Origin of the sequence: Clostridium sp. 19966 (genome assembly GCF_032335695.1) — a bacterium.
Lineage (GTDB): Bacteria > Bacillota > Clostridia > Clostridiales > Clostridiaceae > JACTOJ01.
This window is the reverse complement of the sequence record NZ_JACTOJ010000012.1, coordinates 1-57,671: the sequence shown is the minus strand read 5'-3', so window position 1 is coordinate 57,671 and position 57,671 is coordinate 1. Positions and strand designations below refer to the sequence as shown.

The window sequence follows — 57,671 nt, the reverse complement described above, 5'->3', positions numbered from 1 at the left end:
ATCTTTTAAGTGGTGCCGCCATACATATAATCAGTGAAGCTATTAGACTTGATATTGCAAAACTTAATGATTACTTTGAAGAAAATAATATAACCATAAGTTTTTTGCCTACTCAAATTTGTGAAGAATTTATGAGATTAAATAATACTTCTTTAAAAAGGGTATTCACTGGCGGAGATAAGCTGCATACTTTTATAGAGAATAATTATGAAATAGTAAACAATTATGGACCAACAGAAAATACGGTTGTAACAACAGCTTTTAAGGTTGATAAAAGCTATAACAATATTCCAATTGGAAAGCCCATAGCTAACTCAAAAATATATATTATTAATGAAAGCAATAAACTTCAGCCTATAGGAGTAGCTGGCGAGCTATGTATAGCTGGGGATGGTCTGTCACGAGGGTATCTTAATAGGCCTGATCTAACAAAAGAAAAGTTTGTTTCAAATCCTTTTGAACCAGGTGAAAAGATGTATAAGTCCGGTGATCTAGCTAGATGGCTGCCTGACGGAAATATTGAGTTTATTGGAAGAATAGATCATCAAGTAAAAATAAGAGGCTACAGAATAGAGCTTGGAGAAATAGAAAATCAAATTCTAAAAAACAATAGAATCAAGGGCACGGTGGTTTTAGCCAAGGAAGATGCGCAAGGCAACAAATATCTTTGCGCCTATATAGCAGCTAAAGAAAAAATAGAGATTCAAGAGCTAAGAAAGGATCTTTCAAAAGTGCTGCCAGGCTATATGGTACCAGCATATTTTATTCAAATTGAAGCAATCCCTTTAACACCAAATGGAAAGATTGATAAAAAGGCACTTCCAGAGCCCCTTGGAGAAATAAGCACAGGAGTAGCTTACCAGGCACCAAGAAATGAAATAGAAGAAAAGCTTGCAAAAATATGGAATGAAGTGTTAGCAATAGAAAAAATAGGTATAGATGATGACTTCTTTACCTTAGGTGGACATTCCTTAAATGCAATGAGGATGACAGTCCTTATGCAAAAGGAATTAGGGGTACAAATATCTGTATCTGAAATATTTTCTCAGCCTACCATAAGAAAAATAGCTGAAACCATACCTAAAATAAACGGAGGTTTATATCCTTCTATAGAAGTGGCAAAGGAAAAAGAATATTACAAGGTTTCCTCAGCTCAAAAAAGAATGTTTGCGTTAAATCAATTGGGCAGGCAGAAAACAAATTATAATAACCTAACCGTAAAACTGCTTGAAGGTAAGCTGGAAAAGTCAAAAGTAGAAGAAGCCTTTAAAACACTCATAGAGAGGCAAGGAGTCTTTAGGACTTCTTTTGAGATAATTAATGGAGAGATAGTTCAACAAATTCATAAAACAATTGAGTTTAAGCTAGATTATGAAGAAAGTGATATAAAAACCAGAGAATTTATAAAGCAGGAAATGAAGAATTTTGTGAAGCCCTTTGACCTGTCAAAAGCTCCTCTTTTAAGGGCAAAATTAATAAAGCTAGATGAAGAAAAACATCTATTGATGTTTGATATACATCATATAATAACTGACGGAAGTTCTATGGATATTATCATGGAGGATTTTTCGAGAATTTATAATGGTGATGCATTAGAAGCTTTAAGAATACAGTACAAAGACTATTCTGAATTTGAAAACAGACTCATGGATTCTGAAGCTATGAAAAAGCACGGAGAATACTGGAAAAGCCTCTTTGACAATGAAATACCTGTATTAAATCTTCCCTTGGATTATACAAGACCAGTTTTTCAAAGTTTTGAAGGAAAGAGTATAAGCTTCAAGCTAAATAGGGCGTTAACAGAGAAGCTTAGAGAGGTTAGCAAGGCCAATGGGGCAACTATATATATGTTCCTTCTGTCATCTCTAAATATACTTTTAGCTAAGTATAGCGGACAAGAAGATATAATCATAGGTTCGGCAGCGGCAGGTAGATCTCATGCTGATTTGCAAGGAATAGTAGGTATGTTCATAAACACCTTGGCTATGAGAAATTATCCTAGAAGTAATAAAAATTTCAATGATTTTCTGCAGGAGGTAAAAGAGAATTCCTTAAAGGCTTATGAACATCAAGCTTATTCCTTTGATAAATTGGTGGAAGAGCTTAGCTTAGGGAAAGCTATAAACAGAAATCCATTATTTGATATCATGTTTGTCTTGCAGAATACGGAGCATAAAAAACTGCATATGGATGGAATAAGTATAAATGATTACAAATTTAAAGATGATGTATCTAAATTTGATATGACTTTTGAGGCAGAAGAAACTGATGGTGAAATAAAGTTTAATTTAGAGTACTGCACTAAGCTATTTAAAAGATCAACTATAGAAGGCCTTATACGGCATTTCAAAAATATATTAAATGAAATAATAGAAAATCCGCGCATTAAGCTTTCAGAAATAAATATGCTTTCAGAAGCTGAGAAAAAAGAGATACTAGTAGATTTTAATTCTACCAAGTCAGAATATCCTAGAGATAAAAGCATATGTGAGCTCTTTGAAGAGCAAGCTTACAAAGCACCGGATAGTATTGCAGCAGTTTGCGAAAGCGATAAGCTTACCTATAGAGAGCTGAATGAAAAGGCAAATCAGCTTGCAAACACTCTTAGGGTAGAAGGAGTAACTTCTGAATCTATAGTTGGAATAATTGCAGAGCGTTCTTTGAATATGCTTGTAGGTATAGTTGCAATATTAAAAGCAGGAGGAGCTTACCTTCCTATAGATCCAGACTATCCAAGCAATAGAATAAATTACATGCTGGAGGATAGCAAAGCAGACATTTTGCTTACGGAACAGGAGCTCTCCAGTGAAATTGATTTTAAAGGATGTTTAATCGATCTAAAGGATGCCGAAATTTACAGTCCAAATAAAGAAAACCTTGAGAATATAAGCAAAGCTGAAAATATAGCCTACGTAATTTATACTTCTGGAACCACAGGTAGACCAAAGGGTGTAGCTGTAATACAAAGGAATGTGGTGAGATTAGTTAAGAATACTAATTATATAGAGTTTAAAAGGGAGGATAAACTTCTTCAAACAGGTTCCATAACTTTTGATGCTTCAACCTTAGAAATATGGGGCTCTCTGCTAAACGGTATTGAACTGCACATAACCAGCAAAGATGTGATATTAAATGGTGAAAAATTAAAAGAATATCTATCATCGAATAAAATCACAATAATGTGGCTGACCTCTCCTCTATTTAATAAGCTTTGTGAAGAAGATCCTGAAATATTTAGAGAGCTAAGATGTTTATTAGCTGGGGGAGATGTCGTTTCAGCTAAAAACGTGAACCTAGTCAGGAAATACGCACCCCAGCTCACAGTAATAAATGGATACGGTCCTACTGAAAACACAACCTTCTCTACCTGTTATGTAATTAGTGAGAATCTAGATGAAAATAAGACTATACCTATAGGAAAACCAATAGCAAACTCTACGGCTTACATATTGGATAAGGATAATAATTTAGTGCCAACAGGAGTATACGGCGAATTATGCGTTGGTGGGGATGGATTAGCAAGAGAATATCTAAACAATAAGGAATTAACCGCTAAAAAATTTGTTGAGAATCCCTTTGAACAAGGGCAAAGAATGTATCGTACAGGAGATTTAGCAAGGTGGCTTCCTGACGGCAATATAGAGTTCTTAGGAAGAATAGATTATCAAGTGAAGATACGTGGTTTCAGAATCGAACTAGGAGAGATAGAAAAAGCCTTATTGAAATTGAAAGGAATAAAGGAAGCATTGGTAATTGACCGAGAAGAAGACGGTAATAAATACTTGTGTGCCTATATTGTATCAGCTGAAGATTATAGCATTAAAAAGCTTAGAGAAGAACTTAAGAATGCTTTGCCGGATTATATGATTCCGTCTTACTTTATTATTTTAGATGAAATGCCTTTAAATCAGAGTGGAAAAATAGACAGAAAGGCACTTCCCATACCTGATGGTAATATAGAAACAGGAGCGGAGTATATAGCTGCAAGAAATAAAATAGAAGAAATTTTAATAAATATCTGGAGCGAAATATTAGAAATAAACAAAATAGGGATAGATGATGATTTCTTTGCTCTTGGGGGGCACTCCTTAAAGGCTATTAAAATGGTAGCTATGATACAGAGAGAGCTTTCTGTGGAAATATCCGTTGGCGACATATTTAAAAACACTACAGTAAGAAGTTTAGGAGAGCATCTAGAGAAAATCAGAGAAAGTGTATATCACTCTATAGAAGCTGTAGAAGAAAAAGAATTCTACGAAGTATCCTCAGCTCAAAAAAGAATGTATGCCTTAAATCAGTTTTCAAAGGAGGAAATAAACTATAATATCCCGTCTGTGTTTATATTGGAAGGTAAGGTTGAAAAAGACAGGATACAGGAGAGCTTCAATAGGCTTATTGAAAGGCATGAAGCCTTCAGAACCTCCTTTGAATTAGTGAAGGATAAAATAATGCAGCGCATTCACAGGCATGTGGATTTTAAGATGGATTATGAGGAAGCTTATAATAGCTCTAATGAAGCAATAAATATTGAAATAGATAAGTTTGTAAGGCCATTTGATTTATCAAAGGCACCGCTTTTAAGGGTAAAACTTATAAGACTTGCAGAAGAAAAATATCTTTTAATGTTTGATATGCACCACATAATATCAGACGGAAGCTCAATGAGTATAGTCATGGATGAATTCACAAGATTGTTTAAGGGTGAAAATTTAAAAGAATTAAGAGTACAGTACAAGGATTATTCCGCTTGGGAAAATAAAATGCAAGAATCTCCTTTCATGAAAAAATATGAAGAATACTGGTTAAGTATTTTCAAGGATGAAATACCTGTATTAAATTTACCTACAGATTATCCAAGACCTAGCATTCAAAGCTTTGAAGGAGCAAGTATAGAATTTACCTTGGAAAAAGCCTTAACTGAAAAATTAAAGAAAATAAGCGCAGAAAATGGAGCTACTCTGTATATGACCTTGTTATCAGCTTATAATATATTGCTTTCAAAATATAGCGGACAAGATGATATAGTTGTAGGTTCTCCCATAGCAGGCAGATCGCATATTGATCTATATAACATAGTAGGAATGTTTATAAACACTCTTTCTATGAGAAATTATCCTAAGCCAGATAAAATATTTAATAAATTTCTTCAGGAGGTAAAGGAAAGTGCATTAAAGGCTTATGAAAATCAGAACTATCAGTTTGATAGACTGGTAGAAAAATTGGATATAAAAAGAGATCTAAGCAGAAATGCATTATTTGATACCATGTTTATACTTCAAAATACTGAAAACAAAGAGCTTCAGCTTGATAATATAACAATTAAAAAGTTTCCCTTTGAAAAAAGGATATCTAAATTTGATTTGACCTTAGCTGCTGAAGAAAAGGGTGATAAGCTGGAATTTGACTTAGAATACTGCACTAAATTATTTAAAAAACAAACCATGGAAAAATTCATTGAGCATTTTAAAAATATACTATATCAGATAATAAATAATCCTGAAATAACAATTTCTGATATAGATATGCTGTCAGAGGAAGAAAGACAGGAAATATTATTAGATTTCAATAATACGAGATTAGAATATGATGACAGCAGAACCATATGCCAAGTCTTTGAGGCCCAAGTTGAAAAGACTCCAGACAATATAGCTGTAGTATATGAAAATAAAAAATTAACCTACAGAGAATTGAATGAGAAAGCAAACCAATTAGCGAGAGTGCTAAGGAACAAAGGGGTAAAAGCTGATTCAATAGTTGGAATGCTTATGGAAAGATCTGTTTATATGCTGGTGGGAATAATGGGAATACTAAAAGCTGGCGGTGCTTATCTTCCAATAGCGCCAGAATACCCTGAGGAAAGAATAAAATATATGCTGGAAGACAGCAAAGCTCAGATATTACTCACACAGAAGCAACTACTGAATACCACAGCTTTTAATGGAACTCTGATAGATATAGAAGCTGAGGATTTATACATTCAAGATAAAGCTAATTTGCCAAAAGTAAACACTCCTGATAACTTAGCTTATGTAATCTATACTTCAGGATCCACAGGAAAACCAAAAGGAGTTTTAATACAGCATAGAAATGTAATTAATCTGGTAACAGCATTAGGAAAACTTATATATGATAAGTATTCTTCACCATTAAAAATAGCTTTAATCGCACAATATGTTTTTGATGCTTCCGTAAAACAAATATTTGCCAGCGTATTAAATGGTAACAGTCTATATATCATTCCAGAAGAATACAGAACTATAGGGGAAAAGCTCATAGAGTACTATATTAATAATTCCATAGATATTTCTGATGGAACTCCATCTCATATTAAACTTATGCTTAGTGATAATAAAGAGAATATAAAAGATATTCCTGTGCGTCATTTTGTAATCGGAGGAGAGGAATTAACTGTCAGCTTGGTAAAGGAATTTTATTCCTTTTTCAGTAAGGCAAAACCTAGCATAACGAATATATATGGTCCAACAGAGTGCTGCGTAGATTCCACAGGCTTTCTAGTAAATGAAAATAATATAGATAAGCTTACCGTCATTCCAATTGGCAAACCATTGGTAAACTATAAAGCTTATGTTTTAGGTAAAGCTAATAAGCTTCAGCCTATAGGAGTAGCTGGAGAACTGTGCATAGGAGGCAAGGGCTTAGCAAGAGGGTATCTCAACAGACCAGAGCTTACAGAGGAAAAATTCACAGCAAATCCTTTTGAATCAGGAGAGAGGATGTATAAGACAGGAGATTTAGTAAGATGGCTTCCCGATGGAAATATAGAATTTTTAGGACGTATAGATTATCAGGTAAAAATAAGAGGTTATCGTATTGAAATTGGTGAAATTGATGCTTTAATTAAGACTCATCCTTCTGTTAAAGATTCTATAGTAATAGTTAAGGAAGATATTGCAGGCGAAAAAAGATTAATAGCCTATGTGGTTCCTAAAATAGATGCTGAGGAAAAATACAGTGAAGGCAGCTTAAGAGAATACTTGAAGAAAAAGCTACCTAAATACATGCTTCCTGCTGTGTTTGTGCAAATTGAAAAAATGCCTTTAAATACTAATGGAAAGATTGATCGTTTCGCCCTTCCAGAACCAAGTACGCTGGAAAGAGATTTAGAGGAAGGCTTTGTGGCTCCGAGAAATAAAGAAGAAATTGAAATGGCAGAAATATGGAGTAAAATACTTGGCGTTGAGAAAATAGGTATCGACGATGACTTCTTTGATCTGGGGGGAGATTCCTTTAAAGCTATTAAGCTGGTAAGAAGTATCAGCAGCAGCCTTGGGGTAATGGAACTTTTCAAGAATTCAACCATACGAGAGCTGGCAGTTTATATGTCAAAGGACGGTTCAAGAGAAAGGACTATGCTCAATGAGCTTACAAAACCTGTTACTGAAAAAGATAAGATTGTATCGTTAATCTGTTTTCCTTATGGAGGTGGAAGTGCTATTTCTTTTCAACCGCTTGCGAATGCTCTTCCCCCAAATTATTCTCTCTATTCCGTGGAATTACCGGGACATGATTACAGTTGTCCTGATGAAGCTTTAGCTTCTATTGAGGAATGTGCAGAACGCTGCTTTCAGGAAATTAAGCAAAAGGTTACAGGCCCTATAGTCCTTTATGGACATTGTTTAGGATCAACCATGGCAGCCTTCCTTGCATATAAATTGGAGGCAGCCGGAATTAAGATTGATGGAGTCATTACCGCAGCTATGTTTCCTGCACCTCGTATTTCTAATAAGTTCTTTGATATTTGGGAGAAAATCTTTCCAAGTCAGCTTACGGACAAGGGAAATAGGGATATGTTAAAAACAATAGGTGGATTAACCAGTGATGTAAGCTCTGAGGAAACAGAATTTATCCTTAGGAACTTAAAGCATGATTCAAAAGAATGTACAAGATGGTACACAGAGGTTTATAAAAATAAAAATCAGAAAAAATTTAAGACACCTATAACTTGTATTATTGGTGAAAGTGATAGAGCTACAGAATTCTACCAGGAAAGATATAAAGAATGGGAGCATTTCAGTGATAATGTAGATTTAAAAACTATTAAGAACGCAGGACATTTTTTCTTTAAAAATCAAGCAAAAGAGTTAGGGGAAATAATTAAAGAAAAGGTTGAAGCTTGGCAATCTAAAACCTCAGAAGTAAGAGAGACAGAAAAAATTTATGAAAATAGTGAAGATACAAAGAGAATAAAAGTAGCACCAAGCATGAATTTGTTTTTGATTGTTGCAATTGTTCAGATAATCTCTGAAATAGGAACTATATTATCAACCTTTGGAACAAGCGTATGGGTATATAAACAGACCAATGTGTTATCTCAATTCGCTATGATGTTTCTTCTAAGTGTAATTCCTAACATTTTGGTGCTTCCTTTTTCAGGGGCTATTATAGATAAGATTGACAGAAGATTAGTTTTAATTGCCAGTGACATACTTTCAGCTGCCTGCTCTTTAGTTTTGCTTATATTGCTGTATACAAATCAGCTTCAGATTTGGCAGGTTTATATATTCACAATTGTATCTTCAGTGGCAATATGCTTCAGACAGCCAGCCTATATGGCAGCAATTACACAAATTGCTCCAAAGTTATATCTTACACAGGCAAACAGTGTTGCTCAATTTTCATCTGCTATAGGAGGTATACTTGCTCCAATTTGCGGAGGAATATTTATGGATTATATAGGCTTTAAGGGACTTGTAACTATAGATTTTGCAACCTTTTTAATATCAATAATAACTTTACTTTTATTAAGGTTTCCAGATGCTATGTTTACAAGATTAGAGGAACCTATTCTTAAACAGTTAATAGGAGGCTGGAAATTCATAGTCAAAAGAAAAAGTTTAGTTGGGATGGTACTGTTTTTTGTAATAGTTAACTTCTTAGTAGGAATTTTTGATGTTACAATTACACCGCTAATATTGTCTTTCTCTAATGCATCAGTGCTTGGAATAGTAAATTCTTTTTCAGGAATTGGCGTTTTAACCGGAGCTATAATTATGCTCATAACCGGCGGTACAAAAAAAAGAGCAAAAGGCATGGTGGGATTTGTGATTCCTATGGCATTTGCAATTATGATAGCAGCATTAAGACCTATGCCTGTTTTCGCAGCAGTTGCTCTTTGGGGATATTCATTCTCTCTTACCTTTGTAAATGTTCATTGGCAGTCCTTGATACAGGTTAAGGTTGGGTTAGAATTGCAAGGAAGAGTATTTGCTATTAATCAGATGATGGTTTCGTTGCTAAGACCACTTAGCTTCATTACTGCAGGTGCGCTAGCAGATAATGTGTTTTCGCAGTCCCTGAAGAATGATTCCTTTAGTTCACCAATATTTAATCTAGTTTTGGGAGTTGGATCGGGACGTTCCATGAGGCTCGTTGTATTAATAGCAGGAGCAATTCTTCTTGTATGGAGTGTAATAGGCGTCTTGTATAAGCCGCTCAGTGAAATGGATGACTTCCTTGAAGATGCTATTCCTGATGAAATCATCATCAAAGATAAGGATAAACTGCAGGAAATAGCAGATAAAAAAATAGAGACTAATTCATATGTTAAAGCCGAAGTAGCCTCAACTAAGGAAAAATAAGTTTTTCAAACTAAACTGATTTAAAACAGAACTTTATAAAAAATCGGTAATGCATTTAAGGCTTATTTGGCATTAATTTGTTGAATAAGCCTTAGCTTTATTTCATTATTTAAGTGAATAACTGAATCAAAATAGGCACTTGGAGGAGTTTATGGAATTATATATAGCACCAATCAGCGATATTGGAAATAAGCAGATACAGGAGATAAGTAAAAGCTTTGGCATAGAGAAAAAAAATATAATTGAAAAATATAAGAAAAAAGAGGACAAAATTAGGGCATTAATAGGTGAAATTATGCTGAGGTGCATCATATGTGATAAGCTGCAGCTTATGAATGAAGAAGTTGTTTTAAAAAAAGACGAATTTGGTAAGCCATATTTACAAGGATATCCACATTTTAAATTTAATATTTCTCATTCTGGAAAATATGTTGTATGTGCAATAAGCAAACAAAATGTGGGAATAGATATAGAAGAAATAACAGAACTAGATTATAAAAATATAGCAGACAGCTTCTTTACTGAAAAAGAAAGAAAATATATATATGAAAAAGAGTCGCTATTAAGGTTCTACGAAATATGGACATTAAAAGAGAGTTATATAAAGGCTGTTGGCAGAGGGCTTTCCATACCCTTAAACTCTTTCTCAATAGACATCTATGCTAATAAATATATAAAAACTATTAAACAATATGTTTTCAAGGTAATCGATATTAATGAAAAATACAAAATGGCTTTATGCTCATACGGAAATGATAGCATATATAAGAAAGTAATTTTAGATCAGTGGAGACTAATTTATAACTATTATAAATTAACTTCTTCACTAGAAGGATTTGATGGTCATTTATAGAATATATGATTAAATAAGTAATGGTAGAATTTTTATGGAAGAATGGATACGAAGTTTTTGGAGAGCTAGAAGATGTGCCTCCCAGGCATAAGCGATATTATATGAGAAAGCTCTTAAAATAGAGGTGGATTAATGAACATAAAGGATTATGAATATGTAAACATAGTAGAGGTAACGGGCAATATAGAAAAGGGTGTAGAGGAATTTCTTTTGAAAAACAATAAACCTAAAACCTTTCAGCATGTTAAGTCTGTTGCAAGTACAAATAGTAGAATAGCTGAAGCATATGGGCTGGATAAAAGAAGCTGTGTCCTGAGCGGATATTTGCATGATATTGCTGCGGTTATTCGACCCAATGATATGCTAAAGTACATGGAGGAAAATCATTTATTTGTGGATGAGGCAGAAAAGAAATATCCATTTATACTGCATCAAAGAATTTCAAGACTGTTGGCAAAGGAGTTTTTTAATATACAAGATGAAACAATATTGTCTGCTATAGAATGTCATTCTACCTTAAAGAGTAATCCCTCAGATTATGATATGGCACTTTTTATTGCAGATAAACTTTCTTGGGATCAAGAAGGAAAGCCTCCCTTTTATGATATAGTGAGGGAAGCATTATCTGTATCCTTAGAGAAAGCTTGTTTATCTTATATAAACTACGTTATGAATAATGGCATGATTTTGCAGCCACATTCATGGCTAGTAGAAGCAAGAAAGTATTTACAAAATTTTTGAAAATCATAAATTAAGAAAATAGAATTTCTCTATTGGTGAAATACATAAGTGTAGAGAATAAAAGAGTTGAATATAATATAATAAACAAAAACATACAGAGCTAGATATGTGAAAGTATGAAAAGGCTATTGAAATATTGGGGGAATTGAATTGGTTTTCGCTTCTATTTTTATAACTGTGATACTTCTTTTGCCTATGATAGGTTTACTTCTATATGGCATATTTTATCCAAGAGACGCTGCTATGATGGGAAAGAGATGGCAGTTTAAAAATCAGAATTTGGAGCCTAGTGAGGAGTATATTAAACATTGCAGGGTGATGTCCATTGTTGTATTAGTACTATTAATTGTTATTTCAATTTTTGCTTTTTTAAAATAGCGGAGTAAGCAGTAAGAGATAATTTAAAACACCGCTTAAATCTAAAATTATTATGGAAGGTATGGAAGGTATTGAATGCGATGAAGCTAAGAATAAGGAAAAGCTTCTTACTACTTTAACTGATAAATGGAATACACCTAATATGGTATGGAGATTTTATAATTTAAAAAGTATAAAGATGATAAGCATGAAAGAGGACACAAGTGAAACAGCTAAAATTGGGTATTTAAAATACGGAAGAGGAAGTATAAATGGGGCCACTGTATATAAAAATTTTATTTTTACCAAAAGAAAGGATGAAGCTGCATGTCAGAAACTATATTAACAATGCAATTATTGAAAGAGTTCTATGGAGTTTGCAGGCTGGATAAAGCTGAATCAATACCAGAGTGGGCTCAAAGGGGAAACTTCTTTTCTGTAACAAGAACCTCAGAGGAATTATCGATTGTCTGTGAAGAAGTAAATATCCCTAACGAGATAAAATGTGAAAAGGCTTGGAGAATATTAAAGGTTTTAGGGCCATTAGATTTTTCCTTAATAGGCATACTGTCTAAAATAAGCACGGTGCTTGCATATAAAGCTATAAGCATATTCGCAATATCTACCTACGATACTGATTACATACTGGTTAAAAATAAGGATATAAACAAGGCTGTTGAAGCACTAAAAGAAAAAGGATATGAAATAAGATTATAGTTAGTGGAGTAGCGGTTATGAAAAGAAATTCTTCTCTTACTTATGGATTTTTAATATTTTTGGCTGCAATACCAATGATACTTTATTTATGGTATATGTTTTATAATTCTGCTGATGCCAAAAAAGCAATTAGGGCAGACTGGACTAACGAATATCTAAATTCTATAGAAACTGATTTTTCATATCTTAAAAATACTGATATATATTACAAGCAGGGAACAATACATTTCGATTTTAAAATTGATAGCAATACATCTTTAGAGGATTGCAAAAAAATGTAAAATTCACTAGGGAGTTTATAATCAAAAAATCGGTATCAAAATCCTTTTTACCTAAAGAGCAGGAAGAGCAGATAAATGTTAGGGTTGAGTTTGCTTCCAATAAGAATACATATACCTTTGATTGTCCTTATTGGATTAATAACACCCCAAGTGAGTCTGATGAATTCATATCAAACAACTATAGATTTTGGTATTTATCAATTAATAATGGAGCGCAGACAGAAATAAAGTTTTCAGATTAGTATTACTAAAGAAAGCGGTGATAAGAAATGGACAATATAGCTTTGATTTGTGTAACTCATGATCCTTACGGAATGAATATTGAACTAGTGAAAAAATTAAATCTTGTTTTAAAAGAAATTTATAAAGACATATTTATAACCGTAAGCCAGGAAACCGATAAAAAGCTGATATATGAGCTTGAAAAGAAAGCTTTTAATATAAAGCTCATTCCTAAGGAAGGTGCAGCTCAGGCAAGGCGTGAAGTTATAAAGTTTGCACTTACCGGCTCCAATCAGTATTTTCATTATTGTGATTTTGATAGACTGCTGACTTGGGTTAACAGATATCAAGAGGAGCTTAAGAATACAGCCCATGAAATATTAAAACATGATTTTTTGATAATAGGGAGAACTGAGAGAGCCTTTAACACCCACCCTATGGAATGGATTGAAACAGAAAAGCTTACAAATAAAATTTTCTCCTTGGAATTTGGACAAGAAGCTGATGTAACTGCTGGTTCCTGGGGGTTTTCAAGAAGCAGCGGTGAATTAATTCTAGAGCATTCAAAGGCTAAAATGACAGATGCGGAGTGGCCCATGATAGTGCATAGAATAGGAAATAAGAAAGTTGACTATATAGCTGTTGAAGGCCTGGAATATAGGGAAGAAGTAAATGGGCATCCTAACCAAACAGATAGCGCTGAAAAGTGGTTTTCCAGAGTGAAGCTTTGCTACATAATCAGTGAATCTGCCATAAACACAGGTAAAACACCATTTTTAATTATCCCCGGCGGTAATTATAAGAAGAGCTTTGAAACATATGTACTTGCTTATAAAAATTCAGCAGAAGAGCATTATTTTAATATGTATAAAAGCGCATTAGAAAATTTTGATGAATATATAAAGTTTTTAGATGATTACTCAAATGGAATAAACTTAACTAATGGACAAGTGGCCACCTCCACCTTTTGGTTAATTCATAATAATGAAGTAGTTGGGGTAACTAGAGTTAGGCATGAAGAGGTAGAATGTGCTGGTCATATAGGCTATGATATAGCACCCTGCTATCGGAAAAAAGGGTATGGCAGCATTATCCTTAAATTAGCCTTGAAAGAAGCCTATAAATTAGGAATAAATAAGGCTATAGTGACTTGTGGGGTGGACAATATATCTTCAAAGAGAATCATTGAAAAGAATAATGGGCAATTATTAGGAACTGTTTTTGATGAAGAAGATAATGAAAACTTGTATAAATATAGTATAGACACCTCCAGCATAGAGCTATAAAAAGATACGAGGAGGCAGATATTAGCCTTAAAGATATCTTAATGTGATACTCCGCTTAAATTTAAGCCAACTACCCCTACAACAATAAAAATAATGGACAATATCTTAAGAAGGCTCACGCTTTCTTTAAAAAATATTATACCTATGGTAGAGATTATAACTATCCCTGCGGCTGACCATATAGCGTAGGCTACACTTACAGGAATCTTCTTTAAGGCTAGTGATAGCACACTAAAGCACAAAAGATAAGCTATAGCCATACCAATAGAGGGAAGAAGCTTTGTGAGTCCATTTGATAATTTCATCAGGGTAGTTCCTGTTATTTCAAAAAGAATGGCCATAATTAAATAAATCCACTGCATAAAAATTCTCCTTTATCATTTAAAAATTTGGTATTTATGAATGTTGTCTTATAATAATATTATTATTTTGTACAGGATTTGGCAAGTGTAGAATAAGTTAAAAGGGTCTGATAGAATAGAATTAATTGAATGATTGACTAAGCATGTATTATCAAAGAGGATAGTATAGAAATGCATGAAGAAAAATGATAGTATAAATTTACATTGATAACTAAAGAAATTTCTGAATAGGGGTAAATAAAAATGATAGGTACAGGAACCATGGTAAATGTTGCAGCAGTTATTATAGGCAGCTGCATAGGAATGCTGTTTAACAAGGGGATGAAACAGCGCTTTCAAGACACACTCATGCAGGCCCTGGGATTGTCTACAACATTTATTGGAGTAGCTGGAGTTTTGAAGGTGATGTTTGTTATAAATAAATCTTCTATTGAAACTACAGGCTCGATGATGATGATTGCGTCTATGGTTATAGGCTCCATTATTGGAGAAGCTATAAATATAGAGGAAAGAATTGAGGGACTTGGAGAGAAGCTTAAAAAAAGATTTAGCAGCGGGGAAGATTCAAAATTTGTAGAGGGCTTTGTTTCTGCTACACTGGTGATTTGTGTAGGAGCCATGGCAATAGTTGGTTCTCTGCAGGACGGGTTAACTGGAGATGCTTCAATGCTCTATACTAAATCTATATTGGATTTTACTATAGTTATAATTTTTGCTTCTGCCCTAGGCAAGGGCGTAATTTTTTCAGCTATTCCCTTGGGAATTCTGCAGGGAGGAATAACGCTATCTGCTCATATTATTGAGCCAATACTTACGCAGACAATGATTCAAAATATATCCTTTGTAGGTTCAGTACTTATTTTTGCAATAGGCATAAATCTATCTTTGGGCAAGAAGTTCAAGGTAGCAAACATGCTGCCGGCTTTGCTTATAGCAGTTATATACAGCTTATTCTTTAAATAAGCTGTAAGGTCTTAAATATGCGAAAGAAAAGGTGATTTTATGGATAAAAAACTTATTATAGGTCCTATATTGGTAGTTATATCCTTTATATTAGCGGCAGTCTTCAAGGGTCAGAATATATGGATATTAAAAACACTTATAACTGGGTTAGAACTCATAGGAATAGTTCTATGCGGGTACACCATTGGAAAAACAGTGGGAGAAGCAAGAAATAACAGAAACAGAAAGTAGCTATTTGAAATAAAGATCTGGGGTTATAACCATAATTAGATTGTCCTTATACTCACCTTCATGCAGCTCCCTTTTTTCAATTACAGTTAAAGGCTTAAATCCGCTTTTTTCATAGCATTTTATAGCCCTCACATTCCAGGTTTGAGGGTCTATAAATACGGCGTGGCCATGTTCATTTTGGAAGATATATTGCAGCAGAAGCTTGATTATTTCACTGCCAAGACCTTTATTCCAATAGCTGGTTTCGCCTATAAATAAATCCATGGCATAGGGGTTGGAGTATTTATCAATATCCACCTTTCCGCCTGTCTCATATTCCTCAGTATCAGTTTTATAATATTGAAGGTAGCCTATAGGCTTTCCTTCATATTCTATTATGCAAGGGGTCTGACCAATAGGCTCTACTATTTTGCGACGGAATTTTTTAATTGTCTTTTCTAAATCGAAAGAATTATTTCTTCCTTCATAATAAGTTAAAACTTCTGGATCAGAAAGCCATTTTGACATTAAAGTATAGTCCTCTAGGCAATCCTCCATTTTACGTATAGATATGCTTTGGCTTTTGCACATATAAAAAATATCATCTCCTTAAAAATTTCCATACATTAATCTGAAATAAGCTTATGATATTTTAGCCTATTACAGCCTGTGTAGGTTATCTCTATCCCCCACTAGTGGCGAATTTATAATTCTATATTTGCGGTTTGAGTTCCATATAGAAACCAACTTATTAAAATTCTTATCAGGTTCCAGCATTAATTCTGCTAATTTATCTACTTCTTTCAAATCATTTTCTGTTAATTCGTCAAATTTGCCATCTATATAGCAAGGCTGAAAGTTATATGAAATTTCATCGTTCATGATAGCGTGAAAATCATAAAAAATTTCTTTGATAGCTGCTCTTAGGGAGTTGGTACCTATTGCATCTGCATATACAAAACCTTCTCCTTCAACTTTTCCATTTCGAATATTTAACCAAGTATCAGCCGCCCAATCAAATCCATCCTTAGGAATATCGTATTGATTAAAATTTAATCCGCTTTCATTGAAAAATCCATCTGCATCAAAGGTAATCCATCTTTCTTCTTCTGCGTTCCAGTATTGATTAATCCAGTGATCACCACTTTTATTCTCAAAAAGATATGGTGCAAATCCTGCTCTTGAACGACATGGAATGCCTTTAGACTTTAAAATTGCAGACATCAACACAGAAACATATCTGCAGGTAACCACTAGCTTATCTTCCACAGCTCTTTGCAGCGTAAAGCCCTTATCATCCAATCTAAAAAGCTCTGCTGTCATTGCTGAGGCTGTTAATAAAACATCATCTTCACAACGCAATCTGTACCACGGATATCTTTCCATATCCCCATATATCATATTTTTATTGGCGCCTGTATTTCCCTGTCTTAAGGTAACACGATGAATAACCTGAGAACAAATTAATCTTCCCAATTCTGAAATGTCATCTGGCAATTTCTTGAAATGCTCCTTATATACTCCTGAATAGGTATAGGTACTTACTTGTCTATAATGGTCAAGAATCTCTTTCATCATTTCATTACTCCTTATATAATTCTATTTGACACTTTAATGCCAATTTCAGAATATCATGATGTTTAGAGTATTTCCTGTTCCTATATGCTTTGATTTGTCGGCGTATCAGTTTTTCATAGCTTTTACCGCATAATATGCAATTGCAATAAACATAATTAATATGAATAAAAACACAAAGATTATGCCGCTGTCTTTACCATACTTTGCAAGCTGAACTGATTGCCAGCATATATATGCAAACATAACAGTGCATAGGGCATTCAGATTTATCATAAGTGAGCGTGCATTTCTATATTGATACTCCGCATTTTCTTCTGTGATTTCCACGGGATAATTATATATATGAGGAAATTTAGATAATGCAATAAGTGACAAAAACATTATGATATTAATTATTGGAAGAATTATTAAGACGTATTTGCTGCCCCAGCCATTTACATTTCCCGTTGCATCTGCATGGGTAGGAACTTTGCTTGGCAAATTTCCTAAATTCATAAATACTAATAAGAAACTTGCTGCTAAAGCTATAAATGCTACAGAGGTAATAATTTTATCAAGCCATGAGTAATTTAATTTTAATACTGGTCTTTTATTATTCATTTATGAACATCCTTTCTTATTTAATAATTAAGACTCTTCCTGTTTTGATATTTCAATATTGCTATCTTTATTTATATAAAGCTGCAATTGACCCTTAGCATTTTTCCCTACTATCTTTAGTCGATAATCTCCTTTGGATAATTTTATTGCTTTTTTATCTTCCTTGCTTCCAGAAAATAAGACTTCAACATTCATGTTGGAATCTATAAGCACAACTTTAAATTCACCGGAGTTTAATTTATTAGTATACTGCAGCCAGTAATAAAGAGTGATAAGGATAAAGAGATTATTAAAGCAATAAAACTATTTTTTAATTTCATAAATTAATTCCTTCCAAATAGCTATGTTAAAATTATATTTTATTAAATTATATCAACAATAATCTATATATTAAAGATAATAACTCTTATTTTTTGTACCTTACTTTTTACTTATAATTTGAAAATTACAAATTTAAAGCTGCTATTTATGTCATATGCCAATAAAAACATATGGAAAACTCTGAAAATGGAAGAAAACTTATTGAGATTGGTTATAAATTGTGAAATTTTCGGCTATTATAATATTGACTAAAAAGGGGCTTAGAGAGAAAATATAGTAAACAATAATTCTTATTAATTGATAATATATAGATTACAAAAATAATTATGGATAAATAAAACTTGGAGGTTAGAGGATTATGGATATTGGATTAATTGGACTTGGAAAAATGGGCTTTAATTTAGCTCTTAATATGAGAGATCATGGACATAGAGTAGTGGCTTTTAACAGAAGCCCTGAAAAGGTAAAGGAAGCAGAAGCAGAGAATATTACAGGTGCATATAGCTTGGAGGAGCTTGTACAAAAGCTTCCCGAGAAAAAGATTATATGGCTTATGGTACCAGCAGGAGCTCCTGTAGATGAGATGATAGAAAAGCTTATTCCTCTCATATCAAAGGGCGACTTGATAATAGATGGGGGAAATTCCTTCTATAAGGATACTCTAAGAAGATATGATTATTTAAAGGGACTTGGAATAAAGTTTGCAGATGTAGGAACCAGCGGCGGTACTAGCGGCGCTAGATACGGAGCTTGCACTATGTTTGGAGCAGATGATGATGTGGCTGAAATAATAGAACCACTTTTAAAGGATATAAGCGTCGAGAATGGATATCTTCATGCTGGTAGGGTTGGTTCAGGACACTTTGTAAAGATGGTTCATAATGGTGTAGAATACGGAATGATGCAGGCTATAGGAGAAGGCTTTGACATACTTGAAAACAGCAGATTCGATTTGGATTTGGAGAAGGTAGCTAAGGTTTGGAACAATGGTTCTGTAATAAGAGGCTGGCTAATGGAGCTTGCTGAGGATGCCTTCAAGAAGGATAAAAAGCTGGATGCTATAAAGGGAATAATGTATTCCTCAGGAGAAGGCTTATGGACAGTTCAGGAAGCCTTGGAGCTTAAAGTTCCTGCCCCTGTAATCACAGAATCTTTAATAATGAGATATAGATCAGAGCAGCAGGATACCTTCACTGGTAAGGTAGTAGCAGCTCTTAGAAATGGATTTGGAGGTCATGCTGTAGCCAAAAACGATAAGTAGTAGATGGTACAGTTAAGAAAGGAGGCAAAATTATGGAGCAGTTAATTCCAGCTTCAGCAATAATGGTCATATTCGGTGGCACAGGAGATTTGACTCATAGAAAACTAATGCCGTCCATATATAATCTGTACTATCAGGGTACTATTCCCAAGGACTTTGCCTTGGTTTCTGTAGGAAGAAGAGACTACACTGAGGAGGAATACAGAAACCAAGTTAAAGAATCCATCACTAAATATTCAAGATTCAAGCTGGATGAAGAAGTTTGGAGTAAGATGAGAGAAAAATTACACTATGTAAAGTTCAATTTTTCTGATGATGATGGATACACAGCTTTAAAGAAGCTTTTGGAAGGCTTTGATGCAAAGTACAATACTGGAGGAAACAGAATTTATTATTTGGCTGTATCACCTGAATATTTCGCAGTTATTGCAGATAAGTTAGATCAGCACCAAATGGCATTAGAGGATGGCAAAATAAGAAGAATAGTTATAGAAAAGCCTTTTGGAAGAGATATAAGAACGGCTTCAGAGCTTAATGAAACTATAACCAGGGTTTTCAAAGAGGAAAATACCTATAGAATAGATCATTATCTTGGAAAAGAAATGATACAGAATATAATGGTGCTTAGATTTGCTAATGTGGTCTTTGAAAATTTGTGGAATAACAAATATATAGATAACATTCAGATATCTGCAAATGAGATAGTAGGAGTGGAAAATCGAGGCGGTTACTATGAAACTGCTGGAGCCCTTAAAGATATGATACAAAACCACTTGTTTCAGCTGCTGGCACTTACAGCTATGGAGCCTCCTGCAAATTTAGATACAGAGAGCATAAGAGATGAGAAGGTTAAGCTTTTAAAATCTCTAGGGCCTGTAACAGAAGAATTTGTAGAGAAAAACGTGGTCAGAGGACAATATGAAGCAGGAAAAATGGGAATTCATGAAGTTAAAGCTTACAGACAGGAAGATAGAGTAGCAAAGGATTCTTCTATAGAAACCTTTGTGGCTATGAAGCTTCATATAAATAACTACAGGTGGGCTGGAGTACCTTTTTACTTAAGAACAGGAAAGCGAATGGACAATAAATATACTGAGATAGTAGTTCAATTTAAAGATCTGCCTAATATTTTATACACTAAGGAAAATCATTTGGAACCTAATCTTCTCATAATAAGAGTTCAGCCAAAGGAAGGAGTTATGTTCCAATTCAATGCTAAAAAGCCGGGAACTACCACTGAAATAGTTCCAGTAGCAATGGATTTTTGCCAGAATTGTCAGATGGAGAACAACTCACCAGAGGCTTATGAAAGACTTATATTTGACGTGCTTAAAGGAGATTCAACTTTATTTACAAGATGGGATGAAGTGGAGTATTCCTGGAAATTTGTTGATGATATCATAACTCTGTGGCACAAAGAAAACAGCAAGCTTCATTTATATCCTTCTGGCTCAGCAGGCCCAGAGGCAGCACATGAACTGATGAAAAAAGATAATAGAGTATGGTGGAGGATATAGCTATGAAGATATACGATATTACAATGCTTATACACAAAGGTATGCCTGTGTATAAGAATAAACCAGAGAAGAGACCAGAACTTATAAATACAGCAAATTTTGAAACTGGAAGTCATTATGAATCCAAAATTAGCATGGATATACACACGGGAACACATTTTGATGCAGCACTTCACATGGTTAAAGATGGGGATACTATTGAGAACTTTGATTTAACTAAAGGAATAACTAGGTGCAAAGTCTTTGATGTTACCCATTTAGAAGATAGAATAACTGAGGAAGATATTAAGAACTTTGATATAAAAGCTGGTGATTTCGTCATTTTCAAAACAAAGAACTCATTTGCTGAAGAGTTTGATGTAAGTTTTATCTTTATAGATAAATCTGCAGCAGCATTTCTTTCAGCTAAAGGTATAAAGGGTGTAGGAATTGATGCTCTAGGGGTAGAGCGAAGTCAGCCGGAACATGAAACTCACAAGATACTTTTCGGAAGTAACATATCCATAATAGAGGGCCTCAGCCTGAAGGATGTGCCCCAGGGAGAGTATACTCTTATAGCGCTGCCTTTGAAGATAAAGGGAGCTGAGGGTGCTCCTGCAAGAGCAGTATTAATAGAAGGAGCTTTATTTTAGCGGAAGAATAGAGCTTTTGTAGTAGTTATACTGATTTAAAAATGAGATAATCTCTTTTAAGTATTTTATACTTTAGAGATTATCTCTTATTTTTTTTCTTAAAGGTCTGCTGATATTTTTTTATTATTTCAGGATGACTGCTTATAAAATTTACAAAGTTTTCTATATGACAGAGGGTTGATTGCGAGATAGTATGCTCAATTTTCTCTGTTTCCTCCAACAAATCTTCTTGTGGAGCTCCAAGTATTGAAAGAAGAGCCTCTATGAGTTCGTGTCTTTTAAGAAGAGCTTCGCCCATATCTTCCCCGTGCTTTTGTAAAATAATAACCCCATACTTTTGATAATTAATAAGTCCTAAGTCTGAAAGCTTCTGCACCATTTTTGTGGCAGAGGGAGGCTGCACATTAAGGGCAGTAGAAAGCTCATGAACCCTTGTAAAACCATTATCTCTAGATAGTCTATAAATCATTTCAATATAATCCTCCATAGAGGCTGTTATAAGATTATTATCTTTTTTCATATATTCGTTAAAGGTATAAAAATGCTTATTATCCAATGCTTCCACCTCACTAATGGAAAATTTAAAGCTTAATTTATTATATTAAGCTTAATAAAAATAAATTACCCTAGAGTAACTTTTTTTCATCAGCCTTCATATTTTATATTAGGATAACAAATTTAGACGTGATTAAAAGAAAGGAACAGGATATGGAAGAAAATTTGATGGGTGTGATGGATGTGAATAGAGTAAGTATATTCCAGAAATCAAGAAATTTACTAAAATTCATGGGACCAGCCTTCATGGTTAGTGTGGCATATGTAGATCCAGGGAACTTTGCCACCAACATAGCAGGAGGTTCTCAGTTTAATTATAGTTTGATATGGGTAATATTGCTCAGTAATTTGATGGCTATATTTCTTCAATTTATGTCTGCAAAGCTTGGTATAGCTACAGATAAAAATCTTTGTGAAGCCTGTGCAGAAGTGTTTAGCAGAAAGGTAAACTGGTTTTTCTGGATAGTAGCTGAATTGGCAGCCATGGCCACTACCATAGCTGAATTTTTAGGAGGGGCCCTGGGATTTTATCTGCTGCTAAGAATTCCATTAACCATAGCAGGAATACTCACCGCTTTGATTACCCTCATTCTGACCTATATGCAAAAATATGGTCAAAAGCTAGTAGAAAGAAGTATTATTGCCCTTCTTTCAGTGATAAGTATAGCTTATACTGTAGAAATGTTTTTAGCTAAACCTGATTGGAATCAGGTAGCGATTCATACGGTAATGCCTCAATTTGTAAGCAGTGATGCTATACTTGTAGCAGTAGGCATGCTTGGGGCTACAGTAATGCCACATGTTATATATCTTCATTCTCAGTTAGTTCAGGAGAGAAATATCGACAAAAGCGTAGCAGCTAAAAAGAGGCATTTCAGAATGGAAAAGATAGATATAGTAGTTGCTATGAATATAGCTTTTATAATAAATGCAGCTATGGTAATTGTTTCAGCAGCAGTGTTCTACAAAAATGGCATAGCTGTAGACAGCATAGAGCAGGCTCATAAATCTCTTCAGCCACTGCTTGGCAATCTATCAAGTACAGCCTTTGGAATAGCACTTTTAGCTTCAGGCTTTTCTTCCTCTGCGGTTGGAACTATGGCAGGAGAGACAGTTATGGATGGCTTCGTAAATATAAAGTTTCCAGCTTATTTTAAAAGAATGGTAACTATGATACCAGCAATGGTAATAATTCTTTTAGGTATTAATGCCATGAAGGCTCTAGTAATAAGCCAGGTATGTTTAAGTTTTGCACTTCCTGTGGCTATAATTCCAATGCTTATAATAACCAGCAAAAAGGCTTTAATGAAAGATTTTGTTAATAGTAAGAAGGTAAAGATCATAGGAATCATAATTACTTCTACAATAGTGCTGTTAAATGTACTCCTAATATTTTCAACCTTGTTTCGGGGCTGATATGAAGGTATAATTATGCTAAGTTATGTCTTAAATAAGGGTAACCCTCATTTGGGTAAATATATTGAGAATAGAGGAGATGCAGTTGAAGTTCAGACCGTGCATAGATATTCATTCAGGTAAAGTTAAACAGATAGTTGGAGGCAGTCTAAGAGATGACGGCAAAGGCATTATAGAGAACTTTGTATCAGATAAGGACTCCTCCTACTATGCGGAAATGTTTAAAAGAGATAAGTTAATTGGCGGACATGTGATAATGCTTGGAAAAGGCAATGATGAAGAAGCACTTAAGGCTTTAAGGGCTTATAGAGGAGGGCTTCAGATAGGCGGAGGCATAAAGGATGAAAACTGCGAAATATATCTTGAAAATGGAGCCAGCCATGTTATAGTGACATCTTATGTATTTAAGGACGGAGAGATAAATTTCCATAATCTTAATAAGCTTGTAGCTAAAATCGGCAAAGAAAGGTTGGTTTTAGATTTAAGCTGCAGAGAAAAGCAAGGTGAATATTTTGTGGTTACGGACAGATGGCAAAAATTCACCAAGGTAAAGATTGAAAAGAACACTATAAAGGAGCTGGAGAGCTACTGTGATGAATTTTTGATACACGCTGTGGATGTGGAAGGCAAGAGCAGCGGTATACAGAAAAACTTAGTTAAAATTTTGGGAGAGCTCATCAGCATTCCAGCCACTTATGCAGGCGGCATAAGCAGCTTTGAAGACATGGAAGAGATAAGAACTCTTGGAAAAGGAAACATAGATTTCACCGTAGGAAGTTCTCTAGATATATTTGGTGGAAGGCTGAGCTATGATAGGGTTAAACATATTTGACTGGATATGTTTTAAAAGAAGGAAAGTCTAAAAAGCTTTCCTTTTGATATTTCCTGGGGAATATGAGGGCTTCCATATAAACCATTATTTAGCTTTGCTTATATGCTTATGCCTTGGATCTCTAACTTTAAAGTACAGTATTGCAAAAGCTGCAATTGAGGAAAGCATGGTTATAAGAAACAAATAATTATATCCGAATATATCTGCTATGGAGCCCATAGGGAGAACTATTAAGGATATTGGAATCATGATTATGCTGCTTATGGCTATATAGGCAGCTCTTTCACTGCTGCTGCAAAACTCTACTGTGATATTGCTTACGGAAACATCCCTAGCACCTTGAGCTATGGAAGCAAGCACAAATATAATATAAAAAATAGCTACATTCCCAGCCAGCATTGCAATAATAGCTCCTAAGGCGCAGGATATCATTCCAATTACAAGGTTAAGCTTATGACCTTTTTTATCACCTAGATAGCCAAGTACCAAGTTTCCAGCTACATAAGCAATGGAGGTGACAGTGGTAAATATTCCTGCATAGGAGTCTGGAAGAGAAAAATGCTTTATGGAATATACGGAATAAAATGCAGTTACAGCTATGCCTAGCTCAAAAAAAGCTCTGGATATAACGAAGCTTCTGAAATCTTTATTGCCTTTTAGTATGGATGGAATTCCCTTTACAAATAGCCAAAAATCCTCAGTGTTTTCATTAACTTCATCCTCAGGTTCCTTCAAAAATACAAAGGCTGCCCAAGAAATCATAAGAATAGCGAAGCATATAAAAAATAGAGCAGCATAATTATAAGGATAAGCTATATTGCCAATGATATAAGCAGTAAAAAAAGAACCAATTATTCCGAATAGTTGTCCTATTATAGCTCTGGCAGACATCAGTCTTCCTCTTAAGGATATAGGAGTGATTTTTGATATGAGGTCAAACCAAACCGGACCTGAAAGACCTCCAGCCACCATATAAAAAACCAGCATAAAAAGAGCAGAAAATAAAACTATATTAGGAGCCTTGCTGCCCCAAATTACAGTAACAGTTCCTAAAATAAGCCATGGAATTCTCTGAAGCAGACCAATAAAAGCTGTAAAAGGCTTTTTAACAGACAAATTCTTAACATAATGAGCAGCAAATAATTGAGGAAAGCTGCTGCCGGCAATAGTAATAAAAGGTATCAAAGAAATTAAAAAATTGTTGGCTCCCAGCTTCTTTAAAAATACAGGAAAGATAGTGTTAAAGGATATAAACACCAGCCCCAAGGAAAAAGCAGCTCCGTCCACAGAATTTAATATAAAATTGTATTTTACGTTCTTTTGTATAAATTTATCTCTTTCATCTTTGCTCATCATTTTTGCCAACCCCATCCTACCCTTCATAAAATTAAAACCTTTTCTTAAGGTATATTTTATGAAGTATGAGACATAAAAACAATTGGATTTTTTTCTATAAATAATCATGGATAAATGGAGATTTTTATAAAGCATGTGGGTCAAGCATTCATAGAAGTGCATAAAATTAATTGACTTTGAATCGTAATTATAAAATGAAGGTCTATGAAAACACACAATATTGACTATAGTATACAAATAGGAGTATATTATAAAGGTAAAGCCTAATTATAGGCTAAAAGAGAATATGCTTCCATGGCGCAGCTGGTAGCGCAACTGATTCGTAATCAGTAGGTCAGCGGTTCGATTCCGCTTGGGAGCTTAGTGATATCAAGGGTTGAAGAGATTCAACCCTTTTTGTTTTTTGTAATTGACGACGGATTGACGACGGGAAAATAAATACTTTATATTTGAAAATTTAATGTTAAAGTTGAAATGTAATTCCTTTAATTAAAACATAATATATTGGAAATTGTCACGTCCATAATTTCTATTAAGTAACTAGTAAATATCGAAAAAAGTTAAAAATAGAAGGAAATTTCGATTAATTGTAGAAATAGTAAATATGAATAATCGGGAGTGATATTATGGAAAATGATACAATAAATAGAGAGGCAAGTGATTCTGACAAAGGGAGAATATTGCAAAAATTAAGAGCCGTCGATCGACTACTTGATTTTCATTTAGAAAGTAATGATGTTATGCATTTTTTTTGTACAATTGAATATAAAGAGGATAAATACGAAAAATTCATAACAAAAGAAGGCGTATATAAAAATTATGAACAGAATAAAGATTATAAAGAGGGAACAGTCTTCACTTTTAATAGTGAAGAAGTCTACAAAACTATAACAAGTTTTTTAGACGTTTGGATTGAAGAAAAACTAAGTAAAAGTATACAGTTTGGATTTTATACTAATGCCGTTTATGGAAATGAATATAAAACTGGCATATTGAAAGATATTATGCAAGATAAAGTTGAAATTCCGCTTTTGGAATCACTGAAATTACATAATTATAAAGAAAAAGGTGTATTTAATTTATTGGTAAGAGCATGTTGTAAAGCTTATGAGAAAATATACAGTAATCATAAGGAGAAAGGAAACAGTGATATTATAAGAGAATTTTCTGATGATGATTGGGATATTTTCTTTAAGTCAATAACATGGGAATTTGATAGCATTGTTGATAATGAGCTTAAAGACAGAATAAAAACTAAAATTAGAAAGTCTCGCTATTTTGATTCAAATTTATATAATCAAGAAGAGTTTATAATGGCAAGATTGGAAAATTTGATAGAAGAAAGTCAATTTGCTTCAGATATGGCAGGAAGATTTGTACACGTTTCACAGGTAAACCAAGTATTTCTTGAAATTAGTAGAGGAGTTAATTTAAAAGTAGATAAAGCTTACGAGGATTGGGACAACCTTCCTGAGCCTACTGATAAAAGAAATATTATAGAAAAAATAAAAGCTGTTTGTCCCACTTATGGAGATAGAAATATTGGTAAAATATCAAGGCGCGTTTCAGCAGGAAGAAGTGAACATAAGAACGTAGATGAACGAGAATCTAAATCTTATCAATATAGAGTATATGAGGCTTGCGATGACGTGATTGACAAGTACCTTGTAGAAAAAAATAAAGAAATAGATGAGGATACTATTAATAATGTGTTTAAACAGCTAAAATGCTATTCAGAAGAATATTTAAAGGACAAATCTCGTGACTATAGGTATTGCTTTAAGAATAGTGATGTTTTAGAAAAAACAATATTAATATTATATGATAGTTGTTTTTTATCTTTTGAAAAGGGTGAAAATAATGGATGAAAATAGAAGTAAATCTAAAAAGCGTATAATGTTCATAGAAAGTGAAGATTATTATTTTATAACATATAATTTGCTTTTAATATTATATAAATTTAACTGCTTAAGTATTGATACTGCATTTAAATATCCTGAAAAATTAGCTTCATTAATATATTTTATATCAAATTATAAAAATATAAATTTATTTAAAATGGCTATAGATAAAAATATAATATTAAATAGTACTGATAAGGAAAGAATATTAGACATATATGCTAAATCAAAAATTATTAAAAAGGATTTACTTAGGATATTATTCGCATTAGAACGAAAAAAGATAATAAATTTAATAAAAAACGATGAAGTAATAGAAGTAAGTGTTAATATGAATTCATTAGGGAAAGATTTTTTTAAAAATAGATTGTTTAATATTGAAATGGACAATATAGATGAAATAAAAAAAATCTGGTCTAGATTAAGAACTGTGAAATATAGTACCTATTATGATAAAATTTTTAAAGAAAATGGGGTGGCGAAATGGGATTCCTAGCGATAAGAAAGGTAATGTATATTGGAGAAAAATATACATATGAATCACCATGGCTTAATAATGGATTAAATATAATTAATGGGGGAAATGGTACTGGTAAGACCACTCTAATGAATTTAATATATTTTGCATTGGGAGGATCAGTAGGAGCTTTTGATAAAAGCAGTAAAAAAAGTAAGCATACTCAAATTTGTAGTGATAAAAATAATTATGTGAAATTATTTGTAGAAATAGATAATAAAGGTTATTGCTTAACAAGATTTATATATGAAAATGATATAACTGTTCTAGCTAGTGGTGAAGCAATCGGAGTTTTTCCGGTGAATAGATATAATGATAGTTTTACATTTTCCGATTGGTTATTAGATCAATTGCATATAGAAGTGCTTGAAATATTTCAAGGAAACATAAACTGGAAATTAAATTTTTATGATTTAATGAGGCTAATTTATCATGATCAACAAGCAGATCCTAGCCCGATTTATAAGACATTAGATAATAATTTCTATTTAGCAGATTCTGAGATGTATAGAAAAGCTATTTTTGAAGTTTTAATGGGAAAATCATATGGAGAATACTATAAAAAGGTTTCTGAACTAAAGAGAAAAGAAAAGCAAAAAGAATTGAAATCAGAAGTATTAAGCTCATATAAAGTTGTTAGAAAAGAGCTATTAGATGATGAAGATGAAGTGAACAGTATATTTTTAACTGAAAAAAATAATGAGTTAAAAATACAATTAAATATGTTATATAACTATAGAAATTCTATGAGATTGGTACCTAACACTACAAAATCGACATTATCTCAATTTGAAAATCTAAATAAGGAACTTTTAATTTATCAAGAAGAATTAAATGAAATGATATATGAATATGATAGAATCATAAGAGAGAAAGATAGTATAGTAGTTTTGAAAAACGATGCATTTATAGAACTTCAACAAATAAAAAAAATTATATTTACTCAGGAAAAAATAGATGTATTTAATCCAGATGTATGTCCATATTGCTTATCAAAGGTAGAACGAAAGGAAAATCACTGTATTTGCGGAAATGAAATTAAAGAAGATGATTATCAAAAGTTTTTTTACTCAAGTAATGAATATAAAGAGATATTAAAATCAAAGCAAAAGTCTATTGTAACAATGGATATTGCAATTGAAGATTGCGACATAGAAGCAGATGAAATATATAAAAAAATAGAAGAAAAAAAAGAAAAAATCAGTAATCTAAAAGCCAAAATTATTGATAAATCTAAGGATATAAATGAATCATATTCATTTAGTAGTATTTCTGAAATAGATGATAAAATTCTAGAAATAAAAGAAAAAATACAAAAAATAGATCAAAGTATAATATTAGAAAACAAAAGGGAAAGTTTGGAGAAGGAATTAAAAAAGGTTTTATCAGAACTTGATAAACTAAAGATAGATGTAAACATTCTAGAAAGTATAGCTCAAAAGGAAATGATTGACATAAAAGAAAACTTTGGCAAAGTGTACGAAAAATATCTACGAGAAGCTGATAAAGGATGTAGAGTTGCAGCTATAAAAGATAACTATATGCCTTCAATAAATAATAATGAGTATAGAGAGAAAAGTTCACTAGTGCCAATGAGGCTGATGTATTTTTTAACTCTCTTGAAACTTTCAACACAATTACAGACAAATTATCCAAGATTATTACTTATTGATACTCCAGAAACCGCTGGAATTGATGCTGAAAACTTAATCGGATGCATAGCTAAAATAGACGAACTATTATTAAGCGAAAAAGATACTAACTTTCAAATAATTTTAACTACAGCAGAAAACAAGTATCCTAAACACTTTAAAAAGTATGTAATGGAAAATTTAACAGCAGAAAATAAGCTATTAAAATTTAATAATTAGTGTTGGATAATATACTTTAACAAAATACTTTTAATTATTACATTTTAATAAAGAATTTAGTCTGGTAACAGCATCCTTCTGCATATCAGGTAACAAATGACTATAAGTATTTAAAGTCATAGCTACAGAAGTATGCCCAAGCCTTTCGCTTACTGCTTTTACGTTGGCTCCAGCCTTTAGTAGTAATGTAGCATGGGTATGGCGTAAATCATGAAATCTTATTTTAGGTATGTCAAGCTCTTTAGAAAGGCTGCTTATGTGTCTAGCAAAATTTCTTGTTATATAGTCAGGATCATAAGGAGTTCCGTCTACGTGGGATAATACAAAGTTTTCATCATTGTAATTATCTCCGTAGGCATTTTTATTTTTTTCTTGAATGGCATTAAGCTTATTAAGTTCGGCTATAGTGCTATCCAGTAAAATAACTTTTCTTTTAGATCCAGCAGTCTTTAATGGAACTATTTCTTTTGCTCCGTCTATCATTTGTAACTGATGCCTAACATATATTATTCCATTTTCTAAGTCAACATTATCCCATTTTAAGCCGCATAGTTCCCCTCGACGCATACCAGTTGTAGCAGCTAAGAAAACTGGCATGTATAAGCTTAATCCTTTTATATTATCTAATAATAAATTTAATTGGTCTGTATCTAAAACCTGCAGCTCAGGTTTGCTCTTTCTTGGTTTATCCACCCTATCAGTAGGATTACTCTTTATAAGCTGCCATTTAACAGCTTGATTTAGTGAAGAATGTAATATTCTATGACAGTATAAAGCTGTAGTTCCTGATAATTTAAGTTCGTTTATACAGCTAGTATAGAATTTCTGTATATGAAGTGGCTTTAGCTTTTCTAATGATATTCTTCCAAGCTTAGGAAATATATAATCCTCTATTATCTGTTTATAACTTTCATATGTTTTAGGCGCCACATTAATTTTTGCATATGTATCAAGCCATTTATTTAAATATTCTTTTAAAGTGGAATTTTCTACTTCAAAATATTCTCCATTTTCAATCTCATATATCAAAGCATTTAAAGCTTTCTGACATTCAACTTTTGTTTTAAATCCTGATTTTGATTTTCTCTTACGTGTTCCTGTTAGCTCGTCAGCTTCAATATCCACAGTGAATTCCCAGTAAGAGCCTCTTTTTCTTATTGAACCGCGCATAAAATCACCTCAGTTATATATAATATACGAATATATGTTCGATGTAAAGCTAAAAAAATATATTTATGTCAGTATTTTTTGAGTCAAACAAGTTTTCATTTTTAAATATTTCTATAGATCTCTTTAGAAAATCTTCTGTGATGCCCAAGACATCTGCACACTCAGCAGTATTGTTATTATTGTGAAAAGCATGTACTATTTCTGCTGGTGTTAATAACGCATGAGCTGCCCATTTTAGTGCTAATAATTCGGCTTTATCTATTAAAACTCTATCGTTATAACAATAATATTCAGCGGTTAAGTCACCAATTGTAGTAAAATGATGACCTAATTCTTCAGCTAAAACACAGGTTAGCAGCTTCTTATCATTCATAATCTTTTTATTAATGCCTATAGCAGGTATTAAGTCAGGTTCTTTATAATAAATTCCATAAATATTTTTTTGCAGTTTTACGTATTCAATTGCTATTTCATTGTCTTCAGCAATCTTAAATAGATTATTAAGCTTGTCCATAAAATCCCCTTAAGTTAGTAATCTTTTGTATTATGAATTACAAATCATATCAAAATGAAATTTAAGCAAATTCACATCTGGCGAATCTGTTATCGGTCTAGTAAAACTTAAATTTGCAAATAAGTTTTTTATTGTAGTATCAGCTTTTGAGCCGAATATGATATCATAATTTTCATTTAATGAAAAGTAACCTTTATCAAAAAGTTTATCGTGCAAGGCACATAAGCAAATAGCGTTTTTAGGGTTTAATCTATTGCGTTCATCTATGCTCCATGGCTTGATATGACTACATACTAATAAATCATCTTTATCTATATCGCATAGTGCACACTTGTGTCCATATATATTTAATATATGTTTCCTAAGTACGTTTTGATTTAGTCGTATTCTAGTTTCAGTAGTTAATTCAGTAGAACGATTAGCTATATTAAAATTGCGAGATTTAATTGATGCTGAGATAGCTTGTTCCTCAGTTTTGTAAGCTTTAACTTTTAATAATATTTGTTTAAGCTCTCCACTACTGCTTTGTATTTCATTATCTATATCAGTATTATCTAGTATCCCTTTTTTATCTCCATTTATATTAAAATAGTGGAGAATATCCATAGATATATATCCGCCTCCATTTTGAGGAGTTGGCAGATGAAGTATATTTTTTTGAATGTCTCTATGACTTAATCCATCATATAGATAAGCTATAACTACACTTATAATTTCTTCTTCTGTAAATTTATTAATATAACGAGCCATGAAATCACCTCAGAAATAAGATTAATATAGATTATATGAAACAACTGCGTACTTCTAAAAACCAATAATTTATTTTTTCCCATATTTATGTCTAATGAATTCTTTAAATTCCTCTATTTCTTTTCTAGCTTCTTCTGGAAGATCATCTTCATAACCATCTTCGCGATGAAGTGCTACTGTTGATTCAGAATAATTTTTTATATTAGTTCTGCCAAGCAAAAAGTCAGATGATACATTAAAAAATGCAGCTAATTTAATTAGTGTTTCCATATCAGGTTCTCTTTTTCCCTGTTCATAAAATCCATATGCACTTGTAGAAATCTTTAGATATTCAGCTAAATCTTTCTGTGTTAATCCTTTTTCAGAACGTAAGAATTTTAATTGTTCACCTATCATCATGTACCACCTTACAATTTTTTAGTTTAAAATACAACTCTTTAATTGTATTATACAACGTAGAGTTGTAATAACTGATATAAACAACAAAAAGTTGAGAAAAAACTTGACAACCAACAAAACGTTGTATAATATAAAAGTATAAACAACATTATGTTGGTTAACGGAGGTGAAATATGCCTAATAAAACAAATAAAGTGTTAATATCTTTAAGGAATGAATCGAAACTTAAACAAAAAGAAGTTGCAGAAGTTATAGGAATAACAACAAGTTATTACGGGATGATAGAACAAGGAACAAGGAATCCAACTTTAGATATAGCGCATAGAATTGCAGCTTTTTATAAGAAATCGATAGAAGAAATTTTTTTTGCAAATGAATACAACAAAATGTTGGCAAACAAATTAACAAAATGTTGTTAATGGAGAATTATATTTTTAATTTAGAAAGGAGTTATTTATGAAAGTATACAAAATTTCTGATGTAGCAGAAATTCTCCAAGTGTGTGATACCACTGTAAAGAATGAAATTAGAAGAAATAAACTTAAAGCTCATAAAGTAGGCACAGATTGGAGAATACCTGAACAATTTTTACATGATTATCTCGGAGTTATTGCTAATGATGGCTTGACCGAGAAAGAAGCTCAACTTACTAAAGAAAATGCAAAGCTTAAGAATAAAATTTTAAGGCTGGAAGGAGTAATAAATTCAATCAAAAGTGATTTGATTGCTGCTGTTGATTTAAGCAGTTCAGAGATGACAACTAACTGATAGAAAGGATTGAGTTTCTTATTGACTTTATTATATCAGTAGGTCATGTAGAGTTCTATTATTCTTATTCTACAGTTAAAACTATTAAAACATTTAATTTCTACATATGGAGGATAGAAAATGTCTAGTATAGGACTGGCAATAAAGGAATCAAGAGAGATTAAACATATTACACAAGAAACCGTTGGAGCTATGGCATATTGTAGTGGAAAACTCATTTCAGCTATAGAAAGGGGAGATAGAAATATAAATCTTAGCTTACTAAAAAGTATTGCAAGCAGCATGGATGAACCAAGAATTTATATGGAAGCTGCTAATGAAATAACAGACGGAGTTTTTGGAGTACCTTGGCTTGATGGAGAATTGGTGGATTTACATAGGTCTTCAGTGAAAGAAAAATCTATTGAAGAATTTGAGGAAGCCATAAATGCTATAAAGCTTACTAGAATAAGTGATAATCCAAAGGCTTGCAAACAAGAGCAAAGAGATAGGGTCAGAAAAAGTATTCTTGAAGTAATAGATGTGTATGTAGCAGCAGCTCATTACATTGCTATCATGTGCAGAGAATATGACTTTGACATAAAGGTTTTGTTTAATGAGCAAAGGGAAAAGCTTATAGAACATGGATATTTAAAAAATGAAAAATAAAATGAACCCTCGCAAATAGGGTTCACAACAAAATATATATTAAGTTAGGTACTCGGCAAAGTACACTAACACAATTATAGCAAAGATTAAGTAGCGGTTCAAGAATACAGGAATTTTAAATTAGGAGGAGCTATTTATGGCTAAATATAGACACATATACACAAGCTTTTGGGATGACCAAAAGGTTATGGAGAACTTTACACCAGAGGATAAATACTTTTATTTATATATACTAACTAATTCACGAACTACTCAGATAGGAGTTTATAGACTTCCTAAGAAGATAATCTCCTTTGAAATGGGATGATATTCCTATGAGTCTGTAAGAAGCCTTTTAGATAGGTTTACTCACTATCACAAGCTTATTCAATACAATGATGATACCAGCGAAATAGCCATTAAAAACTGGGGGAAATTTAATCTTTCTAACTCAGGTAAGCCAATACTAGATTTAATTAAAAGCGAGCTAGTTCAAGTAGAAGATGTTTCTCTTCTGCAATTTGTAGCACAAAGCGTTAGTAACGAGGCTATTAAATCTCTTTTTATAAACTATATTGTAAGCAGAATACCTAGAGAAAATATGAATTTACCTGAGTCTATAAGTGAAAATTCAAATATACCACAGGTTAACGAAGCGTGGCACGATACGTCTTACGAACCGTCAACGCTAGGGGGACAAAATAAAAATGAAAATAAAAATAAAAAAGAAAATATAAAGAATACATATACGTCAGAAGAAACACCTGTGGATAATGTTGATAATGTGGACAACTTTTCATCACCTATGGATAAATCCATGAGTGATGTGCGTGCTAAAGTGCCTTATGAAGAAATAATTGCATTATTTAATAAGACTTGTAAGTCTTTGCCTAAAGTAATACAGAGAAGTGAAGCTAGAGATAAGGCTATTAGATCCTTATGGAAAAGGCTTAAATTCAGCGTAGAGGCAGTAGAAAAATTCTTTAAGCGTGTGGAAAACAGTGATTTTCTAACAGGTAGAGTAGGAGGATGGAACGGTAACTTTGATTGGATATTAAAGCAAAGTAACTTTATAAAAATCCAAGAAGGAAATTATGACAATAAAGCAGCATCCAAGCCTGTTTCCATAAAAGGCAATTTTAATAATTATCAGCAGCGTGATTATGACTATGATGATTTAGAAAAAAAGCTTTTAGGCTGGGAATGAGGTGAAATAGATGGATGCAGTTGATAAAGCAGTGGAATTATATTTTCAAGGTCTGTCGCTAATAGATGCTATTAATCAAGCTGGTATCAATACAGATTCATTCACAAGGCTGTTAATTAAAAGCGAAGCTATCTCATTAACAGAAGAGCCCATAAAAGAGAGTTATGGCTGGAAATATAGGCAGCTCAAAATAGTGATGTAGGGAGAGCATATCATGAAGAGTAGTAAGAAAAGTAGAGTGATAGAAGGACAAATTAGTTTTTGGGAGATAAGCGTAGAGAAGAAAGAAATTAAAGCGGAGATTGAGGAAAAGGCTAATAGCTTTAGGCAATTAAGTCAGCAGCATAAAAAGCTAGTTGATATTTATAAGCTAAAGAAAAATGTAAGAAGAATAATAAAATATTGGGGTGGTGGTCTTGGAGTTGAATTGGATTTAGGGTATGAAGTTAAAACACTTTATTTTAATGCACAAGGCAATCAGGAATTTATAATGAACAAAGATTCAGAAGTTCTTCCCATGGACAAAATAGTTTATACCAGCATAGAAGAAATGAAGCTCAGTGAAAAGCAGAAAAGAATGATAAAAGATATAGATTGTCTAAAGGAGCTTCAGGCTGAAAAAGTCTTTGTTAGAAAAGGAGATTCCAACATAACAGTTATATGCAAAGATAAGATTCAGAGTATTAATCAAAAGGGATGGATACTTGATTTTAAAAATATTGATGCCAGCTTTGACAATGAAGAGATATTTAAAGAGTTTCCGCTACAAGTTTCAAGTGAAAGTTTGCAGGATATACAAGGCAAAATAACTGTGGGAGATTATGTGGAAGCCCTTATAGGAGACAAGCTTGTATCAGGGGAGATAGTAAGGGAATATGGCATTGAAAATGCTATTTTAAATATTTCATATGACAATCATACAAAGCAGACAGCGATAGGAAGGTTCTGCGTGCAGAGATTAATAAGAAAGGCAACGGCTTAAATGAGAGAAAGGAGTGGTTTTATTGACAGATAAGGAAGTATTAAAAAGTAAAATAAATAGCAAAGTAAATGAATTAATAGAAGGAGTTTCAATGGTAGGCAATGTGAATTTCTTTGAAATTGGCATTAAATGTGTGAATGGAGATATAACTTTTAGATTGGAAAATACTTATAAGGAAAAAGTAAAATAAATGAATTAATCGGAAAAAAGTAGCAATTCCACTTGACTAATTTTATAAATATGGTATATTTACTATAAAGAATTTAGTTGAGAAGGTGTTAAAAATGTTTGAAGGAAATATACCTGATGAAGTTATGACTCCTGAGGATATTAAATTATTAATTAAGTCAATAAATGATTCTAGGCATCAATATGAGTATTGGAAAAGCCAACAAAAATTAGGGTATGAAAATGGAAAACATCTTTATAGATGGAATTATATATTTGACAATATATCTAAAAACTTTAAGAAAGAGCCATTCAAAGTTTACCATGTATCACGTGGTGCTCTATGGGAATTTGCAGTTATATACAATACAGAGTCGAAAATTCTATTTATAATTTTAAAAGAAAACAGATTTGATGGAATAAAGAATAGTAGAGACAATCTATACCATTACGTTAGAGTTCTAAATTCTAAAAACTATCATTTTCAGCGAGAAATAGAGCAACAGATTACAATGTTTGACGGCCTGCAGGTTATATCTGATGAAACTATTGATGAAGATTTGGAAAGAATGATAAGTGAAATAAAAGATGAAGTAGCTGGGTGCGTAAATATACTTTTTAAAGAAAATGTTGATGGTGTATATAGAATATCTGGAAATATATCTAATTATGAATTGAAATTATTAAAAACATACGATTGGAATGACTACATTTCTGCTAATATTGAGGAGATTGAAGATACTAAGGTTGTAGATGAAAAGATACCACCAAAGATTGAATTGAATATAAGGCAAGATAAAGTAAAACAAAAAAAACGGTTACCTATGGATGGCAAGAAGAAGAGCAGGGAAAATGATGACAGATGATAGGTGACTAATTAGGAGGTTAACATGAAAAATGTTAAGTAATTATAAAAATTTCAACGGAGCTAGACTTCAAGTAGCTAGAAAATATAGAGGAAAGACAATAACAGAATTAGCAGAAGATATTGGAGTTACAAAGCAATCTATCTCTCAATTTGAAAATGGTCAAATTTCTCCGCAATTTGATACATTAATGAAAATAACAAGTACTTTAAAGTTTCCTAGAGAGTATTTTTATGAAGAAGATACAATGGATATACAACAAGGAAATACTTATTTTAGAGCATTAAGCAAAATGTCTAAGAAAGAAGAAAATGTTCAGAAAGAAAGAACAAAAATGATTGGAAAGCTTTTTAGTTTTTTGAATGAATATATCGAGTTTCCTACTTTAAATTTACCTAAATTTGATGAAAATTCCTCAATAGAAGAAAAAGCACTATTATTGAGAAAACATTGGGGAATAGAAGAAGAGCCGATATCAGATATATTATACCTTATGGAAAAGAACGGTATAATAGTTACATCAATTTTTACTGATAGTGATAATGTAGATGCGTTTAGCCAACCACAAAGAATAAATGGAAAGAAATATTACTTTGTAGTTTTGGGAAATGATAAATGGTCAGCTACAAGAAGGCAATTTAGTGCGGCTCATGAACTTGGGCATATAATATTACACGACGATTTTATAGATTTAGAAAATATGACAAGAGAAGAACTTAGACATATTGAGAATGAGGCTCATGAGTTTGCAGCTGCCTTTCTTTTACCTAAAAATGCATTTGCTAATGATGTGAATTTATATCCAACAACTTTAAATTATTATAAGCAACTAAAAAAGAAATGGAAAACATCAATATCAGCAATGCTGGTAAGAGCAAATCGGTTAGATATATTATCATACAGTTCATACCAGACACTAATGAAAAAAATGAGTAGGTTGGGATGGAGAACTGAGGAACCGCTAGATGATACTCTTGTAATGAGTAAGCCAACTGTATTAAAAAGAGCGGTTGATATTCTTATAGACAATGATATTTTGGATGAAAAAGAATTTTTAAAGGAGCTATCATCAAGAGGGCTTACGCTACCAAGAGAAGAAATTGAGCTTTTGTTAGGGTTAGAAGAAGGAAGGCTACTTCCTAAAAAGATTGATAATAAAATAATAGAAATGCCAGTAAGAAAAATATAGAGGCTGACCGAGTAACGGAGGCACTATCCATAAAGGGTAGTGTCTTTTATTTTTGAAATTTAGGAGGAGAAACACATGAAAGAAGTAATAGAGGTATTAAAAGGATATAGAACATTAAAAGCAGAGATAATAGCTTTAGAATTGGATATAGAGGAATTACATGACGAAGAAAACTTGGGACCAGAAGCAATAAGCTACCAAGAAAGGACAGGAAAAACTTATAAATTTAGCAGTAGCACCGAGAATCAAGCTATAAATTTAATTGATAAGGTTCAGAAGCTTGAGAATGAGAAAAGAAAGAAGCAAAGAGAGATTGAAAGAATAGAAAATGCATTAAGCATATTAGATGAAAATGAAAAAGATGTTTTAGAGATGAAGCATTTAAGAGGATATAAATGGGATGTTATAACTTGCAGGTTAGATAGGAGCTATCAACAATGCAAGAGGATAGAATCAAAAGCTATAAGAAGAATAAGTAAAATGATAGTAGTAGCAAATTAATTAAAAAATATAACAATTTACTTTTTTAGACATATAAATATAGATTGATGCTTACATATATTGTATAATTAATGTAAACTTATCGAAATATATTGGTGGTGTTAATATGGATTATTCTTTGGAAGAACATCTTAAAGAAATTTGTAATAATAAAAATAAATATATGAATTTATATGCGACATGGGAATTAGATAAAAAAATATATAAAAATGCGCTTATTGCTATTATATATAATTACCCTCATTATAGTATGCATGATCATAGCCATTCGGAAACTATAATTAATAAAATAGAGATGGTACTTGGAGAATATGGCATATCTCAACTTGGGCCTACAGAAACATGGCTGATGCTTCAAGTTGCATATCTTCATGATTTCGGAATGTTGTTACAAAACACTTATATTGAAACTGAGTGGTGTAGTGCTGAATTTCAAAAATATCTATATAATTTAAAATCAGATGGCAGCAATATAAATTTGGCAGAAGCAGCAAATTATATATTAACATTAAATGAAAATATAGAAGAACTAAAGGAAAGTGATAAGTGCTGGCCTGTAAAAATAAGAAATTATGTTGTTCAAATAATATCAGAATATTTTAGAAAAAAACATGCTCAGTTAAGTAATGAATGGATTAATAATATGCAGAATTGGGACTTAGACATATCTCATAATGGATTAATTCCAGAAAGATTGTTTAATTTAGCTGGTGAAATATCTTTACTTCATGCAAAGGAGTTTAAAGATGTTTTAGAACTAAATTATTCTACAAATGGCATAGGAAATGACATTATTCATCCTAGATTAATAGCGAGCATGTTAAGACTAGGGGATTTACTAGATATTGATGATGGCAGATTTAATCCATTTGTTTCAAAAGTATTTGGAAAACTTCCTGAATTATCCGAAACTCATAGAATAAAACATAAATCAATAAAACATATACTAGTTACCCCAGAAGTCATTGAGGCTGTAGCAGATTGCAGTGATGAAGAAGTCTACAGGCAAACAAGGGATTGGTTTACTTGGATAAAAAATGAGGTTGAAAATATTTCTATAAATTGGACTCAAATAGTTCCAGCAAATTTTAATAAGGTTCCACCTAGGATTGGTAAGTTGGACGTATTATGGAATCATAAAAAAGATATAAATGAAAATATAAATCTAAAATTTGAAATTGCTCAAAAGGATGCATTTGAAATTTTAGAAGGGACTAATATATATCATAATAAGTTAGCTTTTATAAGAGAATACATACAAAATGCAATAGATGCATCAAAAATACAATTGTGGAATGACTTAAAAAATGGTCAATACAGCAATTGGATAAAAGATGATAAAATAAATCAGGAGTTAGCTCCATATGAAGTTGATGAGGCAATTTTAAAAAATTATAAAATAATTATTGATGTAAATATAAAGGAAGTAAAAATTGATGATGAAAGTGATAAGTATGATTTAATTGAATTTATTATACGGGATAGAGGGACTGGGATAAGTAAAAAAAGATTAAAATCAATTACTAATGTGGCTGTTAGTTGGGATAAAAGAAATGATTTGGAGGAAACATTTTATGATATTCCATTGTGGCTAAAACCAACGGGCACATTTGGTATAGGCATGCAATCAGCATTTTCAGTTTGTAATGAAATTCAAATTTTGACCAAATCAGATGGAGAAGAATGTAAGGAAATTAGGATTATATCAGGTAGGCAAAATGGATATATATCAGCTGTTGAGAAGAAATTGAACATGCCTAGAGGAACTCAGATAAGAATTCAGTTTGATCAGCAAAAGAAAACTACTAATGTTGAAAAATCATACAAGTATATAACAGAAGATAGTGATCCATTTAAAAGAAGGATAGATTTTAGAATTGATAATATAGTTAAGTATATAGAAAATATATATAATAAAGATAATGGAATAATACCGATTTCTGTAATGAGCCAAGATAAGGAAATATATCATAGCGATTGTTGCACAAGTATGTATTATGAATTTAAAGATAGTGCACAGGAAGGAAATTATAGATATAAATTTATATATGATAATAAATTAAATAAATTTCCTCACTGTCTAATTTATGATAGAGAAACGGTATCATTAATAAAAATAGTTTTTCCATCCATAAAAGATAGAGAATTAAGGTTTTCAGAGCCAGTTTTATTATATTATAAAGGTATTATTGTGGGGAATAATTCTCGAAGACTAAATAAAAATTTTTTGAAGATGGAATGGCATATATGGGGTTTAGCAGCAAAAGATATGTTAACAATAAGCAGGGAAAACATTAGAGAAAATTATATTGATTCATTGAATGATTATTTAAATAATTTAATTAAGTTTTCATTAATTAAATTATATAATGAAATGATTGAGAATCATGATTTACTAGATTATAAAGATATAGATTACTTAACTATAATAAGTTTGTTTAAACAATATAATATTAATTATAAAAATTTAAATATAGAAGATAAGTGTGATAATATTTTATACAGAGTATATTGTAAAGATGGCGATAAATATAAAATAAATGATATTGCAGAAAAAGATATAATAAAAGAGATAGAAAATTATTTGATATATATGCCTAGTTTCAGCAGAGAGATTTTTATTTATGTTAACGATGATACCGTCAAAAAAGCTATATGTGAAAATCTTGATAAAAATGGAGAGTTTCCTAAAAATGGTGTAATTTTTGATGGGTTTTTACCAAGAATTTTATATCATAATTATAATATTAAGATAATGAGTTATTTGCCAGCTAATGGGGAAAATTATATTTTTTATTCATTTTCGCCAAATTATGTAGAAAAGGTTACCTACAGAGATTACACAAAATATAATATTTTATTATATTTGATAACTTCTAGAAATATTAGAAGTGCTATTCCTGCAATAGAAGAATATAACTGTTTAAAAATAAAACATACAAATCAAATTGGAAACATAAAAACTCTTGGTAAAAATTATACTGAAAAATTAGATAAAATAATTTCACCAGTAAACCAAGAAGATATAGAATTTTTAATTAATAATAAACCAAGTGAGTATGATTTTATAAATTATATTACAAATAAAGAAGAGTTTGCAGAAATAGTCAACTATATATTATCACAGAGAGAAAGTAATGATTTGAAGGATGTAGAGATAAATAAAAAGAATATAAAGGAAAAATACATTGAGTTAACTAAATATATTTATCGCAGAGCTAATAAATCTCTACATAATGAATAGAAAATGTAATATAAATGTTATAAAATTGTACTGTTTTTAAGAAATAAAATTAATATAATACTATCATGAAGTAAAAGGGCTTTTGAGTAAGTCCTTTTTATTTTTTCAGTTTTAACGGTGTGTGCAACTCTTAACCCAATAAATAAGCAAGGAGATGTATATATGTTAAAACCGCCAATACCAAGAATGGGAGGCAAAAGCAAGTTAAGAAAAACCATAATTGAAATGATACCAGAGCATACCTGTTATGTGGAAATGTTCTTTGGAGCTGGATGGGTGTATTTTGGAAAAGAGCCAAGCAAGGTAGAAGTTATTAATGATATTGATAAGGAACTTATTAACTTATTTAGAATGATAAAATATCATGCTCCTGAAATAGAGAGGATGCTTGAATATGAATTCTCAGGAAGAGATATCTTTGAAGAATATAAAAACGCTAGTTTAGAGCAGCTTACTGAGATAAACAGAGCAGTTAGATTTCTATATTTAATAACTCAAAGTTTTGCAGGAAAAGGTGGCAATTATGGGTATGGAACTACTGGAATGCCTTCGCCACAAATATTTTATAAGGGTGTGCTTAATGAGCTAAAGGAAAGACTCAGAAACACCTATGTTGAAAATTTAAGTTTTGAAAAGCTATTTGAAAAGTATGATAGAAGTCATACTTTTTTCTTTTGCGATCCACCATATTTTGAAACTGCAGGTTATGGGAATGATTTTGGAGAAGAGCAGCATCTAATATTATTAGATAAGCTTAAAAATATTGAGGGAAAGTTCCTCTTAACTATTAATAATCATCCACAGGTAAAAGAGTGGTATAAGGACTTTAATATAAAAGAAGTAGAAGTAAACTACTCCATATCTAGGGAAGCTAAAGCAAGAAAGAATTATGGTGAACTTATCATTACAAACTATTAGAGGTGAAAAGCATGAGATGTACTTTTAGGACAAGGTGGGAAAATCATGAGATAGCATGCATTTGTACTTTGAAAAATAAGTGCATCCATGCTGGTAACTGTGAAGAGCTGGACTTTAGACTTAATGCTTTTGAAGGCATTAAAGGATGTATGCAGCACAGCTCGTACAAAAGGCAAAAGGGAGCTTTAAGGCAGGTGAAGCATAAATGAATTATGTGGAACCCATTAGAGATAAAAAAGAGATAGCCAGTATTTTAGCCTATGCAAGAAAAGATAATGAGAGAGATTTCATAATGCTTATGCTGGGCTTTCATACTGGCTTAAGAATTTCTGACATATTAGACCTAAAGGTTAGAGATGTTAGAAATAAAAAGAGGATAGATATTCAAGAACAAAAGACAGGAAAGTCTAAGCACTTTCTGATAAATAAGGAGCTAGGTTTATATCTAAGACAATATTGTAAAGATAAAGAATCCTATGAATATTTGATATGCAGCAGAGAAGGAATAAATAAACCTATAACAAGGCAAAGAGCTTATCAAATTATAAAAGAAATAGGTGGAATGTTTGGTCTTGAAGAGTTAGGCTGCCACTCCTTAAGAAAAAGTTTTGGATATCATCACTATATGCAGTATAAAGATGTGGTACTACTGCAGAAGATTTTTAACCACAGTAAACCAGAAATAACGCTAAGGTATATAGGAATTGAACAAAAAGCCATTGATGATAGTATAGAAGGTTTGAGCTTTCTATAGCTTTTTTTTAGCCTATAAATTTAACATATTGAGGGTATGTAAAACTAATAATTTCAAACAGGGTTTTAATATGCCTGTGATTTAGTTTTAAAGCCTTATGGCGAGGTTTTTAATGAGTTTAACAGTTTATGTATTAAGTAAAATACGTGACTTTTTTGAGGGGTGTTGAAGTGCCTAAAAACATATGCAATTTTAACGGTTGTCATCAAATAATTAAGGGCAATGAAATCTACTGTGAGCAGCATAAAAGGTCAGCAGATGAAAACCAAAAAGAAAGACATAGGATTTATAAATCCAAACGTACCGATAAAAAATATCAAGTATTCTATTCTTCCAAAGAATGGATACAGTTAAAAAGATTTATAAAGCAAAAATATAAAGGTATATGTTTGTGGTCTTACTTTATAAATGGAATAATTATTCCAGCAGATGTTGACCACCATATAATTCCAGTTAAAGATGATTGGGATTTCAGACTGAATATTTACAACATTATTCCACTATGCAATTCTGTTCATGAAAAGGTACATAAATTGTATGAATTTGATAAGGAAAAAACGCAGTCAACACTAAGAAAATTAATAAATAGGTGGAACAATTTTGAAAGGGGTGATTCACATGAAAGCTCATGAATACTTGACTTAGGGGTAGGGGGTATCAAAAAGTTTAGAGCAAGCGACGCAGGTCGCAAGCCCTCAGCCGTACAAGCTTTTTTCGGTTTTTGAGGAAAATGAGTAATTTTTAAAGGAGGGATGATGTTTGGCAGGAAGAAAAGCCATGTCAGTTAAAACAATTTTAGAGGCTGGAAACAAAAGCCATTTAACTAAAGATGAAATTGAAAAAAGGCAAGACCAAGAAAAGCAGCTCGAAAAATTGAATAGTGATAGAATTAGACCACCAACTTGGCTTGGAAAAGTTGGCAAGAGAATATTTAAGGATATTGTCAAGGAACTTGAAGCCCTTAATATTCTTGTTAATGTTGATGTTTATGGCTTAGCAATAACATCAGATGCCATGGATAAATATATACGCTGTACCATGGCACTTCATACTGAAATGCTTAAAACTAAGCAAACTACAAAGTCAGGATTTACTGAAGTAGAAAATCCTTTAGTGAGAACACAATTAAAATATGCAGAAGTATTTAATAAGTTTTCTGCTAACTTTGGATTATCTCCTGCATCTCGCTTAAAGATAGTACAACAGAACTCCCCTGAGCTTGATGAAGATGAAAGAAACTTTGAAGATGATTTCGGGGATGTATAGCACAGTATTGGAAGAGCTAATAGAATACTCAAATGAAGTTATTAAAGGGAGAATATTAGCTTGCAAAAGGCATAAACAAGCTTGTGAAAGATTTCTTAAGGATTTAGAAAAAATGGAGTTAGATAGTTGGAACTATTATTGGGATGAAGAAGAGGCTCAGAGGATTGTAAAATGGTACTCTTATTGCAAACACAGTAAGGGACCACTGGAAGGGAAACCTATAGAGCTAAATAACTGGCAAAAGTTTGTGGTATGCAATATTGAGGCATGGAAGTGCAAGGATTCAGATTATAGGCGGTTCAGATTTGCATTTATTCAGGTAGGTAGAAAGAATAGTAAAAGCCAGCTTGAAGCAGGAATGGCAGCTTATGAATGTGGAGCAAAAGGTCATAATGCAGCGGAAATATATACTTTAGGAGTTGAAAGAGAGCAGGCAAAGATTGTATTTGATGAAGTCAATCTTATGCTTAGTAAGCCTTTGAAAAAGCGATTTAAGATAGTGCAAAAGGAAATAAGACATAAAAAAAGCAATAGCTTTATAAAACATCTATCTCAAAAAGCAGGAAAAACAGGAGATGGTAAAAACCCTCAGATGGCTATAGTAGACGAATATCATGCACACAGAGATAGCAGAATGTATGATGTTATGAAATCTGGTATGATTTCAAGGCAGGAACCTCTGTTGGTTATCATAACAACAGCTGGAGAGGATTATGAAGAAACTCCATGTTATTATGAATATCAAGACTGCTGCAGTATACTTGATGGCATTATAGACAATGACAGATATTTCGTTATGATTTGTGAACTTGAAAAAGAGGATAATCCTTATGATGAAAAAAATTGGATAAAAGCAAACCCAGTAGCAGCAACTTATAAGGAGGGAATTGAAAGTATCAAGGAATTAATGGTACTTGCTAAAGACTCCAGCAATGAAAAGAAAAAAATAGATTTTTTAACTAAGAATTGCAATATATATGTTGCTGCAGGCGAAAACAAATATGTAGATATTGAATACTGGAAGAAATGCAGAAGAGATATAAGCCTTGAAGACTTTAGGGGAAGAACCTGCAATGTAGGGGCTGACTTATCAAAGACAGGAGATTTGACTTCCAATACCTTTGAATTTGACTTCATGGACAATGATGTTTTGAAATATGCAGTGTTTAGTCACAGTTATATACCAGAAGCTGTTGTCTCAGAAAAAAGTAAGACAGATAATGTGCCTTATGATTTATGGATTAGAAGAGGCTGGCTCACAAAAACAACTGCTAATGATGGCTTAATCATAGATTACATGGAAATGGTGAATTATATTGAGTCCATTGTAGAAAAGTACAATTTAAAACGTGGAAAGCTTGGATATGATCAGCATTATGCTAATTTTTTCATTGCAGAGATGGAAAAGCGAGGCTGGGAATGTGTTAAGGTTCCTCAAAGTTGTGCCAAGTTAGACAATGCTACAGTAAGCTTTAGAGATTTATTAAAGGTTCAAAGGATAGTTCACGATGGAAACAAGCTTTTTACTTGGTCTTTGAATAACTGTGAAGTGGATAAAAACAGCTTTGGAGAGATAAAGCTATCTAAAAAAGGTAAGTTTAAAAGGATAGATCCAGTGGCTAGTGCTATTTTTTCTCATGAAATGTTTATAAGTGAGTTAAATAATAAATCGGTTGACGTTAGCAAGTATGCTGGGGATGAATACTTAAATAAATTATGGAGTTAGGAGGAGGATAGCTTGAAAAAAGCAATTACTATGCTAGTGATATTCATGAAAAAGTATATAGAAGATATTTTAATTTTGAGTGGATTAATTTTGATAGTTAATGCCACTTTTTTATTGTCAAAAATAGCAGGCTTTTATTGCATGGGATTTATTCTTTTGGCTCTAGGTATATATTTAAGCATTAATCCACCAGAGAAGAGGTGAGATAATTGATATTTAGAAATTCAGCCAGAAGAATAAGAAATCAGACTGTCAGCGGCGGTGATTGGTCAACTGAGTTTGATACTTTAATGTCCTATTTAGGTGTTACTACAGATGAATTAAAAATAAAAGGAAAGAACGCACTTAAGGAAGTTGTGGTTTATATATGTATAAAGATTCTAAGTGAAACACTTGGAAAGCTGCCGCTAAAAATATATCAAGACAGCAGCGGTATAAAGAAAGCTACAGATCATTATTTATATCCTCTTTTTAAGCTAAGACCGAATCCCTATATGTCAGCCTTCGATTTTTGGAAATGTGTTGAGACACTTAGAAACATACATGGAAATAGCTATGTGTGGATTGATTTTATACCAATAGGAGTAAAAGGTGCAGGTAAGATAAAAGGATTTTATCCGTTAAATCCTGAACAAATGGAGATTTGGGTTGATGATGTGGGACTTTTAAGCAGCAAAAATTCTATTTGGTATATCTATACGGACAATTTAGGACATCAATACAAGCTTCAAAGCACTGATGTAATGCATTTTAAGGGAGTTACGACGGATGGTATTGTGGGCTTAAGTCCTATAGAAATGCTAAAAAACAGCATAGAAAACGCCAAAGCAGCTGAAAAATTCTTAAATAACAGCTTTAAAAACGGCATGCAAAGCGCTGGAATAGTTAATTATGTGGGAGATTTAAGTCCACAGGCAGAACAAAACTTCATAGAGAAGTTTGAACAGATGTCCAGCGGGTTAAAAAATGCTAACAGAATAAGTTTGTTACCTATAGGCTATCAATATCAGCCCTTAGCATTAAAACTTACAGATGCCCAATTCATAGAAAATACTAAATTGACAGCTCAGCAGATATCTGCAGCTTATGGTATAAAGCTTCATCAGTTAAATGAGATGGAGAAGTCCTCCTATGCAAGTACAAGCGAAGCAAATAGAGAGTTTTACACAGATTCTCTTATGGCTACTTTAACCATGTATGAGCAGGAAATTGTGTATAAGTGTTTTCTTAATAGTGAGATACAAAACGGATACTACGTAAAATTTAATGCTGATGTTATTATGCGTGGTGATCCTAAAACAAGATTTGAGGCATATGCCACAGCTATTCAAAATGGTATAAAAACACCTAATGAATGCAGAGCTATGGAGGAAGATCCTCCCAAAGAGGGTGGAGACCAATTAATAGTTAATGGAAACTATATTCCTCTTACAAGGGTGGGAGCTGCTTACAATAACAATGGAGGTGATAATTAATGTCTAAGTTTTGGAGGTTTATAAAAAACGCTGCTACAGATGATTTACCAGAGAACATAGAGCTTCATATTGAAGGTGACATAATAAGTGATGATGATGCATGGATATATGAATGGTTTGGAATAAACGCAACTTCTCCTAATGCTTTTAAAGAAGAGCTAAATCAGTATAGTAATAAAGATATTACTGTTTGGATTGATAGCTATGGTGGAGATGTTTTTGCAGCTGCAGGTATTTATAATTCGTTGAAAGAACACAGTGGGAAAGTGACGGTTAAGATTGATGGTAAGGCTATGTCTGCAGCTTCTGTAATTGCCATGGCTGGGGATGAAATATTGATGTCACCAGTAGCTATTATGATGATTCATAATCCACTTTCGGCAGTTCAAGGATATGCAAGCGATATGAGAAAGCAGGCAGATGTATTAGATGAAGTTAAGCTTTCATTGATTAATGCATATCAGGCTAAGACTAATATGTCTAGGAATAAAATCAGCGCTATGATGGATGATGAAACCTACATGTCAGCTAATACTGCATTAAAGAAAGGTTTCGCAGATGGAATATTATATCAGGATGAGGAAAACCAAGACGTATTAAATTTTTCCTTCGATAGATTCGCCATACAAAATAGTGCTAATGTTGCTGCAAAGCGGTACTTTGATTTTGAAAAGCTTAGAGAGCCTAAGCCAAAAACTAATATGGATGAAAAGCAAATACTAAAGGCTAAATTAGCTTTAGAGTTAGAACTCTAGGGCTTTTTTTATATTCAAAATATGAAAGCGAGGAAAGATAAATGAGTAAAGAGTTAAGAGAATTGTTAAATAAGTTTGATGGGTTGCAGAATGAAGCAAATACACTAATGAACAAAGAAGGGGCTACAGCAGAAGAAATAAAAGCAAAAACAGAGGAATTAAAGGCTATAAAGGCTAAGATAGAAGCTCAAAAGGTACTTGATGATGGTAAGAACTTCAATGAAAATGGCATAGAGATAACAGATCAGTCTAAGGATAATCTATCAAAAGTAGACAATAAGGAAGTATCTGCGCTTCATGTTAAAGCTTTTGCTAAGGCTATAGCCAAGAGACAACTAAACGGAGAGGAAATAAAGGCTCTATCAAGCAATACTGATGCAGATGGTGGGTATCTTATACCTAAAGATATACTAACTAAAATAAATGAATTATCAAGGGAATATGTAAGCTTAAGAGAGCTTGTAACAGTAATTCCTGTTAATACAAAAGAAGGTTCAAGAATAATAGAAAAAAATGCTTCAAATGCACCTTTTGAAGATGTAGAGGAATTAGCTGATTTACCAGATTTAAAATCACCTCAGTGGGCAAAGATTGATTACAAGATAAGAGACTTGGGAGGTCTTCTACCAATACCTAATAGCTTGCTAGATGATGAAACAGGGGGTTTGGTAGATTATTTAGCTCAATGGTTTGTAAAGAAAGCTTATGCAACAGACAATGACATGCTGCTTAATGCAGACGGAACTAAAGGAAGCCAAGGCATACTAGGTACAGCCAAGGAAACTGTAGCAGATAATGAAAATGTATTTACTAAAGAGGTTCTTACTTCTGTGGTAACCTTCAATAAGCTAAAGACAGTTTTAAATAAAAGTTTCCCAAGACCAATAGCTGCAGCAGCAAAGATTGTTACTAATCAAAGCGGACTTGATATATTAGATGGAATGGAAGATAGCACAGGAAGACCATTGCTAACTGGGGATGGGACTCAAGAATTTCCGTATAAATTCAAGGGTAAAACAGTCATAGTTTATGATGATGATACTTTACCAAATGATAATACAGATGTGGCTAATCCATTAGTACCTTTTATAATTGGTGACCTAAAGCAAGGTATAGTTTTGTGGGACAGACAGCAAATGAGTGTGGCATCTTCCAAGGAAGCAGGCTTTAAAAATAACAGCACAATAATGAGAGGAATAATAAGACAGGACTCTAGGGTTTGGGATAAGAAAGCTGTTAGAATTCTTTACTCTAAGGTGGGCTAGTAGAGGGGAATACCCCTCTTTCTTAATTGTGAGGTGAAGAAATGGTATTAACAGTTATAGAGGCTAAAAAATATTTGCGCTTGGAAGAAGATTATACCTCGGAAGATGAAGATATAGAAAGTTTAATAATGGCAGCAGAGCAGTATCTTATTAATGCAGGCTGCATTTTAATTGAAACTGATAATGTGGCAAAATTAGCAATTAAAATGCTGGTGGTTCATTGGTATGAAAACAGGGAACCCACAGGTCAAGGCAACCAACTTGCTTATGGCTTGCAGAGCTTAATTGCACAGCTTAAGTATTGTTATGATACAAGCTATAGTGGAGGCAGGTCATGAATCCAGGAATATTGAATGAAAGAATAATGATACAAAAGAGAAATCTTATAAAAGAAAAAGGAATACCAAAGCCAGTATGGGAGGAGTTTTATGGCTGCTGGAGTGGAATAAATAATTTGTTTGGAAATGAGTTATACCAAGCCATCAATGTGAATTTAGAAAATACTTTAAACTTTACAGTTAGATACTGCAACCGCCTTGATAACCTTAATACAAAAGAATTTAGGGTTGTATGGAAAGGAAGAGTTTTTAACCTAGTATATGTGGATTACTTAAACATGAAGAAGGAAAAAATTATATTGAAGGCTACAGAGGTAATGTGATATGGCGGTTAACATGGATTTAAGCGGAATAGACGGTTTGCTGGAAGACATAAAAAAGGTATGCTCAGAGGATGAACTGAATAAGACGAATAAAAGTATATTAAAGAAATGTGGTAAGTTAGTTCAAAATAAAGCTGGATCTAAAGCTCCAAAGTCAAAAAATCCATGGAATAGTGGAAGAAAAGGCAGCCGAAGTGGAAAGCATATGGCTGACAACATACCGATTTCAGCAGTAAAAAATAAAAATGGACAATTATATATTCTTGTTGGATGGGAGAAGGGTGATTCGTCTCCTTATTTTTATGCCAAATTTATAGAGTATGGATGGGGAACAAGCAAGAATAAGCCCCAGCCATTCTTACAGAATTCTCTAAAAGAGGAGTCAACCGAATTTTACAATATAGCAAAGCAAGAATACAGCAAGCTTTTAGCAGACTTTAGTTAAGGAGAGATAGCATGGACAATATAGAATTAATCGATACTGCTTTATCCAATGCCCTTGATTCCATACCTGTTAGATATGGTTGGTATGATGAAAACATAAATGAAACTCATGTAACTTTTATTCTGCTGAATGAAGATGTAGAGGGATATAGTGATGATGAGGATGAAATAACAGGCACAGAGTTTCAGGTTGATATATGGAGCAGAGATAATGTGGAAGATTTGAAGAAACAGATTAAAAAGGCTTTAAAGGCTATAGATTGTACTTTTCTACAGGGGCAGGATCAGTATGAAGAGGATACAAAAATATATCATAAGGCATTACGATTTTTCATCCTAAATGAAGAATCAGAATAAGCATAGAAAGGAAGAGATATAATGGCAAGAAGAAAAGGTCTAAAAGATATATATGTGGCTGTAATAACAAAGGATGATGCTACTACTTATACAACTGGCACTCCAGTGTTGGTAAAGAAGGGAGTTACAGCAAAAATAAGTATTAAAAAGTCCAGTGAACAAATAAAAAGTGATGATGTCACAGAGGAAACCGTAGATGGGTTCGAAAGTGGCTCTATAGAAATTGAATGGGGAGACTTATCGCCTACAGAAAAAGCCATGTTAATGGGATACACTGTACAAAATGGATTTCTTGCGGAATCAACTGATGATGTGGCAAAGAATATAGCCATAGGTTTTAGATCAAAGAAAACAGACGGAAAATATGAATTTAGCTGGTACTATAATGTTAAGTTCGGACAGGGTGAAGACAGTGATTATGAATCCATGGGTGGTGGAGATAAGCCAAAGATACAGTCACAGGCTATAAAAGGCGATATAATGGGCAGACAGAAGGATAATAGGTATAGAATAAGAGTCGATGAAAGCTACTTATTAGATACTGATACTGATGCAAAGGCAGCTATAGCTGATTGGTTTAGTAAAGTGCAGGAACTACCGAGTGCAGCATAAGAGGGAGGAAACTCTCTCTTTCATTATGAATAGAGGGAGTAGTTTATATAATGATAGAATTAACATTAAATTTTCACGAAGAAAAAGAAGATAACGGTGAAATGAAGGATGTAGTCACATCTAAAACTTATAGGCAGCCAGTAATAACAGGACAGCATTATAGAAAGCTGCAGGAAGCCATTAAGGATTCTCAAAGCTTAAGTCAGTATGAGCAGGAACAATTAGCGGTTCAATATATCATCTTCTTCTTTGGGTATAAATTTACGGAAGAGGAATTTTGGAACGGAATTGAGCTTGAGAACTTTGTAAGTATATACAGGGATATAACCTCAGAAGTTATAAACAAGTATAATGCAGGAATGAATAAGCTGCTAAAAAAATAAATCCGCAAGAGGAAGAAGATACCCAGCCCTCTTGCGGTTCTGCTTTTGATGATTATGATCTAGAAAATGGGTATGTTACTAAAGAAGAAATACAAGATAAAGAATATGAAATTAACATGAAAAATCTATATTATATATATAATTTTGCCCAAGAATATGGTAATAGTTTTGAGGAATGTGAGAATATGGACATTATAGCTTACATGGACTACATGGGCTTTAAAATATTAATGGATAAGGAACTGAAAGAGTATGAAGAAGAGGCAGAGGAGGTGGATTAATTGGCTAAGGGTACTAGTGTTAATGTAAGAATTGGAGCGGATGCATCAAGTTTTAAAAAGGAAATGAATGATGTATCAAACCAGCTTAAAGTCACTGAATCAGAGTTTGGTGTAGCGAGTGAAAAAGCTAAATTGTTTGGTACAGAAGAAGAGCAATTAGGTGCTTTGCAAGCTGAACTTTCCAACAAATTAAAAGGTCAAAATACTCTTTTAAATATGCAGAAAGAGTATATAGGAAAGCTTCAAAATGACACTCAGTTATATAAAAATAGATTAACAGCTTTGACCAGTGAGATTAATTCTACCTCAGAGGCTTATAAAAAAAGTGTTGAAGCAACTGGCAAGGACAGCGCAGAATCTAAAAAACTATATGATGAATTAAATAAGCTTAAGGAGCAATATACCAAAACTGAAAAATCTATTGAAAATAATAATAAATCTATAGATAATGCAACAATTAAATTCAATAAACAGCAGAAAGAAATATTGAATACTGAAAAGAGCTTGCAAGACTTAGTCAAAACTGAAGATGATACCTCTAAAAAGACCGAGGAAATGGGCGGTAAGTTTGATGGACTTAAAAAACATCTTGGAGATATAGGAAATGCTATAAAAACTGGCTTTGGAATGTCTATAGGCAGAGACTTATGGGAAAAAGCTAAAGAAGGCATTTCTGAGATTGCCACACAAAGTACAGAAGCGACTAAAGCCATGAATAATATAGGCGCTGCCACTGGAGTTACTGGTGAGGACTTGCAAGACTTTCAAAAAATCATGTTAGAGATTTATGGAGATAATTATGGGCAAAGTTTTGATGATATAGCCGAGGCTATGACAAACATACAGCAACAGACAGGTATGAGTACAAAAGAATTAAAAGGATTTACCGAAAATGCTTTGTTACTTAGAGATACTTTTGATTTTGATGTAAATGAGAGCGTTAGAAGCGCCAATATGCTTATGATGCAATTCGGTTTAAGTGGTGATGATGCCTATAATTTAATAGCTCAGGGAGCACAGAAAGGATTAAATAAAAACGGTGACTTATTAGATAGTATAAATGAGTATTCTGTGCAGTTCAAAGGGCTAGGCTTCAATGCTGAAGAAATGTTCAATATATTAGAAAATGGTGCGATGAATGGAACTTTTAGCGTAGATAAGCTTGGGGATGCAGTAAAGGAATTTGGGATAAGAGCCAAGGATGGTAGCAATACAACCCAAGATGCATTTCAAAAACTTGGCTTAAATGTACAGCAAACAGAGCAAAAATTTGCACAAGGTGGAGATACCGCAAAGAAAGCTTTTCAAGAAGTAAATAAAAGATTATTAGCTTTGCAAGATCCATTGAAGCAAAATCAAATTGGTGTTGAGCTGTGGGGGACTATGTGGGAAGACTTAGGTAAAACAGGTATTACTAATCTAACTAATTTAGATGGAGGCATAGACAAGACCTATAATGCCTTAAATGATATAAAAAAGATTAAATACAATGACATAGGATCAGCTATGCAGGGTATAAAAAGACAGCTAGATACATCTATACTCATTCCGCTTGAAAATCAGCTGCTTCCTAAGTTAAATGATTTAGCTAATTGGATACAGCAGCATATGCCTCAGATTAAGCAAACTGCTGGAGATGCAGGAAAGGTAGTAGGAGATGTATTTCAGCATGTAGGTGATGTTATTAGCTTTGTTAAACAAAATGCTGACTGGCTTATACCTACTTTAGCAGGATTGCTAGGTGCTTTTCTAGCGTTTCAAGTTATAAGTGGTATTATAGGGCTATTTACTGCATTTACAAGTCCCATAGGCTTGATTGCAATAGGGATAGGAGCATTAATAATTGTTGGCTATGAGCTAGTAAAGAATTGGGACTATATAAAGGGTGCTCTTAAAGACACTTGGTACTCAATAGAACAAACAGGAGAATGGCTTTGGAATCAACTAAAATTAGGGGCTCAAGGATTTTTAAACTTTTTTATAGATGGATGGAATGATATTGCAGATTCTCTTGATAGCATAAATGTGCCTATTCCAGATTGGTTAGGCGGTGGAAATTTTGGATTTGATGTTCCACACGCGCAAAGAATAAATTGGTTCGCCAAAGGGACAGACAATTTCCCTGGTGGGCTTGCTGGAATAAATGAAGCTGGTGGTGAAATAGTAAACCTTCCTTCAGGAACTCAGATAATCCCACATGATGTATCCATGGAAATGGCAAGGAATACAGCTAATAGTAACAATACTGGAATCGGTGGAGATATATATTTAACTGTAGATATTCCTCTTGACGGTAAAACCTTAGCTAAGCAGACTTTTAAGTTTACTCAAAAGCAGCTTAAGGATGCTATTGCAGCAAATAGCAGAAGCAGGGGAGGAAAGTAAAGATGAAATACTTTTGCTTAATAGATGATGTCTCCTGTTTAGATATAGGCATTAAGATAATCAGTAGAGTGAATATTCCAGTGGCACAGCGAGATGTGGAAGAGATTGATATAGAAGGCAGAAATGGAAGTTTAATAAGAGATAAAGGGCGGTGGTTAGATAAAGAAATAACTATCGCTTTTAACTTTATTGATAGGTACAATTTTACTGCTAAATGCAGGTGGATATCCAAATGGCTAAGAGGCTCAAAACTTAAATTTTCTGACGATTTAGGTGTATTTTATAAGATAAAAAAAGTTGAATGCGAGGATATTCAAAGATCCTTAAGGTATAAGGGTAGCTTTAGCGTGAAGTTTACTGTAGATTCTTTTGCTTGGCTTGAGGATGGACAAAATATTATTACACTTTCTTCAAGAGCCAAGCTGCTTAATGTAGGTACCTACGAAAGCAAACCTATATTAAAAGTTTATGGAAGTGGCAGCATAGACTTATTTGTTAACAGCACTGAAATAAATCTTAATAATGTAAGTGACTATGTGACTATAGATTCTATGATAATGGACTGTTATAAGGATGAAATGAATGCTAATAGCCAAATGAGTGGAGAGTTTCCAGTGCTTCAAGAAGGCGAAAATAGCATAACTTGGAGTGGAAATATAAATAAAATAGAAATTACGCCTAACTGGGTGTATTTGTAGGAGGTGAAAGGATGCAGTATATAAAAAGAATTAATTTAGATATAGATAAAAATGTTAATGTGACTATAGATGCTAAGCAGAATGATACTAAAAGCCGATTTATTGAGTTTACCTTATATAATAACACAGTTGTTATGGACTTAACTAACCATACAGTTAAAATATTTGCAGTTAAAGCAGATAACAAGCTTATATTCAATAATGTAACGGTGGAAGATGCTGCAAATGGCAAGGTGCTTGTAGAGCTTACTAGCCAAGCTTTAGCAGTTATTGGGGTTTTGCAGTGTGAAATTGCAATATACGGAAGTGATAGCAGTATATTAACTACTAAGACATTTACAATTAATGTTCTAGAAGGTATTAGAAATGATAGTGCTATCCAAAGCACAAATGAATTCACTGCTTTATCTTCTGCTTTATCACAGACACAAAATTGGAATGACCAATTTACAAGCATATATCCTAACTTAGACCAAAAGTATAGCACTAGATTAAATGCTTTGGAGAGTATGCAGATTGGTTGCAGAAATTTAATACAAAATAGTGGCTTTGAATATAGTGCTCCTGTTTGGTGGGGAACTGCTAATGGGGCAAAATCTACTGTAGACAATACTGTAAGCAAGGAAGGTATTAACTCACTAAAAATAGATACAACAAGCTACACAAATAGTTCAACTGGATTTTATGGTACTCTTCCTACTGTTAGTGGGAAAAAATATACTATTAGCGGATGGATATATTCACAGACCGCTATAAGTGCTATGGCTATAAATATAGCTAGAAGCGACTGGACTGTACAAACTTATGGAGCTTCAGACATACCAGCTGGAGTATGGACATATTTTTCTCAAACTTTTATAGCTTCAGCAAGTTATTTAAGAATAGAAATATTTAAACTAAATGCAGTATATTGGGTAGACAATCTAGAGCTAGAAGAAGGGGACAAAGCTACCACATGGTGTCCTGCACCAGAAGATTCATTTAACTATACTGATAATGTACAGATTGGTGGAAGAAATTATATAGTAGGTTCAGATTTTATTCAGCTAAATTCAGCATATGCTGCAAGAGGTGGATATAGTATTGCAATAGATTCTAGCTCAACAGTAAGGTCATATAATTCTTTGAGAATAACATCATCAGTTGCAGGAGCCACTGGAATAAATGATTGGTATACTTACATTACTGCAAGAGGATTATCTGCTGGAGCAACTTTTACATTAACTGTTTATGTAAAATCTCAAAATGGTTCAAATGTAAGCTTTCGTATCGGCGCGGGCTCATCATCTAATACAGTTACTCAAAAATTAGCACCCATTACATGGACAAGAGTTAATATCCAACTTACATTAGCAACA

At 32.8% G+C, this 57,671-nt stretch carries 61 protein-coding genes and 1 tRNA gene (1 of these 62 running past the window's edge); 51 read left to right on the top strand and 11 right to left on the bottom strand.

Annotation, left to right across the window (positions count from 1 at the left end; genetic code table 11):
- The 9 genes from IAI10_RS13450 to IAI10_RS13410 form a co-directional block, all read left to right on the top strand.
- Positions 1-9,599, top strand: the 3' portion of a protein-coding gene (locus IAI10_RS13450) for a non-ribosomal peptide synthetase (RefSeq protein ID WP_315673797.1). The gene continues 1,288 nt to the left of window position 1, outside the view; only the last 9,599 of its 10,887 coding nucleotides appear in the window; the start codon falls outside the window, past its left edge; its stop codon occupies positions 9,597-9,599.
- Positions 9,600-9,750: 151 nt separating this feature from the next.
- Entirely contained in the window at positions 9,751-10,452 is a 702-nt protein-coding gene (locus tag IAI10_RS13445) for a 4'-phosphopantetheinyl transferase superfamily protein (protein ID WP_315673796.1), read from the top strand.
- A gap of 132 nt (positions 10,453-10,584) precedes the next feature.
- Positions 10,585-11,193, top strand: a complete 609-nt coding sequence (gene yqeK / locus IAI10_RS13440) for a bis(5'-nucleosyl)-tetraphosphatase (symmetrical) YqeK (RefSeq protein WP_315673795.1) — start codon at positions 10,585-10,587, stop codon at positions 11,191-11,193.
- 150 nt (positions 11,194-11,343) lie between these two features.
- Positions 11,344-11,571: a hypothetical protein gene (locus IAI10_RS13435; protein ID WP_315673794.1), complete on the top strand. Its 228-nt coding sequence runs from the start codon at positions 11,344-11,346 to the stop codon at positions 11,569-11,571.
- Between the two features lie 61 nt (positions 11,572-11,632).
- Entirely contained in the window at positions 11,633-11,896 is a 264-nt protein-coding gene (locus tag IAI10_RS13430; protein ID WP_315673793.1) for a DUF4829 domain-containing protein, read from the top strand.
- A complete protein-coding gene (locus IAI10_RS13425) occupies positions 11,878-12,267 on the top strand; it encodes an ACT domain-containing protein (protein ID WP_315673792.1) in 390 nt (129 codons plus the stop codon). Before IAI10_RS13430 ends, IAI10_RS13425 begins: the two co-directional genes overlap by 19 nt.
- Before the next feature lie 17 nt (positions 12,268-12,284).
- Positions 12,285-12,548, top strand: coding sequence for a hypothetical protein (locus tag IAI10_RS13420; RefSeq protein ID WP_315673791.1), 264 nt, complete (start codon positions 12,285-12,287; stop codon positions 12,546-12,548).
- On the top strand, positions 12,533-12,790 hold the full coding sequence (locus IAI10_RS13415) for a hypothetical protein (RefSeq protein WP_315673790.1): 258 nt from the start codon (positions 12,533-12,535) through the stop codon (positions 12,788-12,790). The genes IAI10_RS13420 and IAI10_RS13415 overlap by 16 nt, the downstream gene beginning before the upstream one ends.
- 27 nt (positions 12,791-12,817) lie before the next feature.
- Entirely contained in the window at positions 12,818-14,056 is a 1,239-nt protein-coding gene (locus IAI10_RS13410) for a GNAT family N-acetyltransferase (protein ID WP_315673789.1), read from the top strand.
- Between the two features lie 38 nt (positions 14,057-14,094).
- Here the strand turns inward: IAI10_RS13410 and IAI10_RS13405 are convergent, their stop codons facing one another.
- Positions 14,095-14,418 carry a multidrug efflux SMR transporter gene (locus tag IAI10_RS13405; protein WP_315673788.1) on the bottom strand — a complete coding sequence of 108 codons (324 nt, stop codon included), beginning with the start codon at positions 14,416-14,418 and terminating at the stop codon, positions 14,095-14,097.
- A gap of 243 nt (positions 14,419-14,661) precedes the next feature.
- On the opposite strand from IAI10_RS13405, the gene IAI10_RS13400 reads away from it, so the two are divergent.
- Complete coding sequence (locus tag IAI10_RS13400) at positions 14,662-15,381, top strand: DUF554 domain-containing protein (RefSeq protein ID WP_315673787.1); 720 nt, start codon at positions 14,662-14,664, stop codon at positions 15,379-15,381.
- 39 nt (positions 15,382-15,420) lie between these two features.
- On the top strand, positions 15,421-15,612 hold the full coding sequence (locus IAI10_RS13395) for a hypothetical protein (RefSeq protein ID WP_315673786.1): 192 nt from the start codon (positions 15,421-15,423) through the stop codon (positions 15,610-15,612).
- On the opposite strand, the gene IAI10_RS13390 is transcribed toward IAI10_RS13395, so the two are convergent.
- The 4 genes from IAI10_RS13390 to IAI10_RS13375 all read right to left on the bottom strand — a co-directional run bounded on the left by IAI10_RS13390 (position 15,613) and on the right by IAI10_RS13375 (position 17,982).
- Positions 15,613-16,182 (bottom strand): GNAT family N-acetyltransferase, encoded by a 570-nt coding sequence (locus IAI10_RS13390; RefSeq protein ID WP_315673785.1) that lies wholly within the window; start codon positions 16,180-16,182, stop codon positions 15,613-15,615.
- Between the two features lie 69 nt (positions 16,183-16,251).
- Positions 16,252-17,169 (bottom strand): transglutaminase-like domain-containing protein, encoded by a 918-nt coding sequence (locus IAI10_RS13385; protein ID WP_315673784.1) that lies wholly within the window; start codon positions 17,167-17,169, stop codon positions 16,252-16,254.
- A gap of 105 nt (positions 17,170-17,274) precedes the next feature.
- The gene (locus tag IAI10_RS13380) at positions 17,275-17,769 is read right to left on the bottom strand and encodes a DUF1648 domain-containing protein (RefSeq protein WP_315673783.1); all 495 of its coding nucleotides are present in this window, start codon (positions 17,767-17,769) and stop codon (positions 17,275-17,277) included.
- Between the two features lie 27 nt (positions 17,770-17,796).
- Complete coding sequence (locus tag IAI10_RS13375) at positions 17,797-17,982, bottom strand: hypothetical protein (RefSeq protein ID WP_315673782.1); 186 nt, start codon at positions 17,980-17,982, stop codon at positions 17,797-17,799.
- Between the two features lie 466 nt (positions 17,983-18,448).
- On the opposite strand from IAI10_RS13375, the gene gnd reads away from it, so the two are divergent.
- The 3 genes from gnd to IAI10_RS13360 are packed head-to-tail and all read left to right on the top strand — an operon-like array spanning position 18,449 to position 21,500.
- The gene (gnd, locus tag IAI10_RS13370; protein WP_315673781.1) at positions 18,449-19,351 is read left to right on the top strand and encodes a phosphogluconate dehydrogenase (NAD(+)-dependent, decarboxylating); all 903 of its coding nucleotides are present in this window, start codon (positions 18,449-18,451) and stop codon (positions 19,349-19,351) included.
- A 32-nt stretch (positions 19,352-19,383) separates the two neighbouring features.
- Positions 19,384-20,868 (top strand): glucose-6-phosphate dehydrogenase, encoded by a 1,485-nt coding sequence (gene zwf, locus IAI10_RS13365; protein ID WP_315673780.1) that lies wholly within the window; start codon positions 19,384-19,386, stop codon positions 20,866-20,868.
- 2 nt (positions 20,869-20,870) lie between these two features.
- Positions 20,871-21,500, top strand: a complete 630-nt coding sequence (locus tag IAI10_RS13360) for a cyclase family protein (protein ID WP_315673779.1) — start codon at positions 20,871-20,873, stop codon at positions 21,498-21,500.
- Positions 21,501-21,579: 79 nt separating this feature from the next.
- Here the strand turns inward: IAI10_RS13360 and IAI10_RS13355 are convergent, their stop codons facing one another.
- Complete coding sequence (locus IAI10_RS13355) at positions 21,580-22,065, bottom strand: metal-dependent transcriptional regulator (RefSeq protein ID WP_396334391.1); 486 nt, start codon at positions 22,063-22,065, stop codon at positions 21,580-21,582.
- A 143-nt stretch (positions 22,066-22,208) separates the two neighbouring features.
- On the opposite strand from IAI10_RS13355, the gene IAI10_RS13350 reads away from it, so the two are divergent.
- Complete coding sequence (locus tag IAI10_RS13350) at positions 22,209-23,471, top strand: Nramp family divalent metal transporter (protein WP_396334394.1); 1,263 nt, start codon at positions 22,209-22,211, stop codon at positions 23,469-23,471.
- Between the two features lie 79 nt (positions 23,472-23,550).
- Positions 23,551-24,303, top strand: coding sequence for a phosphoribosylformimino-5-aminoimidazole carboxamide ribotide isomerase (gene hisA / locus IAI10_RS13345; protein ID WP_396334393.1), 753 nt, complete (start codon positions 23,551-23,553; stop codon positions 24,301-24,303).
- 84 nt (positions 24,304-24,387) lie between these two features.
- Here the strand turns inward: hisA and IAI10_RS13340 are convergent, their stop codons facing one another.
- On the bottom strand, positions 24,388-25,659 hold the full coding sequence (locus IAI10_RS13340) for an MFS transporter (protein WP_315673776.1): 1,272 nt from the start codon (positions 25,657-25,659) through the stop codon (positions 24,388-24,390).
- 288 nt (positions 25,660-25,947) lie between these two features.
- Here IAI10_RS13340 and IAI10_RS13335 point away from each other — a divergent pair.
- From IAI10_RS13335 to IAI10_RS13320, 4 genes are all read left to right on the top strand, one after another.
- Positions 25,948-26,020, top strand: a tRNA-Thr gene (locus tag IAI10_RS13335).
- A 265-nt stretch (positions 26,021-26,285) separates the two neighbouring features.
- Entirely contained in the window at positions 26,286-27,527 is a 1,242-nt protein-coding gene (locus IAI10_RS13330) for a hypothetical protein (protein WP_315673775.1), read from the top strand.
- Positions 27,520-28,056, top strand: a complete 537-nt coding sequence (locus IAI10_RS13325) for a hypothetical protein (RefSeq protein WP_315673774.1) — start codon at positions 27,520-27,522, stop codon at positions 28,054-28,056. The genes IAI10_RS13330 and IAI10_RS13325 overlap by 8 nt, the downstream gene beginning before the upstream one ends.
- Entirely contained in the window at positions 28,044-29,948 is a 1,905-nt protein-coding gene (locus IAI10_RS13320) for a hypothetical protein (protein ID WP_315673773.1), read from the top strand. Before IAI10_RS13325 ends, IAI10_RS13320 begins: the two co-directional genes overlap by 13 nt.
- A gap of 30 nt (positions 29,949-29,978) precedes the next feature.
- Here the strand turns inward: IAI10_RS13320 and IAI10_RS13315 are convergent, their stop codons facing one another.
- From IAI10_RS13315 to IAI10_RS13300, 4 genes are all read right to left on the bottom strand, one after another.
- Entirely contained in the window at positions 29,979-31,118 is a 1,140-nt protein-coding gene (locus IAI10_RS13315) for a site-specific integrase (RefSeq protein WP_315673772.1), read from the bottom strand.
- Positions 31,119-31,167: 49 nt separating this feature from the next.
- A complete protein-coding gene (locus IAI10_RS13310; RefSeq protein WP_315673771.1) occupies positions 31,168-31,632 on the bottom strand; it encodes a hypothetical protein in 465 nt (154 codons plus the stop codon).
- Positions 31,633-31,662: 30 nt separating this feature from the next.
- On the bottom strand, positions 31,663-32,382 hold the full coding sequence (locus IAI10_RS13305; RefSeq protein ID WP_315673770.1) for an HNH endonuclease: 720 nt from the start codon (positions 32,380-32,382) through the stop codon (positions 31,663-31,665).
- Between the two features lie 69 nt (positions 32,383-32,451).
- On the bottom strand, positions 32,452-32,778 hold the full coding sequence (locus IAI10_RS13300) for a helix-turn-helix transcriptional regulator (RefSeq protein ID WP_315673769.1): 327 nt from the start codon (positions 32,776-32,778) through the stop codon (positions 32,452-32,454).
- Between the two features lie 176 nt (positions 32,779-32,954).
- On the opposite strand from IAI10_RS13300, the gene IAI10_RS13295 reads away from it, so the two are divergent.
- From IAI10_RS13295 to IAI10_RS13145, 31 genes are all read left to right on the top strand, one after another.
- Positions 32,955-33,200, top strand: a complete 246-nt coding sequence (locus IAI10_RS13295; RefSeq protein ID WP_315673768.1) for a helix-turn-helix transcriptional regulator — start codon at positions 32,955-32,957, stop codon at positions 33,198-33,200.
- 37 nt (positions 33,201-33,237) lie between these two features.
- The gene (locus IAI10_RS13290; RefSeq protein WP_315673767.1) at positions 33,238-33,549 is read left to right on the top strand and encodes a helix-turn-helix domain-containing protein; all 312 of its coding nucleotides are present in this window, start codon (positions 33,238-33,240) and stop codon (positions 33,547-33,549) included.
- 120 nt (positions 33,550-33,669) lie between these two features.
- Entirely contained in the window at positions 33,670-34,197 is a 528-nt protein-coding gene (locus tag IAI10_RS13285; protein WP_315673766.1) for a helix-turn-helix transcriptional regulator, read from the top strand.
- Between the two features lie 136 nt (positions 34,198-34,333).
- Positions 34,334-34,504, top strand: coding sequence for a hypothetical protein (locus IAI10_RS13280; protein ID WP_315673765.1), 171 nt, complete (start codon positions 34,334-34,336; stop codon positions 34,502-34,504).
- Between the two features lie 273 nt (positions 34,505-34,777).
- Positions 34,778-35,383: a hypothetical protein gene (locus tag IAI10_RS13275; RefSeq protein WP_315673764.1), complete on the top strand. Its 606-nt coding sequence runs from the start codon at positions 34,778-34,780 to the stop codon at positions 35,381-35,383.
- A 10-nt stretch (positions 35,384-35,393) separates the two neighbouring features.
- The gene (locus IAI10_RS13270) at positions 35,394-35,585 is read left to right on the top strand and encodes a hypothetical protein (protein WP_315673763.1); all 192 of its coding nucleotides are present in this window, start codon (positions 35,394-35,396) and stop codon (positions 35,583-35,585) included.
- 12 nt (positions 35,586-35,597) lie between these two features.
- The gene (locus IAI10_RS13265) at positions 35,598-36,365 is read left to right on the top strand and encodes a hypothetical protein (protein WP_315673762.1); all 768 of its coding nucleotides are present in this window, start codon (positions 35,598-35,600) and stop codon (positions 36,363-36,365) included.
- 22 nt (positions 36,366-36,387) lie between these two features.
- Entirely contained in the window at positions 36,388-36,555 is a 168-nt protein-coding gene (locus IAI10_RS13260) for a hypothetical protein (RefSeq protein ID WP_315673761.1), read from the top strand.
- 94 nt (positions 36,556-36,649) lie between these two features.
- Complete coding sequence (locus IAI10_RS13255) at positions 36,650-37,399, top strand: DUF5986 family protein (RefSeq protein WP_315673760.1); 750 nt, start codon at positions 36,650-36,652, stop codon at positions 37,397-37,399.
- A gap of 31 nt (positions 37,400-37,430) precedes the next feature.
- A complete protein-coding gene (locus IAI10_RS13250) occupies positions 37,431-38,588 on the top strand; it encodes an XRE family transcriptional regulator (protein WP_315673759.1) in 1,158 nt (385 codons plus the stop codon).
- A gap of 75 nt (positions 38,589-38,663) precedes the next feature.
- Positions 38,664-39,089, top strand: coding sequence for a hypothetical protein (locus tag IAI10_RS13245; RefSeq protein ID WP_315673758.1), 426 nt, complete (start codon positions 38,664-38,666; stop codon positions 39,087-39,089).
- Between the two features lie 106 nt (positions 39,090-39,195).
- On the top strand, positions 39,196-42,333 hold the full coding sequence (locus IAI10_RS13240) for an ATP-binding protein (protein ID WP_315673757.1): 3,138 nt from the start codon (positions 39,196-39,198) through the stop codon (positions 42,331-42,333).
- Between the two features lie 162 nt (positions 42,334-42,495).
- A complete protein-coding gene (locus tag IAI10_RS13235) occupies positions 42,496-43,251 on the top strand; it encodes a DNA adenine methylase (protein ID WP_315673756.1) in 756 nt (251 codons plus the stop codon).
- An 11-nt stretch (positions 43,252-43,262) separates the two neighbouring features.
- On the top strand, positions 43,263-43,460 hold the full coding sequence (locus IAI10_RS13230; protein WP_315673755.1) for a hypothetical protein: 198 nt from the start codon (positions 43,263-43,265) through the stop codon (positions 43,458-43,460).
- The gene (locus tag IAI10_RS13225; protein ID WP_315673754.1) at positions 43,457-44,005 is read left to right on the top strand and encodes a site-specific integrase; all 549 of its coding nucleotides are present in this window, start codon (positions 43,457-43,459) and stop codon (positions 44,003-44,005) included. The genes IAI10_RS13230 and IAI10_RS13225 overlap by 4 nt, the downstream gene beginning before the upstream one ends.
- Before the next feature lie 170 nt (positions 44,006-44,175).
- Positions 44,176-44,637: an HNH endonuclease gene (locus IAI10_RS13220; RefSeq protein WP_315673753.1), complete on the top strand. Its 462-nt coding sequence runs from the start codon at positions 44,176-44,178 to the stop codon at positions 44,635-44,637.
- 127 nt (positions 44,638-44,764) lie between these two features.
- The gene (locus IAI10_RS13215) at positions 44,765-45,271 is read left to right on the top strand and encodes a phage terminase small subunit P27 family (protein ID WP_315673752.1); all 507 of its coding nucleotides are present in this window, start codon (positions 44,765-44,767) and stop codon (positions 45,269-45,271) included.
- Positions 45,234-46,997 carry a terminase TerL endonuclease subunit gene (locus tag IAI10_RS13210; protein ID WP_315673751.1) on the top strand — a complete coding sequence of 588 codons (1,764 nt, stop codon included), beginning with the start codon at positions 45,234-45,236 and terminating at the stop codon, positions 46,995-46,997. The genes IAI10_RS13215 and IAI10_RS13210 overlap by 38 nt, the downstream gene beginning before the upstream one ends.
- 12 nt (positions 46,998-47,009) lie before the next feature.
- Entirely contained in the window at positions 47,010-47,201 is a 192-nt protein-coding gene (locus IAI10_RS13205; protein WP_315673750.1) for a hypothetical protein, read from the top strand.
- Between the two features lie 5 nt (positions 47,202-47,206).
- Positions 47,207-48,472, top strand: coding sequence for a phage portal protein (locus IAI10_RS13200; RefSeq protein ID WP_315673749.1), 1,266 nt, complete (start codon positions 47,207-47,209; stop codon positions 48,470-48,472).
- On the top strand, positions 48,472-49,227 hold the full coding sequence (locus IAI10_RS13195; protein ID WP_315673748.1) for a head maturation protease, ClpP-related: 756 nt from the start codon (positions 48,472-48,474) through the stop codon (positions 49,225-49,227). The genes IAI10_RS13200 and IAI10_RS13195 overlap by 1 nt, the downstream gene beginning before the upstream one ends.
- 41 nt (positions 49,228-49,268) lie before the next feature.
- Complete coding sequence (locus tag IAI10_RS13190; RefSeq protein ID WP_315673747.1) at positions 49,269-50,492, top strand: phage major capsid protein; 1,224 nt, start codon at positions 49,269-49,271, stop codon at positions 50,490-50,492.
- Between the two features lie 41 nt (positions 50,493-50,533).
- Complete coding sequence (locus IAI10_RS13185; RefSeq protein ID WP_315673746.1) at positions 50,534-50,830, top strand: head-tail connector protein; 297 nt, start codon at positions 50,534-50,536, stop codon at positions 50,828-50,830.
- On the top strand, positions 50,827-51,153 hold the full coding sequence (locus IAI10_RS13180) for a phage head closure protein (protein WP_315673745.1): 327 nt from the start codon (positions 50,827-50,829) through the stop codon (positions 51,151-51,153). The genes IAI10_RS13185 and IAI10_RS13180 overlap by 4 nt, the downstream gene beginning before the upstream one ends.
- A gap of 1 nt (position 51,154) precedes the next feature.
- Positions 51,155-51,598 (top strand): HK97-gp10 family putative phage morphogenesis protein, encoded by a 444-nt coding sequence (locus IAI10_RS13175; RefSeq protein ID WP_315673744.1) that lies wholly within the window; start codon positions 51,155-51,157, stop codon positions 51,596-51,598.
- Positions 51,599-51,609: 11 nt separating this feature from the next.
- Positions 51,610-51,954 (top strand): hypothetical protein, encoded by a 345-nt coding sequence (locus IAI10_RS13170; RefSeq protein WP_315673743.1) that lies wholly within the window; start codon positions 51,610-51,612, stop codon positions 51,952-51,954.
- Between the two features lie 21 nt (positions 51,955-51,975).
- Positions 51,976-52,566, top strand: a complete 591-nt coding sequence (locus IAI10_RS13165; RefSeq protein ID WP_315673742.1) for a major tail protein — start codon at positions 51,976-51,978, stop codon at positions 52,564-52,566.
- A 50-nt stretch (positions 52,567-52,616) separates the two neighbouring features.
- Complete coding sequence (gene gpG, locus IAI10_RS13160) at positions 52,617-52,949, top strand: phage tail assembly chaperone G (protein ID WP_315673741.1); 333 nt, start codon at positions 52,617-52,619, stop codon at positions 52,947-52,949.
- 281 nt (positions 52,950-53,230) lie between these two features.
- Positions 53,231-55,615, top strand: coding sequence for a phage tail tape measure protein (locus tag IAI10_RS13155; RefSeq protein WP_315673740.1), 2,385 nt, complete (start codon positions 53,231-53,233; stop codon positions 55,613-55,615).
- Between the two features lie 2 nt (positions 55,616-55,617).
- Positions 55,618-56,313, top strand: a complete 696-nt coding sequence (locus IAI10_RS13150) for a phage tail domain-containing protein (RefSeq protein ID WP_315673739.1) — start codon at positions 55,618-55,620, stop codon at positions 56,311-56,313.
- An 11-nt stretch (positions 56,314-56,324) separates the two neighbouring features.
- On the top strand, positions 56,325-57,671 hold a 1,347-nt coding region (locus IAI10_RS13145), incomplete at its 3' end, for a BppU family phage baseplate upper protein (protein ID WP_315673738.1).

Excerpts from the sequence above, each read along its gene's own strand:
- IAI10_RS13150 (WP_315673739.1), top strand. The coding sequence starts at position 55,618 with ATGAAATACTTTTGCTTAATAGATGATGTCTCCTGTTTAGATATAGGC.
- IAI10_RS13330 (WP_315673775.1), top strand. The coding sequence starts at position 26,286 with ATGGAAAATGATACAATAAATAGAGAGGCAAGTGATTCTGACAAAGGG.
- IAI10_RS13250 (WP_315673759.1), top strand. The coding sequence starts at position 37,431 with ATGTTAAGTAATTATAAAAATTTCAACGGAGCTAGACTTCAAGTAGCT.
- IAI10_RS13305 (WP_315673770.1), bottom strand. The coding sequence starts at position 32,382 with ATGGCTCGTTATATTAATAAATTTACAGAAGAAGAAATTATAAGTGTA.
- IAI10_RS13390 (WP_315673785.1), bottom strand. The coding sequence starts at position 16,182 with ATGTGCAAAAGCCAAAGCATATCTATACGTAAAATGGAGGATTGCCTA.
- IAI10_RS13380 (WP_315673783.1), bottom strand. The coding sequence starts at position 17,769 with ATGAATAATAAAAGACCAGTATTAAAATTAAATTACTCATGGCTTGAT.
- IAI10_RS13255 (WP_315673760.1), top strand. The coding sequence starts at position 36,650 with ATGTTTGAAGGAAATATACCTGATGAAGTTATGACTCCTGAGGATATT.
- IAI10_RS13170 (WP_315673743.1), top strand. The coding sequence starts at position 51,610 with ATGGACAATATAGAATTAATCGATACTGCTTTATCCAATGCCCTTGAT.
- IAI10_RS13405 (WP_315673788.1), bottom strand. The coding sequence starts at position 14,418 with ATGCAGTGGATTTATTTAATTATGGCCATTCTTTTTGAAATAACAGGA.
- gpG (WP_315673741.1), top strand. The coding sequence starts at position 52,617 with ATGATAGAATTAACATTAAATTTTCACGAAGAAAAAGAAGATAACGGT.
- IAI10_RS13385 (WP_315673784.1), bottom strand. The coding sequence starts at position 17,169 with ATGATGAAAGAGATTCTTGACCATTATAGACAAGTAAGTACCTATACC.
- IAI10_RS13230 (WP_315673755.1), top strand. The coding sequence starts at position 43,263 with ATGAGATGTACTTTTAGGACAAGGTGGGAAAATCATGAGATAGCATGC.
- IAI10_RS13325 (WP_315673774.1), top strand. The coding sequence starts at position 27,520 with ATGGATGAAAATAGAAGTAAATCTAAAAAGCGTATAATGTTCATAGAA.
- IAI10_RS13275 (WP_315673764.1), top strand. The coding sequence starts at position 34,778 with ATGAATTTACCTGAGTCTATAAGTGAAAATTCAAATATACCACAGGTT.
- IAI10_RS13235 (WP_315673756.1), top strand. The coding sequence starts at position 42,496 with ATGTTAAAACCGCCAATACCAAGAATGGGAGGCAAAAGCAAGTTAAGA.
- IAI10_RS13175 (WP_315673744.1), top strand. The coding sequence starts at position 51,155 with ATGGCGGTTAACATGGATTTAAGCGGAATAGACGGTTTGCTGGAAGAC.
- IAI10_RS13210 (WP_315673751.1), top strand. The coding sequence starts at position 45,234 with ATGAAAGAAACTTTGAAGATGATTTCGGGGATGTATAGCACAGTATTG.
- IAI10_RS13265 (WP_315673762.1), top strand. The coding sequence starts at position 35,598 with ATGAAGAGTAGTAAGAAAAGTAGAGTGATAGAAGGACAAATTAGTTTT.
- IAI10_RS13245 (WP_315673758.1), top strand. The coding sequence starts at position 38,664 with ATGAAAGAAGTAATAGAGGTATTAAAAGGATATAGAACATTAAAAGCA.
- IAI10_RS13180 (WP_315673745.1), top strand. The coding sequence starts at position 50,827 with ATGAATCCAGGAATATTGAATGAAAGAATAATGATACAAAAGAGAAAT.
- IAI10_RS13350 (WP_396334394.1), top strand. The coding sequence starts at position 22,209 with ATGGAAGAAAATTTGATGGGTGTGATGGATGTGAATAGAGTAAGTATA.
- IAI10_RS13445 (WP_315673796.1), top strand. The coding sequence starts at position 9,751 with ATGGAATTATATATAGCACCAATCAGCGATATTGGAAATAAGCAGATA.
- IAI10_RS13360 (WP_315673779.1), top strand. The coding sequence starts at position 20,871 with ATGAAGATATACGATATTACAATGCTTATACACAAAGGTATGCCTGTG.
- IAI10_RS13315 (WP_315673772.1), bottom strand. The coding sequence starts at position 31,118 with ATGCGCGGTTCAATAAGAAAAAGAGGCTCTTACTGGGAATTCACTGTG.
- IAI10_RS13320 (WP_315673773.1), top strand. The coding sequence starts at position 28,044 with ATGGGATTCCTAGCGATAAGAAAGGTAATGTATATTGGAGAAAAATAT.
- IAI10_RS13285 (WP_315673766.1), top strand. The coding sequence starts at position 33,670 with ATGTCTAGTATAGGACTGGCAATAAAGGAATCAAGAGAGATTAAACAT.
- IAI10_RS13290 (WP_315673767.1), top strand. The coding sequence starts at position 33,238 with ATGAAAGTATACAAAATTTCTGATGTAGCAGAAATTCTCCAAGTGTGT.
- IAI10_RS13300 (WP_315673769.1), bottom strand. The coding sequence starts at position 32,778 with ATGATAGGTGAACAATTAAAATTCTTACGTTCTGAAAAAGGATTAACA.
- IAI10_RS13185 (WP_315673746.1), top strand. The coding sequence starts at position 50,534 with ATGGTATTAACAGTTATAGAGGCTAAAAAATATTTGCGCTTGGAAGAA.
- IAI10_RS13240 (WP_315673757.1), top strand. The coding sequence starts at position 39,196 with ATGGATTATTCTTTGGAAGAACATCTTAAAGAAATTTGTAATAATAAA.
- IAI10_RS13190 (WP_315673747.1), top strand. The coding sequence starts at position 49,269 with ATGAGTAAAGAGTTAAGAGAATTGTTAAATAAGTTTGATGGGTTGCAG.
- IAI10_RS13400 (WP_315673787.1), top strand. The coding sequence starts at position 14,662 with ATGATAGGTACAGGAACCATGGTAAATGTTGCAGCAGTTATTATAGGC.
- gnd (WP_315673781.1), top strand. The coding sequence starts at position 18,449 with ATGGATATTGGATTAATTGGACTTGGAAAAATGGGCTTTAATTTAGCT.
- IAI10_RS13295 (WP_315673768.1), top strand. The coding sequence starts at position 32,955 with ATGCCTAATAAAACAAATAAAGTGTTAATATCTTTAAGGAATGAATCG.
- IAI10_RS13410 (WP_315673789.1), top strand. The coding sequence starts at position 12,818 with ATGGACAATATAGCTTTGATTTGTGTAACTCATGATCCTTACGGAATG.
- zwf (WP_315673780.1), top strand. The coding sequence starts at position 19,384 with ATGGAGCAGTTAATTCCAGCTTCAGCAATAATGGTCATATTCGGTGGC.
- IAI10_RS13195 (WP_315673748.1), top strand. The coding sequence starts at position 48,472 with ATGTCTAAGTTTTGGAGGTTTATAAAAAACGCTGCTACAGATGATTTA.
- IAI10_RS13310 (WP_315673771.1), bottom strand. The coding sequence starts at position 31,632 with ATGGACAAGCTTAATAATCTATTTAAGATTGCTGAAGACAATGAAATA.
- IAI10_RS13420 (WP_315673791.1), top strand. The coding sequence starts at position 12,285 with ATGAAAAGAAATTCTTCTCTTACTTATGGATTTTTAATATTTTTGGCT.
- yqeK (WP_315673795.1), top strand. The coding sequence starts at position 10,585 with ATGAACATAAAGGATTATGAATATGTAAACATAGTAGAGGTAACGGGC.
- IAI10_RS13395 (WP_315673786.1), top strand. The coding sequence starts at position 15,421 with ATGGATAAAAAACTTATTATAGGTCCTATATTGGTAGTTATATCCTTT.
- IAI10_RS13430 (WP_315673793.1), top strand. The coding sequence starts at position 11,633 with ATGGAAGGTATTGAATGCGATGAAGCTAAGAATAAGGAAAAGCTTCTT.
- IAI10_RS13280 (WP_315673765.1), top strand. The coding sequence starts at position 34,334 with ATGGCTAAATATAGACACATATACACAAGCTTTTGGGATGACCAAAAG.
- IAI10_RS13425 (WP_315673792.1), top strand. The coding sequence starts at position 11,878 with ATGTCAGAAACTATATTAACAATGCAATTATTGAAAGAGTTCTATGGA.
- hisA (WP_396334393.1), top strand. The coding sequence starts at position 23,551 with ATGCAGTTGAAGTTCAGACCGTGCATAGATATTCATTCAGGTAAAGTT.
- IAI10_RS13165 (WP_315673742.1), top strand. The coding sequence starts at position 51,976 with ATGGCAAGAAGAAAAGGTCTAAAAGATATATATGTGGCTGTAATAACA.
- IAI10_RS13270 (WP_315673763.1), top strand. The coding sequence starts at position 35,394 with ATGGATGCAGTTGATAAAGCAGTGGAATTATATTTTCAAGGTCTGTCG.
- IAI10_RS13225 (WP_315673754.1), top strand. The coding sequence starts at position 43,457 with ATGAATTATGTGGAACCCATTAGAGATAAAAAAGAGATAGCCAGTATT.
- IAI10_RS13340 (WP_315673776.1), bottom strand. The coding sequence starts at position 25,659 with ATGATGAGCAAAGATGAAAGAGATAAATTTATACAAAAGAACGTAAAA.